The organism is Bacillus basilensis (assembly GCF_050630465.1).
GTDB lineage: Bacteria > Bacillota > Bacilli > Bacillales > Bacillaceae_G > Bacillus_A > Bacillus_A basilensis.
The window spans coordinates 115,344-160,548 of sequence record NZ_JBNTQO010000011.1; the positions used below are offsets into that span (position 1 = coordinate 115,344).

At 37.0% G+C, this 45,205-nt stretch carries 41 protein-coding genes and 1 riboswitch (1 of these 42 running past the window's edge); of the genes, 18 read left to right on the forward strand and 23 right to left on the reverse strand.

Annotated elements, in window-relative coordinates; all coding sequences use genetic code 11:
• On the forward strand, positions 1-254 hold the 3' portion of the coding sequence (locus ACQVV1_RS19860; protein WP_431169416.1) for a sigma-70 family RNA polymerase sigma factor. Its footprint begins 217 nt before the window's first position; only the last 254 of its 471 coding nucleotides appear in the window; its start codon lies off the left edge, out of view; its stop codon occupies positions 252-254.
• 55 nt (positions 255-309) lie between these two features.
• Here the strand turns inward: ACQVV1_RS19860 and ACQVV1_RS19865 are convergent, their stop codons facing one another.
• Positions 310-816, reverse strand: a complete 507-nt coding sequence (locus ACQVV1_RS19865; RefSeq protein ID WP_309259530.1) for a competence protein ComK — start codon at positions 814-816, stop codon at positions 310-312.
• Between the two features lie 188 nt (positions 817-1,004).
• Between ACQVV1_RS19865 and ACQVV1_RS19870 the strand changes: the two genes are divergently transcribed.
• A complete protein-coding gene (locus ACQVV1_RS19870) occupies positions 1,005-1,403 on the forward strand; it encodes a DUF4359 domain-containing protein (RefSeq protein WP_060632920.1) in 399 nt (132 codons plus the stop codon).
• 19 nt (positions 1,404-1,422) lie between these two features.
• Here the strand turns inward: ACQVV1_RS19870 and ACQVV1_RS19875 are convergent, their stop codons facing one another.
• Positions 1,423-1,638 carry a DUF2922 domain-containing protein gene (locus tag ACQVV1_RS19875; protein ID WP_242254291.1) on the reverse strand — a complete coding sequence of 72 codons (216 nt, stop codon included), beginning with the start codon at positions 1,636-1,638 and terminating at the stop codon, positions 1,423-1,425.
• A gap of 86 nt (positions 1,639-1,724) precedes the next feature.
• Positions 1,725-1,949, reverse strand: a complete 225-nt coding sequence (locus tag ACQVV1_RS19880) for a DUF1659 domain-containing protein (protein ID WP_242254292.1) — start codon at positions 1,947-1,949, stop codon at positions 1,725-1,727.
• Positions 1,950-2,059: 110 nt separating this feature from the next.
• Here ACQVV1_RS19880 and ACQVV1_RS19885 point away from each other — a divergent pair, with 110 nt between their 5' ends.
• Positions 2,060-2,545, forward strand: coding sequence for a VanZ family protein (locus ACQVV1_RS19885; protein WP_431169417.1), 486 nt, complete (start codon positions 2,060-2,062; stop codon positions 2,543-2,545).
• A gap of 24 nt (positions 2,546-2,569) precedes the next feature.
• Here the strand turns inward: ACQVV1_RS19885 and ACQVV1_RS19890 are convergent, their stop codons facing one another.
• Positions 2,570-5,326, reverse strand: coding sequence for a DEAD/DEAH box helicase (locus ACQVV1_RS19890; RefSeq protein WP_336376474.1), 2,757 nt, complete (start codon positions 5,324-5,326; stop codon positions 2,570-2,572).
• The gene (locus ACQVV1_RS19895; protein WP_431169419.1) at positions 5,310-6,929 is read right to left on the reverse strand and encodes an SWIM zinc finger family protein; all 1,620 of its coding nucleotides are present in this window, start codon (positions 6,927-6,929) and stop codon (positions 5,310-5,312) included. The genes ACQVV1_RS19890 and ACQVV1_RS19895 overlap by 17 nt, the downstream gene beginning before the upstream one ends.
• A gap of 157 nt (positions 6,930-7,086) precedes the next feature.
• Here ACQVV1_RS19895 and ACQVV1_RS19900 point away from each other — a divergent pair, with 157 nt between their 5' ends.
• From ACQVV1_RS19900 to ACQVV1_RS19910, 3 genes are read left to right on the forward strand one after another with little or no spacing between them, the layout of a single operon-like run.
• Complete coding sequence (locus tag ACQVV1_RS19900; RefSeq protein ID WP_063221842.1) at positions 7,087-7,575, forward strand: zinc ribbon domain-containing protein; 489 nt, start codon at positions 7,087-7,089, stop codon at positions 7,573-7,575.
• A gap of 5 nt (positions 7,576-7,580) precedes the next feature.
• Positions 7,581-9,134 carry a hypothetical protein gene (locus ACQVV1_RS19905; RefSeq protein ID WP_242254298.1) on the forward strand — a complete coding sequence of 518 codons (1,554 nt, stop codon included), beginning with the start codon at positions 7,581-7,583 and terminating at the stop codon, positions 9,132-9,134.
• A 13-nt stretch (positions 9,135-9,147) separates the two neighbouring features.
• Entirely contained in the window at positions 9,148-10,527 is a 1,380-nt protein-coding gene (locus ACQVV1_RS19910; RefSeq protein ID WP_242254300.1) for a zinc ribbon domain-containing protein, read from the forward strand.
• 42 nt (positions 10,528-10,569) lie between these two features.
• Here ACQVV1_RS19910 and ACQVV1_RS19915 read toward each other — a convergent pair whose 3' ends face one another.
• Both ACQVV1_RS19915 and ACQVV1_RS19920 read right to left on the reverse strand, forming a co-directional pair.
• Positions 10,570-10,872: a DUF3910 family protein gene (locus ACQVV1_RS19915; RefSeq protein WP_242254302.1), complete on the reverse strand. Its 303-nt coding sequence runs from the start codon at positions 10,870-10,872 to the stop codon at positions 10,570-10,572.
• A gap of 79 nt (positions 10,873-10,951) precedes the next feature.
• Positions 10,952-11,824, reverse strand: coding sequence for a cell wall-binding protein EntA (locus tag ACQVV1_RS19920; RefSeq protein WP_242254304.1), 873 nt, complete (start codon positions 11,822-11,824; stop codon positions 10,952-10,954).
• 665 nt (positions 11,825-12,489) lie between these two features.
• Here ACQVV1_RS19920 and opuD point away from each other — a divergent pair.
• Positions 12,490-14,007 carry a glycine betaine transporter OpuD gene (gene opuD, locus ACQVV1_RS19925; protein ID WP_063221837.1) on the forward strand — a complete coding sequence of 506 codons (1,518 nt, stop codon included), beginning with the start codon at positions 12,490-12,492 and terminating at the stop codon, positions 14,005-14,007.
• 560 nt (positions 14,008-14,567) lie between these two features.
• On the opposite strand, the gene ACQVV1_RS19930 is transcribed toward opuD, so the two are convergent.
• The 6 genes from ACQVV1_RS19930 to ACQVV1_RS19955 form a co-directional block, all read right to left on the reverse strand.
• Positions 14,568-15,869, reverse strand: coding sequence for a glycosyltransferase family 2 protein (locus ACQVV1_RS19930; RefSeq protein WP_242254306.1), 1,302 nt, complete (start codon positions 15,867-15,869; stop codon positions 14,568-14,570).
• Positions 15,866-16,621, reverse strand: coding sequence for a PleD family two-component system response regulator (locus ACQVV1_RS19935; RefSeq protein WP_242254307.1), 756 nt, complete (start codon positions 16,619-16,621; stop codon positions 15,866-15,868). Before ACQVV1_RS19935 ends, ACQVV1_RS19930 begins: the two co-directional genes overlap by 4 nt.
• 262 nt (positions 16,622-16,883) lie before the next feature.
• Positions 16,884-18,095 carry a NupC/NupG family nucleoside CNT transporter gene (locus ACQVV1_RS19940; protein WP_063221834.1) on the reverse strand — a complete coding sequence of 404 codons (1,212 nt, stop codon included), beginning with the start codon at positions 18,093-18,095 and terminating at the stop codon, positions 16,884-16,886.
• A 346-nt stretch (positions 18,096-18,441) separates the two neighbouring features.
• Positions 18,442-20,184, reverse strand: coding sequence for a C40 family peptidase (locus ACQVV1_RS19945; protein WP_431169420.1), 1,743 nt, complete (start codon positions 20,182-20,184; stop codon positions 18,442-18,444).
• A gap of 209 nt (positions 20,185-20,393) precedes the next feature.
• The gene (locus tag ACQVV1_RS19950) at positions 20,394-21,278 is read right to left on the reverse strand and encodes a D-amino-acid transaminase (protein ID WP_080468345.1); all 885 of its coding nucleotides are present in this window, start codon (positions 21,276-21,278) and stop codon (positions 20,394-20,396) included.
• A 505-nt stretch (positions 21,279-21,783) separates the two neighbouring features.
• Positions 21,784-23,712 (reverse strand): LTA synthase family protein, encoded by a 1,929-nt coding sequence (locus ACQVV1_RS19955; protein ID WP_060632903.1) that lies wholly within the window; start codon positions 23,710-23,712, stop codon positions 21,784-21,786.
• Positions 23,713-24,258: 546 nt separating this feature from the next.
• Here ACQVV1_RS19955 and ACQVV1_RS19960 point away from each other — a divergent pair.
• On the forward strand, positions 24,259-24,624 hold the full coding sequence (locus ACQVV1_RS19960) for a YkvA family protein (RefSeq protein WP_431169421.1): 366 nt from the start codon (positions 24,259-24,261) through the stop codon (positions 24,622-24,624).
• A 50-nt stretch (positions 24,625-24,674) separates the two neighbouring features.
• Positions 24,675-25,166 (forward strand): metal-binding protein, encoded by a 492-nt coding sequence (locus ACQVV1_RS19965; RefSeq protein ID WP_431169422.1) that lies wholly within the window; start codon positions 24,675-24,677, stop codon positions 25,164-25,166.
• A gap of 69 nt (positions 25,167-25,235) precedes the next feature.
• Here the strand turns inward: ACQVV1_RS19965 and ACQVV1_RS19970 are convergent, their stop codons facing one another.
• A complete protein-coding gene (locus tag ACQVV1_RS19970) occupies positions 25,236-25,553 on the reverse strand; it encodes a magnetosome magnetite crystal formation protein family (protein WP_431169423.1) in 318 nt (105 codons plus the stop codon).
• 297 nt (positions 25,554-25,850) lie between these two features.
• Between ACQVV1_RS19970 and lldP the strand changes: the two genes are divergently transcribed.
• The gene (gene lldP / locus ACQVV1_RS19975; RefSeq protein ID WP_309259521.1) at positions 25,851-27,512 is read left to right on the forward strand and encodes an L-lactate permease; all 1,662 of its coding nucleotides are present in this window, start codon (positions 25,851-25,853) and stop codon (positions 27,510-27,512) included.
• Positions 27,513-27,583: 71 nt separating this feature from the next.
• Positions 27,584-27,699: riboswitch (TPP riboswitch) on the forward strand.
• Positions 27,700-27,813: 114 nt separating this feature from the next.
• Entirely contained in the window at positions 27,814-29,574 is a 1,761-nt protein-coding gene (thiC, locus tag ACQVV1_RS19980; protein WP_242254986.1) for a phosphomethylpyrimidine synthase ThiC, read from the forward strand.
• Positions 29,575-29,675: 101 nt separating this feature from the next.
• On the opposite strand, the gene ACQVV1_RS19985 is transcribed toward thiC, so the two are convergent.
• The gene (locus ACQVV1_RS19985; protein ID WP_063221829.1) at positions 29,676-31,034 is read right to left on the reverse strand and encodes an arsenic transporter; all 1,359 of its coding nucleotides are present in this window, start codon (positions 31,032-31,034) and stop codon (positions 29,676-29,678) included.
• A gap of 189 nt (positions 31,035-31,223) precedes the next feature.
• Here ACQVV1_RS19985 and ACQVV1_RS19990 point away from each other — a divergent pair, with 189 nt between their 5' ends.
• Positions 31,224-31,376, forward strand: a complete 153-nt coding sequence (locus ACQVV1_RS19990; protein WP_242254984.1) for a hypothetical protein — start codon at positions 31,224-31,226, stop codon at positions 31,374-31,376.
• Between the two features lie 44 nt (positions 31,377-31,420).
• On the opposite strand, the gene ACQVV1_RS19995 is transcribed toward ACQVV1_RS19990, so the two are convergent.
• Both ACQVV1_RS19995 and cydA read right to left on the reverse strand, forming a co-directional pair.
• On the reverse strand, positions 31,421-32,446 hold the full coding sequence (locus ACQVV1_RS19995; RefSeq protein ID WP_098557032.1) for a cytochrome d ubiquinol oxidase subunit II: 1,026 nt from the start codon (positions 32,444-32,446) through the stop codon (positions 31,421-31,423).
• Positions 32,439-33,794, reverse strand: a complete 1,356-nt coding sequence (gene cydA, locus ACQVV1_RS20000; RefSeq protein ID WP_431169424.1) for a cytochrome ubiquinol oxidase subunit I — start codon at positions 33,792-33,794, stop codon at positions 32,439-32,441. Before cydA ends, ACQVV1_RS19995 begins: the two co-directional genes overlap by 8 nt.
• Before the next feature lie 253 nt (positions 33,795-34,047).
• Between cydA and ACQVV1_RS20005 the strand changes: the two genes are divergently transcribed.
• Both ACQVV1_RS20005 and ACQVV1_RS20010 read left to right on the forward strand, forming a co-directional pair.
• Positions 34,048-34,197, forward strand: coding sequence for a hypothetical protein (locus ACQVV1_RS20005; RefSeq protein WP_002174240.1), 150 nt, complete (start codon positions 34,048-34,050; stop codon positions 34,195-34,197).
• A gap of 91 nt (positions 34,198-34,288) precedes the next feature.
• Positions 34,289-35,374 (forward strand): transcriptional regulator, encoded by a 1,086-nt coding sequence (locus tag ACQVV1_RS20010; protein ID WP_309259519.1) that lies wholly within the window; start codon positions 34,289-34,291, stop codon positions 35,372-35,374.
• Positions 35,375-35,420: 46 nt separating this feature from the next.
• On the opposite strand, the gene ACQVV1_RS20015 is transcribed toward ACQVV1_RS20010, so the two are convergent.
• Positions 35,421-36,305, reverse strand: coding sequence for a LysR family transcriptional regulator (locus ACQVV1_RS20015; RefSeq protein WP_063221825.1), 885 nt, complete (start codon positions 36,303-36,305; stop codon positions 35,421-35,423).
• A 135-nt stretch (positions 36,306-36,440) separates the two neighbouring features.
• On the opposite strand from ACQVV1_RS20015, the gene ACQVV1_RS20020 reads away from it, so the two are divergent.
• Complete coding sequence (locus ACQVV1_RS20020; RefSeq protein WP_431169425.1) at positions 36,441-38,441, forward strand: YhgE/Pip family protein; 2,001 nt, start codon at positions 36,441-36,443, stop codon at positions 38,439-38,441.
• A gap of 39 nt (positions 38,442-38,480) precedes the next feature.
• Here the strand turns inward: ACQVV1_RS20020 and ACQVV1_RS20025 are convergent, their stop codons facing one another.
• From ACQVV1_RS20025 to ACQVV1_RS20035, 3 genes are all read right to left on the reverse strand, one after another.
• Entirely contained in the window at positions 38,481-38,861 is a 381-nt protein-coding gene (locus ACQVV1_RS20025; RefSeq protein WP_063221823.1) for a VOC family protein, read from the reverse strand.
• 42 nt (positions 38,862-38,903) lie between these two features.
• The gene (locus ACQVV1_RS20030; RefSeq protein WP_242254974.1) at positions 38,904-40,061 is read right to left on the reverse strand and encodes an acyltransferase; all 1,158 of its coding nucleotides are present in this window, start codon (positions 40,059-40,061) and stop codon (positions 38,904-38,906) included.
• Between the two features lie 226 nt (positions 40,062-40,287).
• Positions 40,288-41,505, reverse strand: a complete 1,218-nt coding sequence (locus ACQVV1_RS20035; RefSeq protein WP_063221821.1) for a dicarboxylate/amino acid:cation symporter — start codon at positions 41,503-41,505, stop codon at positions 40,288-40,290.
• 224 nt (positions 41,506-41,729) lie between these two features.
• Here ACQVV1_RS20035 and ACQVV1_RS20040 point away from each other — a divergent pair, with 224 nt between their 5' ends.
• The 3 genes from ACQVV1_RS20040 to ACQVV1_RS20050 are packed head-to-tail and all read left to right on the forward strand — an operon-like array spanning position 41,730 to position 43,675.
• The gene (locus ACQVV1_RS20040) at positions 41,730-42,032 is read left to right on the forward strand and encodes a PTS sugar transporter subunit IIB (RefSeq protein ID WP_063221820.1); all 303 of its coding nucleotides are present in this window, start codon (positions 41,730-41,732) and stop codon (positions 42,030-42,032) included.
• Positions 42,033-42,046: 14 nt separating this feature from the next.
• Positions 42,047-43,348 (forward strand): PTS cellobiose transporter subunit IIC, encoded by a 1,302-nt coding sequence (gene celB / locus ACQVV1_RS20045; RefSeq protein ID WP_242254973.1) that lies wholly within the window; start codon positions 42,047-42,049, stop codon positions 43,346-43,348.
• 9 nt (positions 43,349-43,357) lie between these two features.
• The gene (locus ACQVV1_RS20050; RefSeq protein ID WP_242254958.1) at positions 43,358-43,675 is read left to right on the forward strand and encodes a PTS sugar transporter subunit IIA; all 318 of its coding nucleotides are present in this window, start codon (positions 43,358-43,360) and stop codon (positions 43,673-43,675) included.
• Positions 43,676-43,785: 110 nt separating this feature from the next.
• Here the strand turns inward: ACQVV1_RS20050 and speD are convergent, their stop codons facing one another.
• The gene (gene speD, locus ACQVV1_RS20055) at positions 43,786-44,157 is read right to left on the reverse strand and encodes an adenosylmethionine decarboxylase (RefSeq protein ID WP_242254955.1); all 372 of its coding nucleotides are present in this window, start codon (positions 44,155-44,157) and stop codon (positions 43,786-43,788) included.
• 27 nt (positions 44,158-44,184) lie between these two features.
• A partial coding sequence (locus ACQVV1_RS20060) for a polyamine aminopropyltransferase (protein WP_431169426.1) occupies positions 44,185-45,205 on the reverse strand: 1,021 nt, incomplete at its 5' end.

Consider the following 45,205-nt stretch of genomic DNA (forward strand, 5'->3'; position numbering starts at 1 on the left):
AAGAGTCCACAGTGCGAGAAAAGTGTGTATGTGTAGGAGAGTATGAGGATATCTTTCATTTTGAAGATATTGCAATGAAAGTGAAGGATTTTATGAGTGTATTAGATGAGAAGGAGAAGTATATTATTTTTGAACGTTTTTTTGTAGGAAAGACGATGGGGGAAATCGCTTTAGAGACAGAGATGACCTATTATCAAGTGAGGTGGATATACCGGCAGGCGCTTGAAAAAATGCGAAATAGCTTGAGAGGATAAATAGTATCATAAGAATGGAAGGCAAGGGATATTGCTTTCCATTCTACTTATTTTGTTAAGGTAGTAAATGTAATAAGAGGTTTTTGAATTGTAGTGAATCTTGCATGTTCATACGTGATAATAGGTATCCAGCTTTTAATAATTGTTGTTTTAGCTTATGGGGACTGATATGTATTGTTGTAGTGGTACCATTTGAAAAATGAATGGTAGTTTTTTTACTCTTTTCGAAAAACTCTATATCATATATATGGTTATAAAATAGCCATATACAGTCTGGAGATGAAGGAGATTCTGTTGGGAAAGCACAAATATATTCTCTATGATTAATTGGAATTGGGACATTCTGTTTGAATTTAAAGTTTGTTTGAACTGCATTACGTCTGCCTTGATAAGTAGAATGAACATTGGTTAGGCAAGATTGCTTGATGAGTTGAAGAGCAGTTTGACAGGAGTAAAAATGGTTCCCACTACTGTCAATAACTTTTGTGTGATAATAAGGGTGCTTGTAAGGCTCTAACATCATTGTAGAATTAGAAATAAAAATATCATTTTCGTCTTTCATAACTCTGAGTCCTCCCTTATAAAATATTATTAATATCATTATATACGAATTAAGTAAAATGAATATTAATCTTTTGTTTCGTATTGTAAATTTTGGCTATTCGTTTACAATCAATAGATGATAGTCTTTCTAATTTGCATCGCTTGTACATATATATGAAAATAGAAAAGAGTAGGCGGTGAGATAGTATGAAGAAAAGGTATATTGTTATGGCTCTAGTTGTTGTTCTTCTAGTATATTTAGCAAATAGTAACCCGAGTAAAGGTGAATATACGGACTGGGCAGCGAAGCAGTTTATGAAACGTAATGATGTGAGTAAGAAGCTAGACGAAGTTCAAAAAGAAAATGAAGAGGGTCTTCTTGGCGATTTAGCATCGGCTGGTAAGAAGTTGGCGAAAAAATATGTTGAGCCGCAAGTTGGGTTATTAATCGATCATTATACGAAGCGAGATGATTATATATTCTTCTCAACTTATAAGACTGAATTTGATATAGGCGGAGAACACTATAAATATGTATGCGTCGGGTTTTCAAAAATCTTTATCCCAATTGAAATGCCGAAGAAAAAAGACGAATCTGCAAAATGATGCAGATTCGTCTTTTTGTTTATAAGTTAATTGGAACTTCAGATACATTCCTTTCTACAAGACGAGCGCCTTTTTTTCGGGTATTTTCATTCATTGATGAAAATACAGATGAGGCAAGGATGGTATCCATTACTTGATTTACGACTTGTGCATCGACGGGTGTGATGGGGTTCTCGATAGAAAAAACAACGGTTTTTCCATCTTCTTTCGCGAAAATTAATTCTAGTACTTGCATGCTTTATTTCCTCCTTTTTATTTATCCAGCTGTTAGTGTTGGCTAACAATCAGAGGGGATGAACCCCCACTAATTAAAGTTTCATCTTATAGGCTAGAAAGATCTGATGTGCTAACAAGTTGTACAGCGTGAAGTGGTAATGCTTGTAAGGAAGCAAGGGCACGTGCTACGTTTTGTACTTGCTCTAAGTTTGCGTTTGTTTTTACGCGCTTAAATTGTTTGTTCTTAAAAACTGTTTTTCCGTTCTTATCTAATCCATTGTTTAAGACAAGACGTAAAGTTAAATCCATTACGATTGTTTCGACTGCCATGTTTATCACCCCCTTTCACTATATAAATAGGGCGTGAATGTCATGTTTTGGCGTGAAATGTATTCTTTTTTTTGGTACTCTTAAAAGACTAAGAGAGGGGTTTCGGAAGAATGAATCGTAAATGGTTATTTTGGATTCCTGTTTTACTATGGATGGGGCTGATTTTTTATTCCTCGGCACAACCATATAAAAAGCAGGATATGCGTTCGGATATTGAACAATATGTAAATGTGGAGTTTGTGAAAGAGCATTTTTCATGGGTATCTATCGATTACGGCGGTGGTACACCTGTTAGCATTGCAAAAAAAGGTGTAGGCGGATTTATTGAGTTTTTCCTTCGTAAAGGTGCTCATTTTATGGTGTTCTTTATGCTCGGTTCATTGACGTATTACGCTTTTTATCGATTAGGTTATTCGAGAAAAAGGTGTTTTATATACGCTCTCCTTTTCGTTGCAGGATATGCAACATTTGATGAAATTCATCAATGGACTACGGGAGATCGTACACCGATGTGGCAAGATTCATTACTGGATACGTGCGGCGGATTAACAGGGATTATAATAAGTAATTGGTTTTGGAATAGAAAAAGGAGCTAATCTTTTGAGATTAGCTCCTTTTGTTTATACACCAAGCAATTCTTTTAGTTCATCTGTAGATAGTTCGGTCATCCAACTATCGCTTGTAATGACAGCGTTATTTAGTGATTGTTTTCTCTCTAACATTTCATCAATTTTCTCTTCGAGTGTCCCTGTTGTAATAAGTTTATGAACGTGTACGAAGCGCTTTTGACCAATACGATATGCGCGGTCTGTTGCTTGGTTTTCTACAGCTGGATTCCACCAACGGTCGTAGTGAATGACATGGTTGGCCGCTGTTAAGTTTAAGCCAGTTCCGCCTGCTTTTAACGATAAGATGAAAATGTCATACGTTCCGTTTTGGAACTGCTCGATCATTTTGTCACGTTCTTTCTTCGGTACGCTACCGTTTAAGAAGAGGACGCGCTGACCGAAATGTTCTTCTAATACATTTTTTAGCATGTTCCCCATACCAATGTATTGTGTGAAGATTAAGCAACTTTCATTTTGATCTTTTATATTTTCAATTAGTTCCATTAGTGTGCTCGTTTTCATGGAACGTTCGATGATGTCTTTTGGTTCTGCTTCTTTTAAATAAAGAGCGGGATGGTTACAAATTTGTTTAAGTTTGTTCAGCATTAGTAATATAAATCCGCGTCGTTCAATCCCGCTTAATCCTTCTACATTTTGCAATGTATCTTGAACAAGTTGTTCATATAAGGAAGCTTGTTCACCGGTAAGTGGACAGTAAGCTTTCTGTTCTTGTTTATCTGGTAAGTTTAGTGCGACTGTTTGATCCTTTTTCGTTCGTCGCAGTAAAAATGGTGAGATAAAACGTTGAACTTGTTGGATTTTTCCTTCGTCTCGATCTTTTTCAATCGGTGAGACGAAGCGGCGCTGGAATTGTCCTAAGCTGCCGAGATATCCGTGATTAATGAAGTCGAAAATAGACCAAAGCTCGGCAAGTCGGTTTTCCATCGGTGTACCGGTTAAAGCGATTTTGTGATTAGCTGGCAAGTTTCGCACTGCTTTTGACTGTTTCGTATGTGGGTTTTTAATATTTTGCGCTTCATCCAAAATAACAGCATCCCAGCATAACGTACTAAGTTCTTCTTCATCAAGCTGAGCCAATGCATAAGATGTTAATACAACATCTGCTGATTGAAGGAAGTCTTTAAATGATTCGCCTTTCGCTCGGTTACTTCCATAATGTAACTGAACACGTAAATTTGGTGCGAAACGTTCAAATTCTTTTTGCCAATTTCCAAGAACAGACGTCGGTGCCACGATTAAGGCAGGACCTGTTTGGAGGTTGTTCTCTTTTATATATAGTAAGTAAGTGATCGTTTGAATACTTTTTCCAAGCCCCATATCGTCAGCTAATAATGCGCCGAACCCAAGCTTCCTTAAATATAATAACCACTCAATGCCATGTTGTTGATACGGACGGAGTGTTGCATTTAGTGAAGAAGGGACATCTACTTTTGGAATATCTCCAATGTGCAATAATTTTTGGAATAGATCTTCATAATATCCATCTAGTTCAATTTCAATATCGGTAAACGGACTATCCTCTTCTACAATTTCTGTTTCAGCAGTGTTTGATAAATGTTGCTGAAGGACATCTTTCATTTCGAGTCCATACTTATCGGCGCGGTTCATGAGCTTTCGTACTTCTTCAATAAAGGCTGGATCTAGTCTCATCCATTGACCATTTATATTGAATAACCGTTTGTTTTGTTCAACGAGTTCGAAAAATTCGCTTTCTGATAAATCAATGCCGTTCGTTGAAATGCGCCAGTCAAAATTAACGAGTGTATTCATGCCGAAGAAAGATTGCGTTTGTGTGGCATTTTGCTTCAGCTGCACACGTAATTTTGGTTTTGTCGCTTTTAAATTTTGCCACCACGATGGTAATAAAATCGTAATACCTGCGGCAAGTAATTCGTTACTTGCTTCTGTTAAGAAGTTCCATGCTTCTGTTTCAAAGAGTTCACTTCGGAATGTATCACCGTCTTTTAACCACGGTACAAGTCTACTGAAGCCTTCTTGTGTTTCAAGAATACGTTCCTCATAATCGTGCCATCGTTTTGGCAAAGAATCGATCCTCTCATATACATATATGCGATGAGCCCCGCGCTTTGGTGTAACAATTGTTTCAAGCTTCCACATTTCAAATTCTTCTTGCGGCTCTTGTAGCCTTAGGCCAATTGTAAAGGGAAGGTCATCTTCAATGTAACCAATTTTTCGAAGCCAATCTTCTTCATGTAGTGCTGCGTCCAATTGTCTTTTCGTAAAGTCGTAATGTTCATAAAGTCTCTTTGCATCTTCCCATCCGTCGTTCGAACGGTTATCTTGTAATATGCTTTCATTTACCGCGGATGAGAAAAGAGATGCTAATGTGTCATCTTCAATCGGTGTATGTTGAACTTTCCAAGATGGTTGTTTGGGCCAACCCTCCATATCGGGTACGAAGCTACCGCTGACGAAGGCATCCCATAATTCATTTGCATCTTTCGTAAGTGCTGTAATAGGACCGTTCATTTGAATATGGGCAAAGGAGTTCATCGGTTTATTCGCGATGTATTCAAATGCTTGTGCGTTTGTTAGTATAACACCTTGTTTTCCTTCAAAGGTTGCTTCTTTTAGAAATGTACCGTAGAAGGAAGTAGAGTGCCATGTAAATGCATTTCGTTTCCAGCTTGTTACGGATAATGGAGTACCGCTGTCATCTTCTCCCCAAAGGAACCAACCTTGACTAACGTGCTGGAGCCTAATTGTTACTTCAGTTTGATTGATCATCGATTAATTTTCCTTTCCGTAATTCCTCTTGTAGTGCACGTAGACGTGAATGTAAGTTTGCGATGTGAATAATGAAAGCATCCCATTCATCGGTGCGCTTTAATCGTTTATATAATGTACGTAATTTCTTTAAGTAACGAACTGCACGTCTATATGATTTGCGATTTCGCTCTTCAATGGCCTCAGTAGCAGCAAGGTGATAAAGAGGGAGTGCCGCTTCTGGCGCTTCCTTTTCAATATCTTTCAGCGGCTCTTTCAAAATTTCAATTGCTTCAAACCCATGTAAGAGATGGAGTTCTGCCCATGTACGATACTGTTTTTTCGCGAGTACGTATTGTTCATAGTTTGCGAAACTATATGGTAATAGCTCTTGCAATATCATTTCGAATCCGGCTTGTTCGTTTGTATGGGTTGCATATGTTTCATACATGTTTACAAATAAGCGAACGATATCTTTGATAAAAACAGTATTTTCGTACTCATGTATCGTTTTCTTTACTTGTTTATACGTAAAGGAAAGCCAGTTTTTCGCACGATCCCATTGCATTGTATTTAATAGCTCTTCTAACCAATAGAAGTACAAACTTACAACAGAAGCAGGCTGTTTTTTGAGTAAGTCCATCGCTAGTAAATCTTCGTCATTTAAAAAGAGTAGATGAGAAGATGCTAATGCTTTGGAAAGTGGATTGATTTTCGTATCGATTCGTTTTTCTTCTTCTTGCAGTTGCTCTTTATTCTGTAAGAGTTCACTCCATATGTGACGATAAATAAAAAATCTCTCTTGCGTATAGGCGTCAGTGGAGAAGAATACTTCGTGAACGAGACGAGCTGTTTCTTGCAAAATTGATTCAGACTCTGAAGGAATCGCTTCTGATTGTAAGTCCCGAACGATGGATTCCACTTTATCTACAAATAGGCGAACGACATTAACAGGCTGATGATAAGAATACGTTTTATTTGCTTCAAAGTCCTGAATTTCTTCTAATAATTTTTGAAAGCAATAAAGCGCTGCATGTAGCCTGAACAACTCATGTATCGCAATGATACGCGGAGCTTTCCGTTCGAGTTTCGTATAGAAGTCTGTAAAAATACTCATAAGAAAATACATTTGTTTATAAGTAAGCCGAGCTTGTTCTTTTTTAAATGATTCATATTCGTTATCAAAATAGGATTGCCAACTTTTATAATCGCTTTCCTCAAAAGCTGATGATTGCAATACTTGTCTTGCAGTTCGAATAGGAGGAAGGGAAGGTTTTGTATTATTTTTGAATAAAGTTAATACATCTCCTACTTGCCCAAAACTAGACGCTGCAGACAATAATACAGCGAGCATATGCTCACATTGCGTTGGTGCGAAGCAATCGCAATAGCTTTCAGCGACGTTACGAATCGGGATATGGACGCTATATACGCTGCCTTCAGCATCTACAGTTCCTGATAGCGTATAACCATCAAAGTCAACGTTGTAGACAACACCACTACGATATAGGTGCCGAGCTGTAGCGACATGTTCCTGATCAGCTGTTTGCTGTGGATCTAGTCCTTGAACGAACTCATTCGCAATCATCATAATTTCATCTTTCGTAATCGAGTGTTGCAGCATAATATTCCTCCGTACACATATTTCTTTCCTTTACCATTATAAACAAAAAATGCTCAAAACAGAAAAAATGAAATTTGGATTACATTACTTGAAAATCATGGTAATATATAAAATGTTAATTTCGTATATTACTATATATTTATGGAGGGATTAAATTTTGTCAGATTTACAATCAAAGTTTGGTAGCGGTATGAACAAATTGCAAGAGGGAATCGAGCAAGGGAAGATGAAATTACAAGTAGCTCAAGAGGTTGCGCAATTAAAGAAAATTACGCAAGAGAAACTACAGGCGAAAACTGAAATTTTGCTGGAACTTGGTCAAACGGCATATATGCAACTCCGCAATGATGAAGTTCGAGTAGATGTGTTAAAAAATATTATAGAACCAGTACAAGAGCTGGATGTTGCTATTTATAACACGCGTAAGCAAATAGCTAATTTACAGAATCAAGGACAGAAAGGGCAATGTAGCTGTGGCGGCCCATTATCATTAAATGATAAATTTTGTGGACAGTGTGGAAAAGAAAATGAGTTACTCCTTCAATCAAAAGATGCTGAAAATGGGTCATGTACTTCATGTGGTGAACAAATTGCAACAGAGGCTACATTCTGTCCAGTTTGTGGTATGAAGCAAAGTAAGGAGTGAGGAACATGTATTGTAAAACTTGTGGTCTAGAACAATCGGATGTAGCGAATTATTGTACACATGATGGATCAAGTACAGGTAGTGTAGAAAGTGAAGTTATCTTAGCGCCGAAAGACTCAAAGTATTGCCGAACTTGTGGAGTTGAAAGTAAAGGGACTGCTACGTATTGTGAGAAATGCGGGGATTCCTTATTAGGTATTATGAAAAAAGAGATGAAAACAAGATTACCAGACGAAGGTTTACAATTACATGTAAGTCCATCTGGAAGCACTTTGAAAAAAGGTTTACTTGGTGGTGGGCTTGCAATCGTATGTATGTTTATAGCCGGTTGGATTGGTAGCTTAGTTGTCGATGCGGCGATTAACGACCTAGTGAGAACGATGCTTACAAATATGAACGGTATGTTGAATATGGGTACTATTAATCAATCTTTCGTTGGTATAGCACCATTAATTTTAATGTATCATTTAATAGGCCTTGAAGTTAGTGGGAGCGGGGAATATGCGATGTCATTTATCCTTCATTTCCCATTGTTCATCTTGTTAGCAATTCCAGCACTTATATTAGGTGGAATTGGATTCTTTTTAGAGAGAAGCAACCCTTCTGCTGTTTGGCGTGAGAAGTTACTAACATCAAGTGTTATCGGTATTGTATATGGAATTTTCTTATGCATCGTAAGCTTTATCGCAAGTTCTTCTACGACAATTTCTCAATTCTATAAAACGATGACCATCAGTATTGGTTATTCTCATGTTATTAGTTTATTGTATGGCATTATATTTGGTTTATTATTTACCTTTATTGGTATGTGTATTCAAGCAGGGCCACACCGTCTATTATCTTCTATGAGTCGAAGTGTTCCATATGCAACGTCTATTTATTATAGTGTGGTAACTGTATTAAAAGGATTGCTTATTACATTTGGTATTATACTTATTACAATTTTATTTAGCAGTTCAAAGTCAGTGGGACCAATTGATTTTCCCGAGAAAACATATAAAACATTCATTTCATTAGAAGCGACACCATACATGTGGAATATGGCTCACTTTGCTCCAACAGAAATTGAATGGGGAGATATGGATAGAGAAATGAGAAGATACTCAATTAAAAAAGGTCCATTGCATTTATCTTATACGTCAGGAATATCAATAAATGGTACGTCATTAAAAGATCTGGAAATTGCTAATGGAGCGAATCTTAAACGAGTAAAAGAAATTGATGATTTCAATTCCTATATGCACTGGTGGGGGGTATTAATTTTATTACCATGCATTTTACTATTTAGAGCTGGGATGAAATTGGCTCAATATCCGATGAAAAATATGTACGTAACTATTGCTGTGTTTAGTGCGGTGTATACTGTGATGATGCTTTGTGTAAATGCATTGGCCAAAATTCATATTGAGGCTTCAGGGAGTAAGGAAGTTATGAAGGAGTTTGCTGGGATTTCCGGACCATTGTTCTCTATTCAAAGTAGCACGCTGTATTTAATAGTAGGTAGTTTTCTTCTTTCGTACGCATTAACATTTGCTGGTATGAAGTTAGTAAAAAAATAAGGAGGAGAGCCATTTGAAGTTTTGTGGGAAATGTAATAAACAAGTTGCGGATCATTTGAACTTTTGTTCTGAGTGTGGAAGTAAGGTAGAAGTAATTGCTGATCAAACAGCTTCTTCTCGTTCAGAAGTACAACGAGAAATAAAGCCAGTGAAAAGTAAGAAAAATATAATGTTACTTATATGCTTTGTTGTTATCTTTGCTATATTGTTTGGTGCGTATAAATTTGGGGCAAGCAAGTTTTCAAAAGAAAAGCAAGTCAATGCTATGATTGAAGCATTCCAAAAGAAAGATGCGAATGCAATTGATGAGTTTGTAAAAGTAGATGATCCGAGTTTGAAAATGAAAGCTGAAGATATTAAGGGGTACATCCGTTATTTAAAAGAAAACCCTTCTTATAATAAAGAACTACTATCTTATTTACAAAGAGAGACAGTGGATCAAAAACTAGCAAGTGATAAAGCATCATTTAAAGATGGTCAAATTATAGAAGACGGGAAAGAATGGTTCTTATATCCGAAGTATAAACTTAATATGAAATCTTATTATATGAATGTAAGCACAACTGCGAAAAGTGCTGAAATATATGTGAATGATAAGAAAGAGACAGAGTTATCAAATGATAAAACTTCAAAAGAAGTTGGTCCGTACTTCCCTGGTTCTTACGTTGTAAAGGCAAAAGCGAAGACAGAACTAACTGAATTAGAAACAGAAAAAGAAGTGGACTTAGCAGATGAAAAAGAGGCGAAAGTGGATGTTAAATTATCATTAGAAGGAAATTATGTAACTATTTCTTCAGATGAAAATGATGCAACTGTATTTGTCAATGGTAAGAAGCGCGGGAAATTGAGTCACGGAAGTTATAAACTTGGTCCTGTACCGACGGATGAAACGGTAGAAGTACATTTAGAGAAAAACACTGATTTGGGTGTTATGAAATCTGAAAGTATTAAAATTGGAGACCAAAGCACGTATTATTTAAAATTCCCGAAAGAAACTTCAAGTTCGGCTGTTGGTGACTTTGTACGAAAGCATCTTTATGATAATGTGCGTGCGATTTCATTAAATGATTTTAGTCTAATTGAAAATAATTATGATAAGAGCGGGAAATCGTACAAGGAAGACCGTGATTATATACAATATTTACACAAAAAAGGAATTACAGAAGATTTATTAACAATGGAAATTCGCAATGTAGAGCGTCAAAGTGAAACGAAATATAAAGTAACGACATATGAAGAGTATCATATTCGTTACGGTGATGGCTCTGTGAAGTTTAAAAGCTTTAATAATGACCATATTGTTACTGTGAATGGAAATGGAAAGATATTGTACCATTCTCTTGGAGCGAATAATACGCTTAAGTCAGAGGAAGTATCTGGTCCGACTCGTTAATATAAAAAGGCTATCTCAATTATAGAGATAGCCTTTTTACAATTAGAAGCGCGTTTCCTTTAATATCGCTTGTACATATGGATCATGTAGTATTTGCTCTATAATTGGTAACATGTTTTGTTCGAATGGAATGTCGATAGGGAATGGCTTTTGTGAGCCGGGTTTGATTCCATATTGGACAAGTTTGTAATGTGTATGTTCTTCAGACTTGAGCACAATTAATTTATAGCGATTGTCATCGCCCGCGAGTGAAAAGTCAATGGAAGTAGCGTCGTATGTTACTTCATCTTTATATATATACGGTTTTGGTGTACCGATCCAGTCTACTTTTGCTTGTACATTCATGGATATAACCTCCTTATAGCTATTATAAAAAAATAAAAGCCAGCTCTCAACAAAGAGAACTGGCTTTAGCAGTCATTGGTTATTTTAAAATTTTCACTTTAACAGTTTTGCGTCCCCATTTTTGAGCAGCGCTATCTGATCCAAGTAGGATATCGATACGGTTACCTTTAATTGCACCGCCAGTATCTCCAGCGATAGCTTCTCCGTAACCTTCTACCCATACTTTAGATCCTAATGGGATTACTTTCGGGTCAACAGCGATCATTTTCATGTTCGGGTTCGCTGTTAAGTCATGACCCATTGCAGTTAATACACGGCCACCGTATGTGCCACCGTTTTCGCTCGGATGAGCTGTATATGCTGTAGCTACAACTGTTAACTCACGACCACCAGAAGGTGTGCTAGTTTCAGCAGCTTTCACAGCAGGCTTAGCAGCTGGTTTTGCTTGTGCTGCAGGTGCTTTAGCTGGTGCTACAGTTTTAGCAGGAGCAGGTTGTTCTTGTTTCTCGATAACAGGTGCTGTACCTGTTAAGAAAGGAACGTGAACATAAGCTGTTTTCCCGTTATATTCGAATTGTAACCACTCATTTTGTACTTGGTTCGTTGTTTCGATCATATCGTCTTTCTTCAGCGTCCCAAGAATTTCTGAGTTTGTGTTCGCTTCAGCACGTACGTTTAATACGTTAGCTGTTACGTAGTAGATGCTTTTTGTGAACTCTGCACTTACGAATGATTCTTTACCATTTAAAGTGATTTTTGACCATCCGTTTTCTGTATTTTGTACATCTATTTTATTACCGTTTAGTAATTTACCGACAACTTTTGATTCCGTAGTAGGGTTTTCGCGTACATTTAGTACGTCTGTTGTTACAACAGTTTCTGCATTAGCAGATGCGGTGAAAATCCCAAGACCAAAAACTGCTGCTGTTGCTATTCCAATTAATTTTTTCATGATAGCCTCCATTGCGTTTGTTTTCGTGTCCTCATTATAGCAACAGATTTTTTCGGATTTGGGGAAAACACACAATTACAAACCATTCGTAATAAGTCGTTAACATCCTGTAATATAACAAAAAATATAGGAAAGCGTTTTTCATTCTATATGACTAGTAGGTTTCTAATTATATTCAAAATATTTAATACAAAATATTTTTTGCGACGTAAATAAAGATGTTACAGGAGTGTTACAAAACGTTAACTAAACGATTACATTCCTTGAGTATTTTACCGTTTTATGGGTAATATAGTTATATAAACATAAACAATTCGTTTGTGAAACTATAAACACGTGCTATATACTAGCAAAAAAACCGCATAATTGTTACAAAAAGAAAGGGTTGCAAGGAAGAAAAATGCCCTTTTTTACATCTGTAACACATCCTTTTTTGGGAAAACACATTCCCATCCGCATTTTTCTCGCACATTTTGACAGCAGTATTCCTATCTCGTAGCTCTTGCAGAGTGAAAAGATTATACGGAAGGTAAGGCTGTCCATAAGAATTCGAATTGGTGAAGGTGAAGGTAAGAAAATCACCACAAAAATTATAGTTTTCTATCCGATTTTACATATCGGAATTTATGTTATTTACAAAAGTGAAACCTACGAAGGGGGATTTGATGAGGAAACTGACAAAAACATTCATCGTTTCATTAACATTATGTATTGCATTTACACTTTGGGGGATTATTCCCGAATCTATTATTGGAAAAGGTAGCCTAGGAAATGTAACAACCGCAATTCAAACTGCATTAGTTAGTAAGTTTGGATGGTTTTATATTATTTCTGTTTCTATTATTTTAGGTGTGTCTATCTTTTTAATTGTTTCGAAATACGGTTCTATTCGTTTAGGTAAAGATGATGATGAACCTGATTATAGTTATATGACATGGTTTGCTATGCTATTTAGCGCTGGTATGGGGATTGGCTTAGTTTTCTGGGGCGTTGCCGAACCATTAAACCATTTATACGCACCTCCGTTTGGAGAAGGGGCAACTGAGGAAAGTGCGCGTCTTGCACTGCGTTTTTCATTTTTCCATTGGGGATTACATCCTTGGGGACTATATGCGTTTGTAGCGTTGTGTATTGCTTACTTTACTTTTAGAAAAGGAAAAGCAAGTACGATTAGTGCAACAGTAGGTCCGTTATTTAAGGGCGGGGAACATGGGCGTATTGCTCATTCATTTGATGTGTTAGCTGTTTTCGCGACGGTGTTTGGTGTTGCGACATCATTAGGTCTTGGTGCGAAACAAATTGCCGGTGGTGTTAGTTATTTAACATCTATCCCGAATTCATTAACAACTCAGTTAGTTATTATTGCAATCGTAACCGTTCTTTTCATGTTATCTGCGCAGACAGGTCTTGATAAAGGAATAAAATATTTAAGTAATACGAACATTATTTTGGCATTTGCACTTATGATAATTGTATTATTTGCAGGTCCAACAAACTTTATTATGAATTACTTCACTTCAACGATTGGTTCTTATATTCAGGAATTGCCAAGTATGAGCTTCCGTTTAAGTCCATTAGATGAAGGCGGAAATCAATGGATTCAGTCATGGACAATTTTCTATTGGGCATGGTGGATTGCATGGTCACCATTCGTAGGTACATTTATTGCGCGTGTTTCACGAGGGCGTACCATTCGTGAGTTTGTTATCGGTGTGTTACTCGTACCAACCGTAATTGGTGCACTTTGGTTCTCCGTTTTCGGCGGAACTGGTATTCATATGGAGCTGTTTGGTGATGCACATATCTTTGAAAAAGTGAAAGAAATGGGAACAGAAGTAGGATTATTTGCTATGTTCGATCAGATGGGCAGCTTTGGATCAGCTTTATCGGTTTTAGGTATTTTACTTATTGCAACATTCTTTATTACATCTGCAGATTCTGCAACATTTGTTTTAGGGATGTTAACGACACATGGTAGTTTAAATCCACCAAACCGTATTAAAATGATTTGGGGTATCGTTCTAGCCGCTATAGCTTCTACCTTATTATATATCGGCGGATTAGAAGCCTTGCAAACGGCAGCTATCATTGCGGCATTCCCATTCGTCTTCGTTATTTTCTTTATGATGGCAGCGTTATTTAAAGAGTTACAAAAAGAAGGACGTATGAAGCGTCATAAATAATAGAAGGAAAAAGAGCTGATTATACATCAGCTCTTTTTTATATAGAAGGGATTTGAACTGCGAGTAAGGGAAATAAAATACTTTACTTTATAAGTAGTATGCCTTTTATACGAAGAAAAAACGAGGAATTTCGACAATGTTCGATATTTTACAAACTCTATTCATATTTTTGACAAAAAATTGTCGGAAATGTGTTGTCACGTTTATGTATATGTGCTATATTATTTCCTGTAAGCGATTTCAAATAGTTTTAAAGCGCATTCAAGGGGGACATCTAGAATAATGAAACGTTACGAAAGAAAGTGGAAGCATATTTGTTTGAAACGTGTGGCACATCGTAGTGTCCAAGAAAGCACGGAACCTAAGACTGAAACGCGCAAAGAACAGCAAGAGAAGCAATTGGTTCTACAAAAATAGCAATCACTTTTTCGTATATAAATGAAGGTCGATCGTTCGTTGGGGGATGGACGTGAAATTACTTTCAGCTAAGGGGTATTGTCTGATATATAATTTATACGGCAATAAATAAGCACAGAGCATACGGCGCTCTGTGCTTATTTTTATTTATCTTTTTTGAATCGAACTGTTTTATCCCAGCCAATGACTTGTTTCTTGCTCTTTGCACGTAAGTATAAAATTAAGCTACGAATGAATAAGTACGTAAAGAGCTGTGCGTACGTAAAGTACATGATAACACTAATAAAAATATTAGTTGGTGTAAAGGTTCGTTCCACACTCTGGGCACTAAATAATTGAGAAACATATGTAATATATGCGACATACCACATAAATAGTAGTGGAATGCTATATTGAATTTGGAATATACCGAGTAACCCAATTACGAACCAAACGTTCGAAATGATTAAGAATAGCCAAAATACAACATATACTAAAACTTGTTGTAAGGAATGGACGAGAAGTTTTCCTTTAAAGAAACTTAATGAAGAAAACATTTTTTCTAAAATGTACAAGTTCCCTTGAAGCCAACGTGTACGTTGCTTAATAAGGATTTTTAAATGCTCAGGTTCTTGTTCCCATGTAACCGATTCTGGAACGATTGGTAAGAGATAGCCTTTTTGTGTAATTCGTAATGTTAATTCAGCATCTTCTGCAATTGCATAAGGGTCATAGCCGCCAAGCTCTTCTAATGCAGAGCGACGAAGAAGCATGTTTGTTCCTGTCAGTGAACCCGTTTGGAATAGTAACCAGCGTCCGGATTGCATAAGGAGCTGGAAGATTTGAAATTCTAACGAAATCATTCGTGTTAGCCAGTTTCTTTTTTCATTTACAGTACGAACATGTCCAACTGCTCCAACAGCATCCTCAGTTGTTTCAGCGTGTTCTACAAGCATTCGCAATGCATGTGGTTCAGGCTGGTTATCTGCATCATAAACACAGAAATATTCACCATTTGAGATACTCAGACCATAGTTTAGTACACGCGATTTCCCTTTTGGTTCACCCGCCGGAACACGAATGTGACGAATGTGAGCATAAGCTTTGTCAAAATCGTCACCGATTTCAGGTGTTTCATCTTGAGAGTTATCATTTAATAAATAAACAGTTAGTTTGCCTGGATATTCAATCTTCGCCATCGCCTCTAAAGTATCTTTAATAACTACGCCTTCATTGTGGGCAGGTATTAAAATGTCGACACTTGGATAATGTTCTAACGTACGATCTTTTCGTTTCCTATTTCGGTGAACTAAGCCCGCAAGTGTTAAGAAAGAATAGTAAACGAGTAAGCCAGAGAACAGAAAAGCTGTAAAAATAAGTACATATTTAATTGAAAAGGTGATGCTAATCCAAAAAACAAGTACGCAAAACAAGAGGAATAAAAGGAGTATAACGAGTGTCATCATAATACTGTCGGTCCTTTTGTAGCGATTTGTTCTCGTTTAATCTTAATGTCTTGAATTGCCTCAACTGCAAGCCATTTTTCCATTTTGGGTTGTAGACGGTTCATTACAATGTCGGCACCAGCTTCATTTGTATTTTGTAATAAAATGACTAATGTGTTGTTATCATATTCAGCAGCAAGGTCAAAGTCAGCTCTTACCGTTTCAACTAATAATGAAGCTACACGATCCATAACACTTTCCTTCGTATATTTACTAAAGGAAGTGAAGTCGAAGGAAATAATAACACCTGTTTCATTGCGACGATTCATTGCAGTGATTAATAATGCTTGTCTTCTTTCGAACTCTTGTCTCGTTAATAATTTTGATTCTCCAATGTACTGTTCTAACGTTCTCACACGGTCGGTTAATTCTTTATTTTCATGAATAACCTTCTTTAATAAATGAGTTGATATATATACAATGAAGAAGTTTGCTGCCATTAGGAAGTGTGTAATAATGTATTCCCATTGTTCTGATGTACTCCATAAGTAAAGCCATGCTTGGTAGAATAGGTAGAACACCGAAATAATGGTTCCTAATATGAAGAAAACAAATGCAGTTTTATCAGCCAAAAATAGAAATAGTACATTAACAATTACATATATAATTGTAAAAATGAGAGCATGCTCGTATTGTGTTACATGTACAGTTGTAAAATAAAATAAGATTTGTAAAATCCACATAGAGAGGACTTTATAGAAGTTATCTTTCACAAAACTTTCCTCCTTAAAGATAATTCATGCAAGGATATTTGTAGTATGCGCAATTATTAAGAAATAGACCAGATGACTAGATTCTTTTGGAGAGAGCAACAACAAGTAGTATCCCTCTTTGGCAAGAAAAAATAAACAGACTTACTAATTATTGTATCATAATGTTTTTATATTTAGACGTAAAGTATTTAATATATATCGAAAAAATAAGGAGCATAATAAAAAGCCCCCCTCTTTAGAAAGAGGGGGGCTTTGATTTATTTTATAGGAACATCATACCTGCAACTGCTGCATTTAAGAAGTTAGCTAGTGTACCAGCGATAACTGCTTTAATCCCTAATTGTGCAATTTGTTTACGGCGAGTAGGAGCTAGCGTTCCTGTTACACCTAATTGAATTGCGATAGAAGAGAAGTTTGCGAATCCACAGATTGCGAATGTTAAAATTAGATTTGTTTTGTCAGAGAACTCAGCCATGTGCGGTCCTAAGTTTGCGTATGCAACGAATTCGTTGATTGCAAGTTTTTGACCGATAAAGCTTGCTGCTTGTATCGCTTCACCAGGAGAAACCCCGATTAAGATTGCAAATGGTGATAGTAAGTAACCGAAGATTAAATCAAGGCTAAGTTTAATATCGAACCAAGAACCAACCCATCCTAATAAACCGTTTAATAAAGCGATTAATGCGATGAAAGCCATTAACATTGCTGCTACGTTAATAACAAGTTGCATACCTTCAGAAGCACCACGTGCAGCTGCATCAATAACGTTTGCATCTTCACGTTCTGTAGAAAGCTCAACGTTATTATCTACTTTTTCTGTTTCTGGCATAATTAGTTTCGCAATTAATAAACTTGATGGAGCTGCCATAATTGCTGCTGCTAATAAGTGTTCTAACGGAATACCCATTGCTGCATAGCCGACAAGAACTGATCCGGCAACAGCTGTCATACCGCTTACCATAATAGTGAAGAATTCACTATTTGTTAAACGTGCTAAGTAAGGTTTGATTAAGATTGGAGCTTCAGTTTGTCCTAAAAATACAGTTGTTACTGAGTTTAAACTTTCTGCTTTAGAAGTTCCAAGAAGTTTGCTTAATGCGCCACCAACGACACTAACAAATCTTTGCATAATACCGAAATGATATAAGATTGCTACTAATGAACTAATAAATACAATTGGAAGTAGTGCTTGAATAAAGAATACAAATCCCCAAGGGCCTTTTGCGTTGACTAAATCCCCAGCAACGAACTTAATTCCCTCGTAAGAAAAATTAATTAATCCTTGAACGCCATCTGCAGCGTATTTTAAACCTGCTTTTCCAGCATCCCATCGTAATACGATAAATGAAAATGACATTTGTAATGCTAGCGCGATTAAAATTGTGCGCCAATTAATAGCTTTGCGGTTGGAAGATAGTAAGAAAGCGATTGCTAATACTCCAATCACGCCGCCAATTCCCCATAAAAGATTCATGCAGTGTATGCTCCTTCCTCATAGTAAAAAAAGTGTATAAACCAGTTGTCTATACGTTTACGAATATAACATCTTAAGTAACTTATCATAATGGACATCGGAGGTCAAACGTCTAACGAAAAGTTTAAATAAAAAGAAAATTCTTTGAAAAAACACATATAAAATAAATACACATGAAATAGGTTATGTTTTTTATGAAAATATATACATTATGATAACGTTATGGATTGTTTTTGTAGAATATGGTGTATGAAATAGGGAAATAGATACATTATTTTTTCGTGGATATAGGTGAAACATATTAAAAAGAGCCTTCTAGTAATCTAGAAGGCTCAAAAAATATAACTTAAGGTGCTTTTGTGTATCCTAAGAAATGGTTCTTCCAATAAGAGTTACTTAATGAAGCGATTGCTACACCTTTATCTCCAGCTTGGATAAATGATCCGCCCCCAAGGTAAATACCCATGTGGGAAGGACCCGATTTATAAGTGTTTTGGAAATAAATTAAGTCGCCTGGTTGTGGATTTGAAGTTTGTGGTAGGCTACCCCAATATCCCGCAACACTTTGTCGGCTAATGTTATGACCAAATTTCTTAAATACGTGGTAGATGTAACCACTGCAGTCAACACCAGTAGCAGAAGTTCCGCCCCAAACGTATGGTACGCCTTGCATTCCCTTTGCATATGCAAGTATGGAAGAACTGTTGCCGCTATTATTACCTGTATTATTGTTGTTATTGTTTTGATTGTTATTTTGGTTGTTGTTAGGCTTATTATCTACTGCGCCTCCAACTGGTGTTTTAGAAAGGTAACGTGTTCCGATATAACCAGTTTGGCCGTTGTAGTTAATTTTACTCCATCCAGAGTTTTCAGAGATTACTTGAACCTTCTGTCCCTGTGGAAGTGCGCCTATGATTCTATAATTTGTACCTTCGCCGCTACGTACGTTTAATGCAGAAGCATTAATGTAGTAGTCACCAATTGCACCTTGATTAGGTTGTTCAGGTTGTTTTGGTTGCTCAGGAGTAGTAGTGCCACCTTTAACGAATTTCATAAATTCGCTACTAACGTAGCCTGTTTTTCCTTGGTAGTTAACTTTAAACCAGCTACCTTCAGAGCCAATTACGTTTAATGTCGAACCATTTAATACGCCACCAATTACGCTATGGTAAGTAGCAGGGCCTGTGCGAACGCGTAGAGATGTTGCGTTAACAACGTAAGTACCACCAGTTTGAACAGTTACATTATTGTTTTGATTATTATTTTGGTTGTTTCCTTGTGTAGCGTTATCGCTAGAACCGCCTTTTGTTACGTAGTCTTTGCTTACGTAAGCTGTTTGGCCTGCATAATTGATTTTGAACCAATCTTGCACTTCGCCAACAACTTGTACTACTTGTCCTTTTGTAACAGAACCTACAGTTGTGTGAGAAGTGCTAGGACCTGTACGAACACGAAGGGAAGATACATTTACTGTATAGTTTCCGCTTGCTGGTTTTACAGATTCTTGGTTGTTATTATTCGTATTATTGTTTGAAGAACCTGCGTTAGAAGAAACACCAGATACGAATTCGCCACTTACATAGCCAACTTGTCCATTATGGTTGATTTTCACCCAACCATTTTCTTGACCGATTACGTTTAAAGCTTGTCCTTCATATACACGTCCTGAAACAGAACTAGAAGTGTTAGGAGCTGTACGAACACGTAATACATCAGCAGTAACTTTATTGTTTCCACTTGTATTACTTACATTAGAATTGCTTGTTCCATTTTTTGATACAAATTCGCCGCTAACAAAACCGGTTTGTCCATTAATGTTAATTTTGAACCAACCATTTTCTTGGCCAATCACGTTTAAGGATTGACCGTTATAAACGCGTGAGATGATGTCGTGAGAAGTACTTGATCCTGCACGAACATGTAATACGCTAGCGTTTACCGTATAAGATGAGCTGTTTGATGCAGAAGCTTGGACAGTTGTAGCAGCTTTTTGTGTATTTTGTTCTGGGGCAGCTTGAACACTATCAAGTGTAGGTGCTGCTCCTCCTGCTACAGACACTGCCGCAAGACCGGCAAGGTATTTTTTCATAATTTGTCGATTCCTTTCTGTCTGTAATGTAGTGAAGAAATATTTACCAACTGTTAAAAATTCTAAAGAGCATGTCGATTACTGTCAAGACTTATGCGGGAATCTGAATATGACAAAAAGATTACAAAAAAAATCAAGGCATAAATCTATACCTTGATTTCCATTTAAATACATATATTGAATGTAGAAAGAATAGAAATTATTCGTGTTTAAGAAGATGACATATTGGATTGTAACAAACTTTGAGAAAAGGATCTTTGTAGCATTTTAGTGATAGGGCCAACTTGACCATCTTGGATTGCGGTTCCATCAAGATGAGTCATCGGCAAAATTTCAATCGTCGTTCCTGTAAAGAAACATTCATCGGCTTGATAAACATCCCGAACGCTGAAAAGTTCTTCTTGTACAGGAATGCGAAGGGTTTTCGCTAAAGAAAGGACATATTGACGAATAATGCCATTTAAAATAAGGTGATTAGCTGGATGTGTGTAAAGAGTTCCGTTTTTGATTAGAAAGAAGTTAGAACAGCTTCCCTCAGTTACAGTACCATTTCGTACGAAAAGAGCCTCTTTACAACCTTTGCGCTCAGCTTTCGTAGCAGCTAATACATTGGGTAATAAATTTAATGATTTGATATCACAGCGTAGCCAGCGCGTATCTGGTTCTGATATAGCGCGTACACCATATTCAATCCATAATGCTGGTCTTTCTTTCTTTGTAATATAGGCATAGATTGTCGGAGGGACGTCATATGAGAATGTATGGGTACGAGCTTGTACACCACGAGATACTTGTAAATAAATAGTTCCATCTTCGTGGAAGTTATTATTTTCAATTAGTTTATAAAGTAGGGTAATAAGTTCTGCTTTTGAGAAAGGGAGTGTTAATTCTATTTCTTCCATGGAGCGATATAATCTTGTGATATGCGGATCTAATAAGTGAAAGTTTCCTTTATATAGGCGAATAACCTCGTAGACACCATCCCCAAACTGCAAGCCTCTTTCTTCAAGTTCTATGTACGTTTTTTGTTTCATTGTATCAATAACTGCATCATTCCAAAGTACAAATCTTTCATATGCCAATTTTCGTCCCATCCTTTCGTAAGTGCATAAGTAAAGTGAAACTTTAATTCATAAAAATCCCTATAGTAATTTTTATGTGGGTAACTCTTTACATATGACGTATATGTATTTGTAAATGGTAGAGAAGTAGTGGTGATTTATAGCATTTTGTATATACAAATTCGAAAATAAGAAATAAGAATCCTGCTTTTAAATAAAAAAAAGCAACATTCTTATGGAATGCTGCACAAGGAGGGTAGCTATCTTTCATAGGGACATCGTCTTATTGAATGTTTTGTGTATGGAAACAAAACATATTGAAAGACAATTATAAGAAAGTAGAAATAAAACGATTCATATATTTCTTTAAGGGATCTTATTACAGATGAGAGATAAGAAATATATAGAACCTCGTTTACATATTTTATTATAGAGATGTTTCGTTAACTCTATGTGAATATTTGGTAAAGGTTATGTAATGTTAAAGTTAATGAATATAAGTGATTGTATGGAGAAATATAAAAAAAAGAGGCTGAGATTACTCAGCGCTCTTCTTTTCTTCTTTAATAGCTGTCTTTACTTCACCAGTTTTGGTCTTGTTGCTTTCAGAGAAGCGAAGTAAGTCACCTTCAATGATTTTGTCAGACATGTTTAATTCATTTTGGGCACGATCAATGAGTGGTTGAGATTCTTCTTTTGGTAATTGTACAACTTCGCCAGTATTACGATCGTAGAATGTACTGTTCGTGTACATGTACTTATCTGTAACGAAGCTACCGTCACGAAGAACAACAAATCCTTTATTTTCTGGTGAGAATACATCATGACCAAATTGAATTTGATTCGTAGAATCTACACCAAGTAAGTTTAGAATTGTTGGTTTAATGTCAATTTCACCAGTTGGTTTTGAAATTGTTTTACCTTCTTTTTGACCAGGAACGTGAATAAACATCGGTGTTTTTTGTAAGTTCATATGGTCAAATGCAGTAATTTCTTCTTTTCCTAAGAACTGTGCCATTGCACGGTTATGGTTTTCAGAAATACCATAGTGATCACCGTAGAATACGATAACTGAGTTGTCGTAAATACCTTCTGCTTTTAGACGCTCAATAAAGTGTTTCATTGCTTCGTCTAAATAGCGAGCAGTTACCATGTAACGGTCAAATACGCCATCACCAGAATTGTATTCATCGATTAATTTCGTACTTTCATCATAAGTGAATGGGTAATGGTTTGTTAAAGTAAGGAAGCGAGTATAGAACGGTTGCTTCACTTCTTTTAACATATCGATAGATTGATCGAAGTATTCGATATCTTTTAATCCCCAATTTAATTTTGTTTCTGGTGTAATCTTGTAGTCAAGTTCGTTGTAGTAACGATCATAACCAAGTGCTGGATACATAATGTTACGGTTCCAGAACGTTGCGTTGTTCGCGTGGAATACCGATGTGTGATATCCTTGCTCACGTAAAATTTCTGGAGTTGCTGTATATTCGTTATTACCATGTGTGAAGAATACAGCACCACGGTCTAGTGGATACATTGAAGTATCTACTAAGAATTCAGCGTCAGATGTTTTTCCTTGACCAGTTTGATGGAAGAAGTTATCAAAGTAATAACTTTCTTTCGTAAATTGGTTTAAGAATGGTGTAACTTCTTGTCCGTTAACTGTTGCACCAATTAAGAATGTTTGTAATGACTCAAGAGAGACGACAATTACGTTTTTCCCTTTTGCAGTACCAAACATATTTGGATCTGGTTTGCTTTGCGTTGTTTTTACGTAGTTCTCTGTTTCCTGTAATTTACTACCGTCAGCAAATGCTTTTTGTGAACTTGATTTTGCTTGTAAGCCAAGATCATATACTTGGTGTACATATAAACCTAAGTTTTTAACAAGCATAACGCGGTCGAATGAACGTGTTAATAGTTCTGGACGTTCAGCTTCTGCCAGTCCTAAGTTTGCGAAGAAAATAGCAATTGTTGACACGAAGTATAGGGAACGCATTGGGCGTGCTACACGTTCTGTCGGTGCAAAATTCTTCATCTTCTTCAATAAAATGAAGAATACGATAATATCAGCAAATGCAAGGATAATTTTGTAGTTAAACAATTCTTTTACACTAGAACCTAAACTTCCGAAGTTAGATGTTTGTCCTAGTACTGGTAAAGTAACGAAGTCATTATAGAATCCGTAGAACATTACGTTACCAACAAGAACGATTGTTAAAACAAAACTAATTCCAAGTGCTATATAGTTACGTTTTTTCCCTTTTGCAAATAATGCAAGACCAACAAGCAGTAATGATGCTGCTAATGGGCTAAGGAATAAAATGAATTCTTGCATGAAAGATTCAAGTTTTAAATCAAAGCTTGTGCGTGTAATAAGGTATGTCTTCAACCATAAGGCTAAAGCTACGAATACAGTGAAACGCACATTTTGAAATTGTGATTTCAAGGTTTCTTTCATTCATTTCCACCCTTTCTCTATCAGGCTTGGTCGATTTTGGAGCGAAAAATGCTAAAATAAAAAATACATAGTTTTCTTGGCCATAATTAGAGGTTCTATATTCACCCATATACGACTATAACTATGCATACCCTTTTGGTTTCTTGTGTTGCTCATAAGCATAACGTCATTTCTGTATTATACAACAAAATTCATTTCTGAGAAACACTATAACATTTTACATTTTTTGTATGAGATTTGTCACTACCAGAGAAAACTTTAACATTCGTTTATATGTCCGTCAACTAGAAAATATAACAAAGGTAGAGCAGAATGTTAAGTGAAAGTGAAAATTTTCTTTGTTGAGAAATAAGAAATGACAATGGGTAAGTGGTTATCTAGAAACCTATTATATGAAGGGAAGTATGCAAAAATTAACGAACACTTGTTCTTTTTTGGTTTGTTTGTTACAATGAAAGTTCATTGATAGATTATGTGTAATTTTGATGAACTTTTACTGATAACATATTGTAGCTTATTTTTTTAAAAAAATAGGGAGGCTTTTACATGGAACAAAAATTTTCAGTTGAAGCGTTTTGGAAGAAAGTAAAACATGTTGCAAAGCAAGCAGGGCAGTCGGTCATTTATGCAAGTTTATTATTGTTTTACGTTTTGCAGAAACCGGATGTTCCAAAACGAGTGAAAATTATTGTAATTGGAGCGCTTGCTTATTTTATTGCACCGATTGATGCGATTCCAGATTTCATTGCTGGAATTGGTTATACGGATGATTTAGGGGCGTTAATGGCTGCACTATTACAGGCGTCGTTATACGTCAATGAAGATGTGAAAGATAAGGCACGAGTGAAGTTGGCAGAATGGTTTGGTTCGGATATAGACACATCCTTTATCGATCAGAAATTAGATCAATAGGTGAGAACTGTCATATGGTGACAGGGCGAACGTAAGCGAGGAAGTGCATTATGCCATCAGGAAGAACGCATACGAAAATAAACTTAATATCCCTTCCGGTTGTTTTGTTTTTGCTCTTTTCGTATGGATTAACAAATTTTGATTTTTTATTAACTTTTGCAATTGGCTTTTTAGTAGGGACTTCATTTTTAACGCCGGATTTAGATACGTATAGTAATGCGTATAATAAATGGGGATTCCTGCGTATATTTTGGTATCCGTATAAGAATGTCATGCCGCATCGCTCCTTCTTTACACATACAATTATACTTGGTGATGTAATTCGTATTGCATACATGTTAATTGTGTTTTCTCCGTTTTTATTCCTATTAAATGTAATCGCACTTGACGGGAATTTAATAGAAATTGCGAAGAAACATGAGGTTGAAATTGTAACGTTCGTAATGGGAATTGTTGTGGCAAGTACGCTTCACATTATAGCGGATAAAGTGAATACGCGCCGCAAGAAGATGATGAGAAAAAAGAAGAAACGCAGAAGATAAAAAAACCATCCCAAAAGGTATTTTGGGATGGTTTTTTCTTATTAATCAAACGTTTGTTTAAAAAGGAAATTAAGCTTTCAGTACTTTAATGCCTTTTACGATGTTCCAAATGAAGTAGTATAAGCTAATGATTCCGCAAATACATAAGACAATCATTGTACCGATCCCCAGTGTTACGTCTGGTTGATCAGATCCAAGACCCATAATTCCTAAAATAGTTACGCTAATGAATGTAGCGATACTTGGAATAATGTGTGTCCATAGAGCGCGTTTTGCATGTGGTTTTGTTTCAGCATCGCCTACAATCCACACAATAATAGGGAATAAGATAGGGGCAAATAATACACTAAAGTAAGATAAAGCTGCTAATATTTTGTTTCCGTTCATATATATCACCTCATAAATAATGTCCGTTGTTATACTATTATTATGCAATAGTTTTGACAAGCTTACTATCGATGAACATTACAAGAACGTGACGATTTTGTAAGATTTTCTGGTGAAATAATAAAATTTTCAAAAAAATCTTTTTTAATGGAAATTGTTATGGTACAGTATAAATGAAAGTTATTGAAAACGTTTTCTTAAACGTTTTTTTATTTTTAGGATTAAAGGTATGATGACCTGATAGTCTACTGATGAGGTTATTCTATTTAAAAGGGGATTCTTTAGGGGGAGAGAACAATGAACACATGGACACAAGTTTATGATCCGTTCGGAAACATTTGGATTTCGGCAGCGGTCGCACTTATTCCGATTATATTTTTTTTCTTAGCTTTAGCAGTTTTCCGCATGAAGGGGTATGTGGCAGGATTTATTACAGTTGTACTTACAATTTTAGTGGCGTTATTCGCTTATAAGATGCCGTTCACGATGGCGATGGCAGCGACCGGATATGGTTTCTTATACGGATTATGGCCAATTGCTTGGATTATCATTATGTCGGTATTTTTATATAAAATTTCTGTGAAAACAGGTCAATTTGATGTGATTCGTGCATCTGTATTATCCATTACGAATGACCATCGTTTACTCGTTATTTTAATCGGTTTTTCATTCGGAGCATTTTTAGAAGGGGCAGCAGGATTTGGTGCACCAGTAGCGATTACGGCAGCACTTCTGGCAGGCCTTGGGTTAAATCCTTTATATGCAGCGGGTCTTTGTTTAATTGCAAATACGGCACCAGTAGCGTTCGGGGCGATGGGAATTCCGATTACAGTTGCTGGACAAGTAACAGGTATTGATCCACATAAAATCGGACAAATGGCTGGACATCAATTACCGTTTCTATCATTATTTGTTCCGTTCTTTATCGTATTTTTAATGGATGGATTGAAAGGGGTAAGACAGACTTGGCCTGCTTTACTTGTAGCGGGTAGTTCGTTTGCAATTACTCAGTTCATTACAGCGACATTCTTAGGACCAGAACTTCCGGATATTACGTCAGCACTTGTAAGTTTAGTTAGTTTATCGTTGTTCTTAAAAGTATGGCAACCGAAAGAAATCTATCAATCCGGGCAAGCAAATAGTGAAGTAGCTGCAACAACAACGGCGGCATCGATGCCGAAATTAACGTTAGGAAAAGTTGTAAAGGCATGGTCTCCATTTATCGTATTAACGGTTATGGTAGTTATTTGGAGTCAAAGTTTCTTTAAAGCATTATTTGCTCCAGGAGGCGTGTTAGAAAGCCTTGTATTTAAGTTTGAAATTCCAGGCTTGCATAATTTGGTAATGAAGGCAGAGCCTATTGTAAATAAAGCGACGCCTTACGAGGCAATTTTGAAGTTTGATGTATTATCAGCAACTGGAACAGCGATTTTAATTGCTTGTCTCATTTCCATGTTTATTTTGAAAATGAGTGTAAAAGATGCAGTAGTAACATTTAAAGAAACGTTAAGCGAATTGAAAATGCCAATTCTATCTATCGGATTCGTATTAGGATTTGCATTTATCGCAAACTATTCTGGTCTATCTTCTACACTAGCATTAGCACTAGCAGGAACTGGCGGACTATTCCCATTCTTCTCACCATTCCTAGGCTGGATTGGCGTATTCTTAACAGGTTCCGATACGTCAGCGAATGCATTATTCTCAAATCTACAAGCAATTACAGCACAACAAGTTGGTGTATCTGAAGTACTTCTCGTTGCAGCAAATACAACGGGTGGTGTAACAGGAAAAATGATTTCTCCGCAATCAATTGCAATTGCTTGTGCGGCAGTTGGACTTGCTGGAAAAGAATCAGATTTATTCCGCTTCACAGTGAAGCATAGTTTATTCTTTGTAATTATTGTTGGTATTATGACGTATGTACAGGCATATTATTTAACGTGGATGATTCCATAAGTAACAAAAGAAATAAACTTTGCATTTTTCAGATTATCGTGTATGATGGGAAAGTATTGAAAATTAAATCAGTGATAAACTAGGGGTGCCTAACGTATGCGTAGGCTGAGAGAGAAGCGCGTGATCTTCTTAACCCTTTGGACCTGATCTGGCTCGTACCAGCGTAGGGAAGTTAACGGCTTTACATAATGATGTCTTTTATGAGCCAGGTCCTTATTTTTTTATGGACCTGGCTCTTTTTATTTTGGCATACGCTGGCCATATCTCGTCCTTGTCACGAACAGGGGAGGCAACAAAGGTTATGAAACAATCTGTTTCAGCTGAGCAAATTGAATTGAAATCGAGTTTACCAGGGAGTAAGAAAGTATATGTAGATGGACCACGCGCAGGTATGAAAGTGCCGATGCGTGAGATTGAACAAAGCGAAACGAACGGCGTCTCAAATCCGCCAATCCGTGTGTATGATACGAGCGGTCCTTATACGGATCCGGCGTATAAAGTAGAGCTGGAAAAGGGGATTCCAACGCCGCGCCACTCTTGGATTCTAGAGCGCGGGGATGTAGAGGCATATGAAGGGCGCGAGGTGAAACCAGAGGATGACGGTGTGAAAGTGGCTTCGAAACATACACATATTTTCCCGCAAATGGATCGCCAGCCGCTTAGAGCGAAGCAAGGTGCAAATGTTACGCAAATGCATTATGCGCGTAATGGCATTATTACGTCTGAGATGGAATACGTTGCGATTCGTGAAGGCGTAGAGCCTGAGTTTGTTCGTAAGGAAATTGCAGAAGGTCGTGCCATTTTACCAGCGAATATTAATCATCCGGAAGCAGAACCGATGATTATCGGGCGTAATTTTCACGTGAAGGTCAATGCAAATATCGGAAACTCTGCTGTATCTTCTTCTATTGCAGAAGAAGTAGAGAAGATGACGTGGGCAACGCGCTGGGGTGCAGATACGATTATGGATTTATCTACAGGTAAAAATATTCATACGACGCGTGAGTGGATTATTCGTAACGCGCCTGTACCAGTTGGAACTGTACCAATCTATCAAGCACTGGAAAAAGTAAACGGAATTGCAGAAGATTTAACGTGGGAAGTGTATCGTGATACGTTAATTGAGCAAGCGGAGCAAGGCGTGGATTACTTTACGATTCATGCCGGAGTATTACTTCGTTACATTCCAATTACGGCAAAACGTACGACGGGTATCGTTTCACGCGGTGGTTCAATTATGGCGCAGTGGTGTTTATTCCATCATAAAGAAAACTTTCTATACACTCATTTTGAAGAGATTTGTGAAATTATGAAGCAGTATGATGTTTCGTTCTCTCTCGGAGATGGATTACGTCCAGGTTCAATTGCAGATGCAAATGACGAGGCACAATTCTCTGAGCTTGAAACACTTGGTGAATTAACGAAAATTGCTTGGAAACATGATGTGCAAGTGATGATTGAAGGGCCTGGGCATGTACCGATGCATTTAATTAAAGAGAATATGGAGAAAGAGCTTGATATTTGTCAGGGCGCGCCGTTCTATACACTTGGGCCGTTAACGACAGATATTGCACCAGGTTATGACCATATTACATCGGCAATTGGAGCTGCGATGATTGGCTGGTTTGGAACGGCGATGCTTTGTTATGTAACGCCGAAAGAACATTTAGGATTGCCAAATAAAGATGATGTTCGCACGGGGGTTATTACGTACAAGATCGCTGCACATGCAGCTGATCTTGCGAAAGGGCATAAAACGGCTCATCAGCGTGATGATGCACTTTCAAAAGCTCGTTTTGAATTCCGTTGGCGCGATCAATTTAATTTATCTTTAGATCCTGAGCGTGCGATGGAGTACCATGATGAAACATTGCCAGCAGAAGGCGCGAAAACGGCTCATTTCTGTTCCATGTGTGGACCGAAGTTTTGTAGTATGAGAATCTCACATGATATTCGTGAATACGCGAAAGAAAATGATTTAGAAACGACAGAAGCAATTGAAAAAGGGATGAAAGAGAAAGCGAAAGAATTTAAAGACACTGGTAGTCATTTATACCAATAACACGTTACACCTCTTTACTTGATTGATCACACTGTAGTACCTAACTTAAATATAGAAGAAGCCCCCTTTGCTAAGACGGTAGCAAAAGGGGCTTCTGTCGTTTATAAGGCGAAGAAGAGGTGTACCCAGTAGTATAAGAGGAATAATGTGACGACTGTTGTGAGAGGAATAACGATAAGGGATACACTTAAATAGTCTTTCCATTTTACTTTAATTTTGTTTTGTTTCAGTATATACATCCAAATGAGGGAAGCTAGCGTACCGATTGGTAATAATAGTGAACCGATGTCACTACCGATAATATTTGCGAGATAGATAGTTTTTAATGTGACTGGGTCTAGTCCCATTTCTGTTAACGTAATGGTACCAATCATAAGTGCAGGGTGATTATTGAAGATGTTAGAGAGGAGGGAAACAAGTCCGCCCATTGCAAAGCTAGCATAGAGTAGATGCTGACTTACAACTGGTTCGAGCCAATTTACAAGTGCTGTTGTTAATCCTGCGTTGTGAAGTCCGTAAATAATGACGTACATAGAGAAGGCGAAAATTAAAATGTGCCACGGTGTCTTTTTCAAAATGTCGACAGGATTTGTTCGTAAGTAGTACCATCTCCAGATGAGAAGAACGAGTGAGCCGAGTACGGCAACAATTTCAATTGGGATAGATAAGAAGGATGCGACGAATAGAAGACAGCGCATAAGGAAGACGAAGCCTAATACTTTCAACATAAATCTTGTCCGTTTTTGTTTCGTATCAACAGAATTTTTTCCTTTTAATGGATGGAAGTTTTTTGTGAAGAACATTTCTTCGATATCATATGAAGAAACAGGTAATCTTTCTGGTAGTTTTTTCTTTAAAACTGTGTACATAAGCCATGACATAAACAATAGTCCTAATGTTGCAGGTACAAACATCATAGCAGTATGCATATAAAGAGTCATATTTACGATATTTAATGCGATTAAGTTTACGATATTACTTACACCAATTGGTGCACTAGATGCAGTAGCGATTAAAGCACCGCTTAATAAATAAGGGATTTGTTGATGGGGTTTTAATTGAAGATTTTTTAGGAGAAGAATTAAAATTGGAGTTGTAATTAAAATACTACCGTCGTTATTAAATAAAAGAGTCATAAGAAAACATAATAATTGAATATACCAGTATAAACGGCGACCAGAACCTTTTGCTAAATTTGCAAGTTTCGCTGCGGACCAGTGGAAGAAGCCGAAGCTTTCTAATATAACCGCCATAACGATGGTCGCTAATATTGTTATGGAGGCACCGCCAATTTTACTGATAATGTCCATGACGTCTGGTTTTGATACAAGTCCAGTAATCAGGATAATGCCAGCACCAATTGCTGCCGGCCACGCCTCATTTAAACCACGGGGTCGCCAAAAGACAACAATCATTGTTAAGAAGAATACAATAATAGTAATCCATATTTCAATGCTCATATTTTACCTACCTTTCTACTTTTCCTTAAACCAATGTAGCTTGTCTCAAGGTCTGTATTGATAGTATATTCAGCAAAAAATAAGAAGAACTAGGCATATAATGGAATGAAGTGAATATGTGTTTTTCAAGCTAAAGGACAAGTGTCACTACTAGTGAAATAACTATTGTGAGAGGAGTCTATAAATTAGTTGGGCAGTAAGATAGTAAATGAAATTTATATGGGTGATTATGGAGATGTATTGGCGCAACTCAAAATATATCAGCGATTATTGGAAAATATCGGCGCAACTCAAAATATATCAGCGATTTTTAAAATATATCGATTTACCGACAAAACATGACAAAAGGAGTCCATCCCAAAATATCTTTTGGAACAGACTCTTCATTATTTTTCCTTCAAAAAAGTTCGATCCTTCAAGAATAAATTCCAGAAGAAAATAAATCCTGGTAACAAAATTGCAATTCCAATTGCGTATAGAATAAGCAATGCATAGAATGTTTCTGTCGTTGTAAAGCTTGTAAATACAGTTACATCAGGATAAATAATATATGGTAAATGCGCGACACCGTAAGCGTAACTTGCAAATGCATATTGAGCGACGACTGCTAAGACGGCAATGCGAGGGTATCCTAGTGTATCGTACTTCTTGTTTGTCCACCAAAGAGAAGAGTACCCGATAACGAATAAAACGATAGAAACTGTAAACCATGGGAATTGCTTTATTAGCCCTTGCATAAGCCAGTGTGTTTCCGGATCCATTACAACGAGTGCGATAATCGCCGTAACGAGTGTTGCAGGACCAAGGATGATAGCGTTTCTTCTATAAATTTTATATGCATCTTCTGAACCTTGTTCTCTCGCAAAATCAGCAAGAAAGAGAGAAGATAGAAATAGTTCCGAAGTTAGTCCGAAGAGCATATAACAATAAATAACAGGACTAGAAAGAAGTTTTCCATACAGGAGTACTTCTTTTCCCTCAGACATTGTAATATAGGCACCTTCTGTAACGGGTAAAACAGTAATTAATAGAGCTGGAATTAAGAGCCCTGTAATACCTGAAATAATACGAAGAAGGTGTTGGTACTTCGGCAGAGAATAAGCAAATACCATAAATGTACTGCGAATTGCCACGAGTACTAAAATTAACATAACGGGTACGAACATTACTGTCGCAAGGGTAAAGGCTGCTTTAGGAAAGAAGCCAAGAAATGCGACAACGACAAAGACGAGAAACGTATTTGTTACTTCCCAAGTTGGTGATAAGTATCGATTGGCAAGCTTGGCAGCGAGCGTTGGATGTTTTGCGTATACCATGCCCCAAAAACCTGCTCCAAAATCGATGGACCCTAATATACTGTATACGAAAATAAGAGCCCATAAGATGATGATTGCAATACTTTCCTCATGCACGAGAATCGCCTCCTTCGTGATGTAAATCATTTGTAAGCGGATGTTTCTTAAAGAATGTCCGTAGCACAAAAACTGTTAAAATACCGAGTCCAATATATAAAATGATGAATAGAATAAATAAAGGACCGACGAAATCGGCGCGTGTAGAAGCGTCAACTGTACGTTGCATACCATAAATGGTCCACGGTTGACGACCGCTACAGCTGAAAATCCACCCGAATTCAATACCGAGCAACATAACCGGTCCACATGCGGCAGTTCCCCAAAGAAGCCACTTCGGTAATTCTGCTCCTTTTTTTCGGTAAACAAAGTACCAATATAAGAGGGCGATTGCTGCAACTGCAAAGGTAAAGGCAGCGGTGCCGACCATTAAGTTAAATAGTGTATGTGTGTAAAATGGTGGCCATGTTTCTTGTGGGAATTCTTTTAGACCTTTTACGACAGTGCTAGGATCTAGTCCCACTAGTAGGCTGAGCATGTTCGGAATTTCTAGTGCATAGTTTAGTTCAAGTGTGTTAGGATCTACAACTCCGCCAATTGATAACGGTGCATGCGATGTCGTTTCAAATAAAGCTTCAGCAGATGCTAGTTTTTCAGGGGAATGCTTATGTAAGGCAATTGCCGATTCGTGTCCCGAAAGCCACATCGTAGCGCCTGTAATAAATGTCACGACGAGTCCTAACAGAAGCCCCTTTTTATGATAAGCAATTTCGCGTTTACTTAAATTCTTCTTTAATAATTTAAATCCAGCGATAGAGGCAATGACGGCAGCTCCAGTTGCATAGGCAGTAATAACAACATGAAATGCGCTTGTGCCAAAACTTGGATTAAAGAAAGCTTTCCACGGATCAACGTTAAAAACTGATCCATCTGGTCCCATTGAAAAGCCCGCAGGTGTATTCATCCATGTATTTGCTGATGTAATAAGCACGGCGGATGCCGTGGCACCAATCATGACGAAGAATAGCGAGATTAATCTCATGAATGGAGGTAGTTTGTCAGCTGCATATACATAAATGGACATGAACAAAGCCTCTAAAAAGAAGGCGAAAATCTCAATTTGAAAAGGAACAGAAATAACCTGCCCAACAATTTTGGCAAAACCAGGCCAAAGAAGTGAGATTTGCACACCAACAATTGTTCCAGTTGGAATTGCTACACCAAGAAGGATGGCAAATGCTTTTGTCCATCTTTTCGCCATAATGGCGTAGTCGGAATTTTTCTTCCAGTGAAAGAGTATTTCACTTATAAAAATCATCAATGAAAGCCCGACACCAAGTGTTGCAAAGATAATGTGGAATGCTAGTGAAGAACCAAAAAATGCTCTTGCTAATGTTACCGTATCCATATGTAAACTCCTCTTCTTTTTGCCATTATTTTCTGATTGAATTGGAAGATTTATTCAAAAAAACTACCAAAAATATATATGTATTTAAAAAGTGGATATGGTAATATAATGTTTGAATATTCTAAACAGAAAGAAATTAATGTTTAATAATATTTTGTTTGTTTTTTAGTAAAGAATATTTTATAATCTTTTATGCGAACATAAGTTCTGTTTTTGGGATGAAGAAGTTTATGTGAAATGGAGAGGATGTTTTATGTATCCTGAAGTCATTAAAAAGATGGCATTTTCAAAAGAGCATAGAGATTTATTATTGAAGCTGTATAATAAAGAGATTACGCGTCGTGAGTATGATCGACTCGTGGAATCGCTATATAGACCTTCTAAAGAGGCTTGTGAGGGATAGAGGTACGGGAGACAATCTAATAGATTGTCTTTTTTAATTTTACGTATGTTCTGGTAAAATTAAGGCTAGCCTTATTAGGGAGGTGAAAAGATTGCGGAAACGTGTATATATAGGGATTGGAGTTATTCTCTTAATCGCTTTAGGTGGAATTGTATTTTGGTCAGCTTTGCAAGGAAACCGTACGGAACATTTTATCTTAAGACATATGGTAAATGAAAATGGGACGCTTGCTACTTATCGTTTAGGGGATACAAAGGCAGGTACGGGTGAAGCGAAGGGCCGTGAAGCTTTATCAGAATCGGCAGGATTGTGGCTACAATATACATTGGATAAAGACGATCAAGCGTTATTCGATGAACAAGTTAAGGTTATTCAAAATAACTTTGTACATAAGGACCAAATTGTTTTATGGAAAATCTCTGAAAAGGGAGAAATGCAGTCAGCTACAAATGCACTTATAGATGATCTTCGTATTATAGAACAATTATATCGCGCTTATGAAATGTACAAGGAAGAGCGTTATAAAAACTTGGCAGATCAATTGAGTGACGCTGTAATTCGTTATAATAAGAAAGATAATTATTACGTTGATTATTATGATGTAGATGCAGGGAAACAAAATAATTTTGCAACTACATCATACATAAATCCGCACGCATTCTCGTATATGAAAAAGTACGGGAAAGTTTCTGATCAGCAATATCAGGACGTGGTTCAATTTTTAGCGGATTACCCAAGGCATGGCTGGGCATTCCCGAAAGAGTATAAAGAAGATGGTACTTTTACGTACGATAAAGAAGTGAATCTTATTGACCAATCATACGTTGCATATCATCGTAGTTTAGGTGGTCTTTCATCAGATGCTTACTTGGCATTTATAAAGAAAAAATTCCAGGAGGATGGAAAGCTATACGGTCGTTACAATTTAGAAACGGGAAAACAAACTGTGAAGTATGAATCGCCAGCCGCTTACGGATTAACGATTTTGTACGTACTACAAACAGGTGATACAAAGTTTGCGAAGGAATTGTATGATCATATGGCCACATTCCGAAATGACAACGTATTTAGTAGATATTACGGTGGATATGTAACAGGCGAACATAATAATACGCATATTTTCGATAACGTATTGCCACTTTTAGCAGAAATGGAATTAGAGAAGAGTAATAAATAAAAGGTGCCATCCTATGGGAATGGCACCTTTTATTTATTGATATAATTTACGTCCTAATATTGGAGAAGTATTCAATCACAAATTTACGAAATTGCTGAGCAGTTTTCGATAAGTAGCGTTTCTTCGACCAACTTAAGCCGATGGTTCGCTTACAATTTGGTTCAATAATACGTAACTTATTTAATGCTAAAGTAGAGTTTTTTAATAAAGTTAAACTTGGGACAAAGGCGATGCCGAGACCTTGCTTAATAAGGTCACTAATCACGGTTGGTTCATCTACTTCAAAAGCGATATGGGGCGTGAAACCAGCTTCTTTACAAAATTCATCCGTTAAGTGCCGAAAACCGTAACCAGTGTTCATACTAATAAATGGTTCGTCTTTTACTTCATGCAGATGGATACTTTCGCGGCCTGATAAACGATGACCTGAAGGGACGACTAAGAAAATTTCTTCCGTAATAAGTGGTTCCCAAATAATTTCCTCGCCTTCAATTGGCACAGAAGAAATGCAAAAGTCGATTTCTATATTATCTAGTTGGCGTTTCATAGAAGGAGTAGATGCGAGAAATTGCTGGAATCGAACGTTAGGATGTTCTAGTAAAAAAGAACCGAGTAGTTCTGGTAATATTCTCGGAATAGAAACTGCCAGTGTAATAGAGCTTTGTTGTAATTCAGCTAAATCTTTAATTTCTCTTTCGCCTTCACTTAATTCATGAAAAATACGCTCTACTCGTTTTAAAAATACTTTCCCAAAAGAGTTTAACGTAATCTGTCGACCTTGGCGATCAAATAACGGGACGCCTAAGTCCTTTTCTAACCTAGCAATTGTTTTGCTGAGCGAAGGTTGCGCAATATGCAATTCTTCAGCAGCTTTTGTCATATGCTCTAATCGTGCGACTGTCTGAAAGTATTTTAGTTGAAGAAGTTCCATTTTGACTCTCCTTTCTATAGACCAAAAGGAATGAATTGATAATTAAAGATGTATTATACAGTATGAAAATAGACGTGTATAGTAAATCTGTTAAACCATTCTAATGGTGTTAAATTAGGAGAAGGAGTATGTTTCATGAAGGGAATTCAACTTATATTTAAAGATTGGAAAGCGATGTGGCACCATAAACATGGACGTATCGCTTTAATTTTTTTATTAATCGTTCCTTTAATTTATTCAGGATTCTTCTTAGCTGGATATTGGGATCCATACGGACGATTAGATAAATTACCTGTTGCGATTGTAAATTTAGATAAGGGTGCTGCGATGGATGATAAAACAATTCATGCAGGAGACGATTTTGTAAAAAATTTAAAAGAGAATAAGGAATTAGCTTTTCATTTCGTATCAGAAAAAAATGCTGATGAAGGGCTAAAAGAAGATAAGTATTATATGGTTGTTACGATTCCAGAGGATTTCTCTAAAAAGGTAAGTACGCTTATGGATGAGAAACCAGAGCCAGCGCAGCTTCAGTACAAAGTAAATCCAGGTAAAAACTTTGTAGCAGCGCAAATTGGAACGACAGCTGTCGAAAATATGAAAACAAAAATCTCAAATAGTATTACGAAATCTTATACAGAAGGTGTCTTTTCAAAGTTTCAAGACTTAGCACAAGGATTGAATGATGCAAGTAATGTTGCTGAGAAGTTACACGAAGGAACGACAGATGCAAGAAATGGAGCAAATGAGCTTGCAGATGGTATTCATCGTTTAAGTGACGGGACATCAAAAGTGAAAGAAGGAAGTGACAAGCTTGCGTCTAGCCAATCAGCTTTAATTGGGGGAGCAAACGAGCTGAGTAAAGGAGCGACATCACTTCATAGTGGTATGGAGTTATTAGCGCAAGGTGAAAAAACATTACAATCAGGAGTTAGTGAATTAAGTGCTGGTACAAATGAATGGGTGAATGGAAGTGAGAAGCTTGCTGAAGGGCAAGTAAAAGCGGATGATGCAGCTAATAGTGTAAAACAACAATTAGAAGCGTACGTGAAAAGTCATCCGGAAGTGCAGCAAGATCCTGCTTTTCAAAAGCTCGTTGCTACTTCTAATGGATTAGCTAAAGCAACAAACGCTTTAAATGGTGGCCAACAACAATTGACACAAGGTGCGAAGAAGCTTGCGAATGGTCAGCATAAGATTGAAGAAGGTATGAATACATTCGGAGTTAAGTTAAATGAAGCTACTGCTGGAACGAAAAAGATAGCAGATGGTGCTTCGAATGTAGCTGATGGATTTACGAAATGGGAAAATGGATTTACATCATTACAAGAAGGTGTAAATCACCTTGCGAGTGGCGGAACAGAGCTGAATCATGGTGCTGGGAAGTTAACGAATGGACTTGTTAAACTTGACGATGGTGCGAAAGAACTTTCTACGAAATTGGGAGAGGGCGCAGAGAAGATAGCGGATGTTCGCAATGATGATGCACGCAATACGATGTTCTCAGAGCCAGTTCAATTAGTGAAGTCAACAGTTTCTGACGTACCTAACTACGGTTCAGGTATTGCGCCATATTTCTTATCCCTTGCATTTTATGTTGGCGGAATTATGGCATCGAATATTTTACCGCTTGGTCGTAGACAAAATATGAAAGTAAGCGGAACGGTACACTTTATTAATAAACTAGGGTTGGTATATTTAATTGGACTTATTCAAGCATTACTAGTGGATGTGGTTGTGCTAGGAGTTATGAAATTAGAAGTTGCAAGTGTGCCGCTTTTTGTTTTATCAAGTATTGTTATTTCCTTTACGTTCATGACATTTATTCTTATGCTAGTAACGGTTTTTGGTCTTGTTGGAAAGTTCTTAGCAGTAACGCTTCTTGTCCTGCAATTAGCGACGAGTGGAGGTACCTTCCCGGGAGAATTAAATATAGCTGTTCTTAGCAAAATCGGACAGTTTCTTCCAATGTCTCATTCTCTTAGAGGATTACAAGATGTTATCTCTTTAGGAGATTGGTCGCAATTACAAATGCAAATTTTAATATTGTTATGTTACCTCGTGGTTGCTGGCGGAATTGCTTGGATTACGAGTCATATACAGCATAGAGAAACGAATGCAGAACAAGTTTCTTAAATTGAAAGAAGCTATCCGATTTTTTCGGATAGCTTCTTTTTATTTGCGTTCCATTACCGCAAAGTAATTATTTTCATGATCAGCAAAGTTAAATGCTCTACCAGTAGGTAAATCTACAACTTGTCCAACTGTAACACCTTTCTCAGAAAGATCTTTATACAGTTGATCCAAGTTATTAGCGAAGAACATAAGTGAAGGAGTACCTAAGTTTAATTCAGGCTGCATCTTCGCAATTAACGCTTTATCGTGAAGGACGATGCTTGTTCCTGCTTCTTTTGCTGGCGCAATTTCAATCCAGCGAAACCCTTGTCCGTTATTTTCTTCCGCAATAATTTGGAATCCTACTGTCTCAGTCCAAAATTGTACGGCTTCATCTTGATTATTTACATATAACATAATTTGTCCAATTTGATTAATCATAGGTGTATCCTACTTTCTTTTCTTGTATGGAATTCTATTATATCAAAGATATGGTTTGCATACTTTTTTGTGATGTTTCCGAAGTACGATCTTCGCCCATTTCATATTTGTTGTAGGAGAAGGTCCTGTAATCCACGTATGAAGTGGTAGTGTACTGCAAATGACCATTGCTGAAATCGAGATTGTGGCTGTGATTGTAAATAATAATAGGCTATATAATACTGTGTTTTCTTGCAGTGTGAATAAAGAAAGAAATTTTGTACATAGTTGCAGGAAGAAAAAGTGAGCTAAATAAGCACCATACGTGTAATTCCCGATAAATCGTAAAGCTTTATACAAGAAACCACGTCGCTGCACGATTGTAATAGATAGCACGTAAAGTATGATAATTTCGCATACGATATATAAAAACATAGATGGTTTTAAATAAGTCGAAACGGTTAAATGAATAGAGTTTGCTCCGTAAAAACTAAATAACTCATAATTGATGAATAAAAATAAGATGAAAAATAATATTGTGATAAGCGGGATATGTTTCATGACAAATAAACGCCACGTTTTTAATGCGACAGCAGCGATTCCTCCCATGACGAAATAGAATGAGTAGAAGAAGAAGGAACGATCTGTATAATGTAAAATAGTTGAGCTAGTTAATTTCTCTCCATTAAAAATGTAGTGCGAAGAATACCACATTAATAGGAAATATAGACAAGCAAAGATGGTCATATATTTATATATGTCTTTTTTATTTTCCGTTCGTTTTTGAAACCAATAAAATAGTGTGCACAGTAAAGGAAACAATAAGTGAATTTGGAACATCATAATTACGTACCAAAGATGGGGTGCGGCTGTTCCGAGTAATACACTTTTTATTCCGCTTTGTATTGTAATCATATCGTTTGTTGTTAATAAGTAAAGAATAGACCAGAAGAAATAAGGAATGAGTAAATGTGCGGCTTTTTCATAAATATATTCTGTGTAGGCTAGTTGCTTCGTATATTGTCGAATTAAATGAAAGCCGACGATAAATATGAATGCAGGTGCTGAAAATTTTGCAAGGTTGAATAGCATGCCCATAATGAGGGATTGCTCAAGTAAAACATTTCCTTGATTCATTGTATATAATAAGGAACTTTGCAAAACAACAGCAAGGAATGCAATGCTTTGCAAAACTTTAAATTCTGGTGCGCTTTGAGTCATTATGTCCATCTCCTTTTCCATACATGATTATAGTACGGAGTAAGGATAATGGATGTGGAATATTTGTGAAGATTTTAACAAATTTGTGGCAAGAGGATATATCTATTATAACTTCAAATATATCAACGATTTTTTCGATATACCGACGTGTCGACAAAGGATATCGACTTATTAACAAATAACGACAAAAAGAGGATGCTCCAAATGGGCATCCTCTTTCTATCTATTAAGCAAATTTGTTTTTGATCCAGTTCTTACCTTCTACAAGGCGAGCTGTCATTACGGCACAAGCGTTATCTGCTGTTACGTTTAACATCGTTGCAGGAGGATCAATGATTGTACTAATTGCTGCGATAATTGGTAATGCTTCTGGCGGGAAGCCGTATAGAGAAACGATTAACATTTCACCAATCATACCGCCGCCTGGAATAGCGCCCATTACTGTTCCTACTAATAGAGAAACAACAAGTGCGATTGCCAATGTTTTTGGTCCTTCGAATTCCATGTTGAAAATACCGAATAAGAAAGCAATTTTTAATACGCCACCTAAAACAGAGCCGTCTTTATGAAGTGTAGATCCAAGAAGGACAACTGTTTCACGAACGTCAGAAGAGATACCCATTTTCTTCGTTGCTTCTAAGTTCGCTGGAATACTAGCAGCACTACTACAAGTTGCAAGTGATGTAACTGTAGGAGAGACCATGTTCTTCCAAAAGATTTGAACACCTTGTTTGCGACCTGCAAGGTATGCATAGAACGTGAAGAATACAAAGAAGTAAATTAGAGATGCTGGATAGTATACCATTGCTGCTCGGAAATAAGTTCCAAGAAGTTGTGGTCCGAATTCACCAACTAATGCTGCGAAGTAAGCAGCAAGTCCGATTGGAGCGTAGTACATAATGAAAGATACAACTTTCATTGAAATTTCTGCACCAGCTTGTAGGAATGTAGCGAATGGTTTTCCTTTTTCACCAACTGCTGAAGTTGCAATTCCCATTAAGATAGAGAAGAAAATAAGTGCTAACATATTTTCACGAGATAGTAACTTTGAGAAGTCAGATACTGTTAGAATACCAACAATTTGATCAGCAACACTAACAGCTTTGTCAGCCTTGTCAGGTTGTGTTAGTTCTAATACAACACCTTGTGCTGGCGGGAATACTTTCACGACAATAATCATAAAAATAGCAGCTAAAATACTTGTAAATAAGAAAGTCCCAGCCATACTAGACATAATTTTACCGAAACGTTTTAATCCATCCATATTAGCAATAGATGATGCGATGCTAAAGAACACTAACGGTACAACAATCGTAAACATTAAGTTTAAGAAAATGTCACCAAGCGGCTTTAAAGCAACTGCATCGGCACCCATGAAATAACCAATGAAACCACCAATTAGGATAGAAGATAATAAAATAAGTGGAAAGCGATATGCCTTCATAAATATATCCTCCTATCAATTATAAAAAATCATACTGAATCATTATATCGAGTTAGAGCCTTCTTTACTAGAAGAATACTGATAGATGGAATAGCGTGAAAACCGAGAAATTTTTGTTTTTAAGCTCGGCATACAGCAGGAAATCTAGACATATATATTTGTAACCTAGTAGTGGCAAGGGGTGCACTATAACTTAGGTTAAGAACAAGGGGGAGGGAAGCGAGATGAATATTTTGCTTTGCTGTGCAGCGGGAATGTCTTCCAGTTTGATTGTTACAAAAATGGAGAAAGCAGCAGAGGCAAGAGGGATAGAGGTGAAGATTTGGGCAGTATCAGGTTCTGAAGTAAATAGCCACATTGATGAAGCGGATGTACTGCTACTTGGACCGCAAGTACGTTATTTATTACCGAAAATGAAAGAATTATGTAAGGAGAAAGGGATACCCGTTGATGTCATTCAATCTGTCCATTACGGGCTTTGTAATGGAGAAGCTATCTTACAAGCAGCTTTGTCAATGAAACCATGAGGAGAGTGGGATAGATGATACGGTTTTTAGAAAAGTATGTGATGCCGATAGCAGGGAAGGTTGCAGAGCAGAGGCATTTGCAAGCGATTCGTGATGGAATTATTTTGACGATGCCTTTCTTAATTATTGGATCATTTTTTCTTATTATTAGTGCTTTACCAATACCAGGATACAATGATTTTATGGCAAGTTTGTTTGGGGAGAATTGGCAGAGGGCTTTGGGGTATCCAGTTAGTGCAACTTTTAATATAATGGCTTTAATAGCTGTTTTTGGAATCGCTTACAGGCTTGGGGAGTATTATAAAGTGGATGCTTTAGCATCTGGGGCATTGTCGCTTGTGACGTTTTTACTTGCGACGCCATTTCAAGTCGCATATATTATACCAAGTACAAAAGAGAGTGTACTTGTAGAAGGTGCTATCCCAGCAGCATTAATGGGAAGCCAAGGGTTGTTTGTAGCAATGATTATTGCACTTATATCTACTGAACTTTATCGGTTTATTGTACAAAAAAAGATAATTATAAAGATGCCAGAGACAGTTCCACCAGCTGTGACGCGTTCATTTGCGGCACTTGTTCCAGGATTTATTGTTGTAACGGTTATTTGGATTTTACGCTTAATTATAGAAAATACTTCTTTTGGCAGTATCCATAATATTGTAGGGCAAATTTTACAGGAACCACTTAGTGTACTTGGTGCTAGTCTTTGGGGCGCAATAATAGCAGTTATTCTCGTTCATGTTCTTTGGTCGTGTGGAATTCATGGTGCTACTATTGTTGGTGGTGTAATGAGCCCCGTTTGGTTGTCGTTAATGGATCAAAATCGAGTTGCTTTTCAAGCAGGGCAAGATGTACCAAATACGATTACCGCACAGTTTTTTGATTTATGGATTTATATGGGCGGTTCCGGTGCAACACTCGCTTTAGTTGTAGGAATGTTACTATTTGCGCGAAGTCAGCAATTAAAAAGTTTAGGGAGATTGTCAATTGCGCCTGGCATATTTAATATTAATGAGATGGTAACTTTTGGTATGCCGATTGTAATGAACCCAATTTTATTAATTCCATTTATATTGGTTCCAGTTGTGTTAACAATTGTTTCTTACTTTGCAATGGAATGGGGATGGGTAGCTCGGCCGAGTGGAGCTGCTGTACCTTGGACGACACCAATTCTATTTAGTGGATATTTAGGATCGGGCGGGAAAATTTCAGGCGTTGTTTTACAACTTGTTAACTTTGCGCTTGCATTCTTCATTTATTTACCGTTCTTAAAAATATGGGATAAACAAAAGGTAGCGGAAGAAAAGGGGGAGTAAAGAACTAAAATGGATACGATAGAGACGAAAGCTTTTCATTTAATTTTGCATGGGGGAAATGCGAGAAGTTGTTCAATGGAAGCAATTGATTGTGCAAAGCGTGGAGAGTTTACAGAAGCAGAAGCAAAATTACAAGAAGCGTTAGAGGAATTAAAAGAGGCGCACCGTGTACAAACGGAGCTCATACAGAAAGAAGCTGGTGGTGAAAAGACCGAAGTTACTCTTCTAATGGTGCACGCGCAAGATCATTTAATGAACGCGATTACGGTGAAGGAATTAGCGAGTGAATTTGTAGAATTATATAGGAAGATGTTAGCGACCGAATGAACCTTGCGTATGCAAGGTTTTTTTATGTATACGTCTGTACCATCAGTGGAGGGTTCGTCCCACTGATGGTATTTACAACCCTCCTTTTTACAAATGAGTAAGAGTGATATTTAATCGGTATTTACAATCTCTCCTATACCACGAATTAGTTTTTTTATATGCATCTCATTTGGTTTTAATATACTTACGATATAATCAATTGCTATTTGCGGTTCAACGGTTGTACCGCACGTATAACAATCAATGGCGGCAAAGTTTTTTTCAGGATAAGTGTGAATAGAAAGGTGGCTTTCTGATAGCAAAATTAATACAGTAACGCCATAAGGCTGGAATTTTTTTTTACTTACGTTTAAAACGTGCGCACCAGATTGATCTGCAGCGGTAACTAAATGATGTTCTAAAAAGTAAATATCATCTAATAGGGGAGAATCCACTCCCCACAAATCTACTATTATATGCTTACCGAAAGTAGAATATTCCATAAAATAGCACTCCTTACCATAATATCGTTAAAACTCCATTTCCTGTTTGTAACATTCATGTAGGATCAGATTCGATTCTGAGTTTAAAAGAGCGAGATTACGTTGTTCTAAATGTTCTTCTTTAAATTGAAATAAAGGAGAAAGAAGAGAAGGTAATGTTCGAGGAGATGGCACTACGTATAATTGCTCAATTTGATCGAGTACATAAGCAGAATTAGCGGCAATATGAAATCCCCAGTCAGTTCCGAAAGAAGGAACGATTGTATGATAACTTTTCACAGTTAATCCAGCATGTTCAATTGTGTTACCGATACTCCAATATACTAGAGGCGCATCAGCAGGTGAATTAGATTGGCAGACGAACGCGCCGTCTTCTGTTAAGAATGTAGCTATACGAGCAAAAAGTTCGCTTGTATATAAAGTACTTAACAACTCTGTCGCTGGGTCTGGAAAATCAATAATGATTACATCGTATAAAGAGGAAGGAGTACTGAGAAACTCTTTTGCATCACATACGTGTGTATTTACACGATTATCAAAAAATGCGCTTTTGTTTAAAGAAACTAATTCAGGAACATTACGAGCCATATCAATCATCGATCCATCTAAGTCAACAAGATCCACATGTAGTACAGTTTCATATTTCAAAACTTCTCGTAAAGCAAGACCATCGCCACCACCTAATATGAGAACACGTTTTGGATCAATTACTTTTGACATAATTGGATGTACAAGTGCTTCATGATAAATTTGCTCATCGACGGAACTAAATTGTAGTTGCTTGTCCAAATATAAACGGATATCGCTTACTTGTAACAAAGTAATATTTTGATAATTGCTTTGTTCCGCAAATAAATTTGTATGTTCACCAGTTTGTATTTCCTTTAAAGAAATTTCATCCCACACATCTAAGCTGTGTGAATCTGTGGGAACTATGACTACACTTTCCGATTGTACTTGCTTGTCCTGATTGTCTTGCTTGTCCTGATTGTCTTGCTTGTCCTGATTGTCTTGCTTGTCCTGATTGTCTTGCTTGTCCTGATTGTCT

Coding starts and splice junctions, on each gene's coding strand:
- ACQVV1_RS19865 (WP_309259530.1), bottom strand. CDS start 816: ATGAAAGACGAAAATGATATTTTTATTTCTAATTCTACAATGATGTTA.
- ACQVV1_RS19870 (WP_060632920.1), top strand. CDS start 1,005: ATGAAGAAAAGGTATATTGTTATGGCTCTAGTTGTTGTTCTTCTAGTA.
- ACQVV1_RS19875 (WP_242254291.1), bottom strand. CDS start 1,638: ATGCAAGTACTAGAATTAATTTTCGCGAAAGAAGATGGAAAAACCGTT.
- ACQVV1_RS19880 (WP_242254292.1), bottom strand. CDS start 1,949: ATGGCAGTCGAAACAATCGTAATGGATTTAACTTTACGTCTTGTCTTA.
- ACQVV1_RS19885 (WP_431169417.1), top strand. CDS start 2,060: ATGAATCGTAAATGGTTATTTTGGATTCCTGTTTTACTATGGATGGGG.
- ACQVV1_RS19890 (WP_336376474.1), bottom strand. CDS start 5,326: ATGATCAATCAAACTGAAGTAACAATTAGGCTCCAGCACGTTAGTCAA.
- ACQVV1_RS19895 (WP_431169419.1), bottom strand. CDS start 6,929: ATGCTGCAACACTCGATTACGAAAGATGAAATTATGATGATTGCGAAT.
- ACQVV1_RS19905 (WP_242254298.1), top strand. CDS start 7,581: ATGTATTGTAAAACTTGTGGTCTAGAACAATCGGATGTAGCGAATTAT.
- ACQVV1_RS19915 (WP_242254302.1), bottom strand. CDS start 10,872: ATGAATGTACAAGCAAAAGTAGACTGGATCGGTACACCAAAACCGTAT.
- ACQVV1_RS19920 (WP_242254304.1), bottom strand. CDS start 11,824: ATGAAAAAATTAATTGGAATAGCAACAGCAGCAGTTTTTGGTCTTGGG.
- opuD (WP_063221837.1), top strand. CDS start 12,490: ATGAGGAAACTGACAAAAACATTCATCGTTTCATTAACATTATGTATT.
- ACQVV1_RS19930 (WP_242254306.1), bottom strand. CDS start 15,869: ATGATGACACTCGTTATACTCCTTTTATTCCTCTTGTTTTGCGTACTT.
- ACQVV1_RS19940 (WP_063221834.1), bottom strand. CDS start 18,095: ATGAATCTTTTATGGGGAATTGGCGGCGTGATTGGAGTATTAGCAATC.
- ACQVV1_RS19945 (WP_431169420.1), bottom strand. CDS start 20,184: ATGAAAAAATACCTTGCCGGTCTTGCGGCAGTGTCTGTAGCAGGAGGA.
- ACQVV1_RS19950 (WP_080468345.1), bottom strand. CDS start 21,278: ATGGGACGAAAATTGGCATATGAAAGATTTGTACTTTGGAATGATGCA.
- ACQVV1_RS19955 (WP_060632903.1), bottom strand. CDS start 23,712: ATGAAAGAAACCTTGAAATCACAATTTCAAAATGTGCGTTTCACTGTA.
- ACQVV1_RS19960 (WP_431169421.1), top strand. CDS start 24,259: ATGGAACAAAAATTTTCAGTTGAAGCGTTTTGGAAGAAAGTAAAACAT.
- ACQVV1_RS19965 (WP_431169422.1), top strand. CDS start 24,675: ATGCCATCAGGAAGAACGCATACGAAAATAAACTTAATATCCCTTCCG.
- ACQVV1_RS19970 (WP_431169423.1), bottom strand. CDS start 25,553: ATGAACGGAAACAAAATATTAGCAGCTTTATCTTACTTTAGTGTATTA.
- lldP (WP_309259521.1), top strand. CDS start 25,851: ATGAACACATGGACACAAGTTTATGATCCGTTCGGAAACATTTGGATT.
- thiC (WP_242254986.1), top strand. CDS start 27,814: ATGAAACAATCTGTTTCAGCTGAGCAAATTGAATTGAAATCGAGTTTA.
- ACQVV1_RS19985 (WP_063221829.1), bottom strand. CDS start 31,034: ATGAGCATTGAAATATGGATTACTATTATTGTATTCTTCTTAACAATG.
- cydA (WP_431169424.1), bottom strand. CDS start 33,794: ATGGATACGGTAACATTAGCAAGAGCATTTTTTGGTTCTTCACTAGCA.
- ACQVV1_RS20005 (WP_002174240.1), top strand. CDS start 34,048: ATGTATCCTGAAGTCATTAAAAAGATGGCATTTTCAAAAGAGCATAGA.
- ACQVV1_RS20015 (WP_063221825.1), bottom strand. CDS start 36,305: ATGGAACTTCTTCAACTAAAATACTTTCAGACAGTCGCACGATTAGAG.
- ACQVV1_RS20020 (WP_431169425.1), top strand. CDS start 36,441: ATGAAGGGAATTCAACTTATATTTAAAGATTGGAAAGCGATGTGGCAC.
- ACQVV1_RS20025 (WP_063221823.1), bottom strand. CDS start 38,861: ATGATTAATCAAATTGGACAAATTATGTTATATGTAAATAATCAAGAT.
- ACQVV1_RS20030 (WP_242254974.1), bottom strand. CDS start 40,061: ATGACTCAAAGCGCACCAGAATTTAAAGTTTTGCAAAGCATTGCATTC.
- ACQVV1_RS20035 (WP_063221821.1), bottom strand. CDS start 41,505: ATGAAGGCATATCGCTTTCCACTTATTTTATTATCTTCTATCCTAATT.
- ACQVV1_RS20040 (WP_063221820.1), top strand. CDS start 41,730: ATGAATATTTTGCTTTGCTGTGCAGCGGGAATGTCTTCCAGTTTGATT.
- celB (WP_242254973.1), top strand. CDS start 42,047: ATGATACGGTTTTTAGAAAAGTATGTGATGCCGATAGCAGGGAAGGTT.
- ACQVV1_RS20050 (WP_242254958.1), top strand. CDS start 43,358: ATGGATACGATAGAGACGAAAGCTTTTCATTTAATTTTGCATGGGGGA.
- speD (WP_242254955.1), bottom strand. CDS start 44,157: ATGGAATATTCTACTTTCGGTAAGCATATAATAGTAGATTTGTGGGGA.